This is a genomic window from uncultured Sphingomonas sp. (assembly GCF_964235535.1).
Taxonomy (GTDB): Bacteria; Pseudomonadota; Alphaproteobacteria; order Sphingomonadales; family Sphingomonadaceae; genus Sphingomonas.
Genome location: NZ_CAXSBH010000001.1, coordinates 1 through 56,684, shown reverse-complemented (window position 1 = coordinate 56,684; position 56,684 = coordinate 1). Strand labels below are relative to the sequence as shown.

Below are 56,684 nucleotides of genomic sequence, written 5' to 3'. Positions count from 1 at the left end.
CGCTCGTCACGCTCAACCGCCCCCAGGCGCTCAACGCGCTCAACAGCCAGGTGCTGGTCGACCTGCTCGCCGCCTTCGCCGCCTACGATGCCGACCCCACCCAGGGCTGCGCCGTCCTGACCGGCTCCGATCGCGCTTTCGCGGCGGGCGCCGACATCAAGGAAATGCAGGCGCAAGGCTTCGCCGCTATGTACGCGGCCGACTTCTTCGCCGGCTGGGAACGCTTTACCGCCACCCGCAAGCCGATCATCGCCGCCGTCGCCGGCTTCGCGCTCGGTGGCGGGTGCGAACTCGCCATGATGTGCGACTTCATCCTCGCCGCCGACACCGCCAAGTTCGGCCAGCCCGAGATCAAGCTCGCCGTCTCGCCCGGCATGGGCGGCTCGCAGCGCCTCACCCACGCGGTCGGCAAGGCCAAGGCGATGGAGATGTGCCTGACCGGCCGCATGATGGACGCCGTCGAGGCCGAGCGCGCGGGCCTCGTCAGCCGCGTGATCCCCGCCGCCGACCTGGTCGAGGAGGCGGTGAAGGTCGCTACCACCATCGCCGGCATGGCCCCGCTTGCGGTGCTCGCGAACAAGGAGATGGTCGACGCCGCCTTCGAGACGACCCTCCACCAAGGCGTCCGCTTCGAACGCCGTCTGTTCCACGGCCTGTTCGGGACCGACGACCAGACCGAAGGCATGGCCGCCTTCGTCGAGAAGCGGCCGGGCGAGTGGACGGGGAAGTAGGCATGGCACGCGTCGCGTTCATCGGGCTGGGCAACATGGGCGGCGGCATGGCCGCGAACCTGGCCAAGGCGGGCCACGACGTCCGCGCGTTCGATCTGTCTCCCGACGCGCTCGCCCGGGCCAAGGAGGCCGGGTGTCTCCCCGCCGAGAGCGCGGCGGCGGCGGTCGACCGCGCGGAGGCGGTGGTGACGATGCTCCCAGCCGGGAGCCACGTGGAGGCGGTATACGCCGACCTGGTCGGCCGCGTGACCGCGACCGCGATCCTGATCGACTGTTCCACCATCGACGTCGCCATCGCCAAGCGCGTCGCCGAAGCCGCGCGCGCGAAGGGCTTGGCGGCGGTCGACGCTCCCGTATCGGGCGGCATCGCGGCGGCGAACGCGGGCACGCTCACCTTCATGGTCGGCGGCCAGGGCGACGCGTTCGCGCGCGCCGAGCCGTTCCTGTCCGACATGGGCAAGGCCGTGATCCACGCCGGCGCGAGCGGCGCGGGGCAGGCCGCCAAGATCTGCAACAACATGCTGCTGGGCGCACAAATGGTCGCGACCTGCGAGGCGTTCCTGCTCGCGCAGAAGCTCGGCCTCGACCCGCAACGCTTCTACGACATCGCCAGCGTGTCGTCGGGCCAGAGCTGGTCGATGACCAGCTACTGCCCGGTCCCCGGCGTCGGCCCCGAAACCCCCGCCGACCGCGACTACCAGGGCGGCTTCGCGGCCGCGCTGATGCTGAAAGACCTGCGGCTGGCGATGGAGGCGGCGCAAGGCGCGGACGCGACCGTGCCGATGGGCGCGAAAGCGGCCGAACTGTACGAAGCCTACGCGGCCCAAGGGCAGGGCGGCACCGACTTCTCCGGCATCATCCGCATGCTGGGACGGACTGGCTGACCCCCCCCCTTCCGTCATCCCCGCGAAAGCGGGGACCCATCTCCTGTTGGTCGAACCGGACCAGTCCTCAACGATTGATATCGAACCACAGATCGCGCCAGTCCGGGTTCTCCTGCTCGATCAGCGTCACCTTCCAGGCCCGCCGCCACTTCTTGATCGCCTTCTCCCGCGCGATCGCACCGACGATCGTGTCATGCGGCTCCGCATAGACGAGAATGTCGATGCCGTACTTGCGGCAAAAGGCGCTGCCTGTACCCTCGCGATGCTGCCAAGTACGCTGCGCGATGTCGCGCGTGACGCCGGTATAGATCGCGCCGTTCTTGCGGTTGGCGAGTAGGTAGACCCAGGCCGTCACGAGCAGTCCCTCGGAGCTCGGCCGGAGATGGGTCCCCGCTTTCGCGGGGATGACGTAAAAGATGATTCAGTTCGCATCGCGGTCAATCCTCATCCGGCCCCAGCGTCGGATCCAAATCCCGCGGTCGCACGAACCGTACCAGCTCCCCCCCGCCCGCGCGGACGTCTGCCCAATCCTCTACCGCGAACAGCATCTCCGCCACGCTTGCGGTGGGGTACTTCTCCTCCACCGCACCCCGCGAACCCCCACCGGCCGGCACGAGCATCAGCACCAGATCCTCCAGCCCCGGATTATGCCCAACCAGCAGCGCACGGCTCGCCGCGGTAGGAAGTCCGTGCACCACCTCCAGCAACGTCGCCGCGCTGGCGAGGTAGATGCGCCGGTCCTCCACCGCGTCCGGCAACCGGCCGTACCCGCTCGAAAACCCGTCCAGCGTCTCGCCCACCCGCACCGCCGGACTGGCGACGAGGTGGTCGAACGCCATCGCCTCCCCGCGCAAATGCCGCCCCATCGACGCCGCCGCGCGCCGCCCCTTGGCGTTCAACGGCCGGTCGAAATCGCGCTGCACCGCGTCGTCCCAGCTCGACTTGGCGTGGCGGAGCAGGGTGAGCGTCTTCATGGGCGCGGGGACCTTCAGGCGGGTAGGACCGCCCCTTGCCCGATCGCGCCCCCAAGCGAAAGCCGCGACCGGACCCGCTCCACCGCCTCGTCCAGCGTCACCCGCGCGACCTCGACGCCCGGCGGGAACGCACCCAGCAGCCGCGACGGCATCGCCGCCGACAGCAGCACGAACGCCCCCCGGTCGTCCGCCCGCCGGATCAGCCGCCCGAACGCCTGCGCCAGCCGCGCCCGCACGATCCGGTCGTCATAGGCCGACCCGTCGCCGGCGAGCTTCCTCGCCGCATGGAGTACCGTCGGCTTGGGCCACGGCACCCCCTCCATCACCACCAGCCTGAGTGAATGCCCCGGCACGTCCACCCCGTCCCGCAGCGCATCGGTGCCGAGCAGCGACGAATGCGGGTCGTCGCGGAAAATGTCGACCAGCGTCCCCGTATCGATCGGATCGACGTGCTGCGCATGCAGCGGCAACCCCTCGCGCGCCAGCCGGTCGGCGATCCGCCCGTGCACCGCGCGCAGCCGCCGGATCGCGGTGAACAGCCCCAATGTCCCCCCCTCCGCCGCCACGATCAGCCGCGCATAGGCGTTGGCCAGCCCCGGCAGATCGCCCCGCTTCACGTCCGTCACGATCAGCACCTGCGCGTGCGCCGGATAGTCGAACGGGCTCGCCGCCTCGAACCGCATCGCCGCGCGGCCCAGATGCGGCGCGCCCACCCGCGCCTCCGCCGTCGCCCAGTCACCCCCGCCCGTCAGCGTCGCCGAGGTCACGAGCACCCCGTGCGCGGGCTTCAGCACCACCTCCGCGAAGGGCCTGGTCGGGTCGAGCCAATGCCGGTGCAGCCCCACATCGAACTCGCGCCCCTCCGACCGGTCGACGCTCAGCCAGTCGACGAAGTCCGGGTCCGCCGGTCCGCCCACCCGCGCCAGCAGCGCCAGCCACGCCGCCACCGTCTCCGCGCGCCAGCCGATCGACGAGATCGCGCCCTCCACCCTGGCGCGCGCCGCGGCGTCCATCCAGTCGGGCGCCTCCGCCAGCACCGCCTGCAACCGCTGGCCCAGCGTCACCAGCGGCCTGAGCAGCGCGTCGAGCGCATGCGCCGCCGGCCCCGCCGCCTCCAGCAGCGCCGCCGACGGCTCGGCCAGCTCGGTCTCCAGCCCATACCCCGCATCGTCGCCACCCTCCGCCCGCGCGAAGGCCAGCCCCCGCACGGCCGCGAGCAGAGTCTCGATCGCCCCGAACGGCTGCTCCTCGCCGAGCCGCCCGAGCCAGCCGTCGGACGCCAGCGCGCCGGCCGCGGTTACCGCATCGGCGATCGCGCGCCCGCCCGCCTCGTCATAGCTCGCCACGTCCGACAGCCGCGCCGCCAGCCCGCGCCTGCGCCCGCGCCCGCCCGCCTCCGGTCCGACGATCCACCGCCGGAGCTCGATCGTTTCCCCGCCCGTCAGCGCCGCCGCGAACATCGCATCGGCCGCGTCGTGCAGATGATGCCCCTCGTCGAAGACATAGCGCGTCGGCCGTGTCGTCGTCTCGCGCCCTCGCGCCGCGTTGACCATCACCAGCGCATGGTTGGCGATGACGATGTCCGCTTCCGCCGACGCTCGCGCCGCGCGCTCGATAAAGCATTTCCGGTAATGCGGGCACCCCGCATAGACGCACTCGCCCCGCCGGTCGGTCAGCGCCGTCGGCCCGTTGCGCCGGAACAGCGTCGGCAGCCAGCCCGGCAGGTCGCCCCCCACCATGTCGCCGTCCGCCGAATAGGCCGCCCAGCGCGCCACGAGCTGCGCCAGCACCGCCGCCCGCCCCGCGAACCCGCCCTGGAGCGCATCCTCCAGATTGAGCAGGCACAGATAGTTCTCCCGACCTTTCCGCGTCACCACCTTCGCCCGCCGCTCGGCCGCGTCGGGGAACAGCCGCGCGGTCTCGGCGGCCAGCTGGCGCTGCAACGCCTTGGTGAAGGTCGACACCCACACCGCCCCGCCCGCGCGTTCCGCCCATAACGAGGCGGGCGCGAGATAGCCCAGCGTCTTGCCGATCCCCGTCCCTGCCTCGGCGAGCACCAGATTGGGCGCGTCCCGCATCGCCCGCGGCGCGAAGGCCTGGGTGACGGCGGCGGCATAGGCGCGCTGCCCCGCACGGCTTTCCGCCCCCACGCCGGTCAACGCCGCCAGCCGAGCCTCCGCATCGCCCGGATCGAGCTGGATCGTGCGCGGCGCCGGCCGAGGCGCGGTCTCCTCCCATTCCGGCAGCTTGGCGAACAGCCACCGCTCTTGTCCCGACGGCCGGGGCACGTGATGCGCCATGAGCGGCCCCCACGGCCAGCGCAGCCGGAACAGCGACTGCGCCGCGCTCCAGGCCCCCTCGCGCTCGGGCCACTCCCCCGCTGGCACGGCGAGCAACCGCTCCGCCGCCGCGAGCAGGAATTGAGCGGTCGCCCCGTCATCGGCCGGCACCGCCATGCCGATCGCGCGCGCGAGTCCGCCAGGCGTCGGCACCGCGAAGCGCGCCGGCCGCATGAAGGCGAACAGTTCGAGCAGATCGAGCCCCGACAGCTCGGCATACCCCAACCGCTGCCCCGTCAGCGCGGCGTTCAGCACGATCACCGGCGTCTCGGCGGCCACCCGGATGGCCTCCCCGCGAGAGACCTCCCGCGTCTGTCCGTTCCGGGCGATCCAGATCCCGGCATGACTGGCGTGAAGTGCGGGATGGGGCAGGGGTGGCATGGCGGGGATATTGTGGGAGGAGGGGAACGAAATGGCAACGGGGGAACCCCCCCCCCCTTACTTGACTAGCCGACTCCCAGACCTGCTCGGGCGTCGACCAACTAAGCTCACCAGCCGCAACAATATAGGAGGCGGGATCATCGTCGTTATGAGGGGGGATCGGTCAGCCTGAAGAGGGTGGTCTATGACCGAGCTTAGTTGGTGTCCGGACCGAGGAGGAATGCGACCTGTGCGAAGCTGTTGACCCCCAGCTTGCGAAGGATGTTGGAGCGGTGATGGCCGAGCGTTGACTGGCTCATGTCCAGCGCATGCGCAGCCAAGGCGCTGGTGCCGTGGGTCAAAACGGCTCGCGCGACTTCGCGCTCACGTGGGGTGAGCAGCTCGGCAAGCGCTGCGGCCGCTTCGCTCCTCGCGAAGCCGTCCTGGCCATCGGACGTCCGGGCCAGCTCGATCAGCAGGTCTTGAACAGCCTCTGCGAGACGATCCAGCTTGTCCGTGACGGCGACCGGGGCCAGCGCCCCCGCGCCCACTTCGTTTCGCAATGCGAGAAGCTCATGCCGCAGTTGCGCCAGCTTTCCCGTCGCGGAAGCGCTCGCGGGCTCGACGGCGTCGTCGGACACTCAGCCGCGAGGCGGCTTGGTCAGGTTAAACGCCACCGACGAGAGGCACTGGGGCGTCAGGAAGCGATAGCCGAAGGAAACCTGGCCCCACGGGTATGTCCGATCGAAATACCCGACCGCGTTCTCCGCATGAGGCGACGGCAGCTCACCGATCTGCAAGGGCCCGAAGCGCTTCCGGATTGCGTCGAGGCTCGGACAATCTTCGCCAAACTCGACGACCAGAAGCGGTCCCTCGCTCCTGGCCTCCGCGCTCAGGGGTAGACGATAGTCCACCTTGGCGATGCCCGACGAGAGCTGCGCGTTCGCCTCGAACTGCCGCCAGTCGGCGTTTTCCTCCGTCATCCGCAAGGGAACGCCAAGCGTCTGTTCGACCGCCTGTTGTGTGACAGGCGGCGACGCGATCAACTGCTCAATTAGCCTTTCGACCGCATCGGCCTGACGCGCTGAACCCTGAGACACCGGACGCTCCTTCCCACACGCTGCCGTTGCGCCGAGCAACAGCGCCACGCAGGTCAGTGCGTCAAGGCTTCTTCGGCGGATGCGCGGCATCGTATGCCGATCCATAATAGTCCCGGTAAGCTTGCCCGGTGTTCGACGTGCGCTCGCCATTTCCATAGATCGTTCCGATCGCATCGCGAACCTTCGCTAGGTTGTTATCCTTCGCATAGGCGTCGTAGGCCTTGTTGTAAGCTGCTTGATTGGCGGTACTGCCGGCTATGCCGATATCGGCTCCCCCACTCGCCTTGATCTCACGCTGCGCTCGGATGTTGGACAGCGTCGCCGCTCCTTCGTCGCGCAGGTTTGATTTGATATACGCTTCGCGCGAAGAACCATCGGCTTTGGCTACATACCGTGCATGCCCGGCCTCGTGCGCCAGTGTCTGCACTGCGGCTGCTGGCTTGCCGATCTGATTCCGATCGACCGTGATCCTCTTGGCCACCTTGTCCGCAAAGCTGCCGCCGCCGGCGACGCCAAGTTCGACCTTCCATCCCTTCGCCTGCAACGCGCGAAGATCGGCGGACAGAGAGGGTGACTTCGCCGCCAACGCTGCCGTGTCGGCACCGAACAGCTTTCCGATCCCGAGCGGATCGGGCTTTGGTTTCGCGCCCTTCGTGGTTGTAGCCGCGGCTTGGACCGGCCCCGCAGGACCGGCCTGATGATCAAGCGCGCGCAGCACACCTCCCTGAACCGCTGGCGACAGCTGCGCCAGTATCCGACCACGCTCCGGCGCGCTCAGTTCACCGAGGTCGGCGGCGAGGCTCCGCGCATCGACACCCAGCGCCGTGCTGTTGCGGGCGATGATGCCCTGCACGTCCAAACCGGTACCAGTCGAAAAGCGAAGGCCGCTAATCAACCCGATCATGTTCACGCCGCCGAGGGTCACCGAAATTCTCCCATAGAATGCGAGAGGATGTGCCGGTTACCGCCGTCCCGGCCCAGCCCGGAATGTTCGCCATGGGCGACCCGGCAAGTTTTCGCTGGGTTTGGATCCCGAATAAATTGGAATCGGCCGATCTCGGCTTCGTCACCCTGCTTTTGCTTTTCGACAGATTGCGGTGTGTCGGAAGCACCAGTCGGAGTGTCTTTTTTCAAAAGCCTTTAGAATCGTGAACGTCGGGCGCGACGCGCACCACACATGGGCTCTTCCAATGTTGGACTTCTTCTGATCCAAGCTGATCGGTGACAACTCGACTCGCCTCGACCGACCCCGGTGTTCCGGCCACCCGTCATCCGCTGACGACATGCGAAAATCGTCCGCCTCGACATCTCACCGTCACGCCTCATTCCAGTCCGCGCGTCGATCACGCTCAAGGCGTTCTTGGCGGGACTTTTGATGACCTTCCGCGTCTCCGCACCCCCGCTCGGCCCGAAGTTAGGAGCGCGTGGGAAACTCAACTTCGTCAACTTACTCATATACGCACGGCCCGTCGGCACCTCTCCGGCTTGTCACGGACCCCCGCCCACCTGCCGATCGGACGCGCTTCCCGCTCGCGCCGCCTCTCGACCGCATACCGCCCGCCTCGCGCGCGCTACGCGTTGGGGTGCGACTTTCGGGACTTTCCGTACCCGCGCCCGGCACGCCTCCCGCTTCTCGGCATCCTGCCAAGAACGGAAACGATCGGCCGCGACAATTTTCGCCGTGGTGTCAATCGGTGTCAACCGGCCCAGCCTTGCGGAACGGCTCGCCGACCTGCTCCGGCGGGCATCGTTGGCGTGACTTTAGTGACCTTTCGCGTGCCCGCACCCCGCTCCGGCCGACGCCGGAACCGCGTCCACGTGTCAACCAGTGTCAACTTGTTCAGCTTCGCGCTCGCCCCTCAGCGCCCCTCCAGCTTGTCGCGCAGGCCCGCCAGCTTGCCGAGCGGGCGGGCTTCCTCCTCGGTCAGGACGCCCGCCTCACGCAACGCGCGGTCCGCGCCGGGCGCGCGGGGGAAGGGGTCGAGCGCCAGCGCCATCGTCTCGGCTGCTGCCTCGCCCAGATCGATCTCGCGGCCCTCGTATATGATCGTGTCGAGCGCGTCGGCGCTCAGTTCCACCTCCGCCTCCCCAGCCGGGCCGGCGGGGACGAACAGCAGGTCGGCCCGCTCGTCGACCGTCGACGCCACGGGCTCGTCGGTGATCGAACAGGCCTGGACCACCCGCGCCGTGACCCGCCCGCGCGCGGTCAACGCGCCGTGCTCGCGCGCCACGGCGAAGCTCGCGCCGAGCGACTCCACCGCCAGCAGCCCGAACCGCCTGGCCAGCGCCTCGCGCTCGGCCGGGCGCGCCTCCAGCTCGACGACGCGCTCGCGCCCGGAGATCGTGTCGACGCGCTCGGGGCGGCTGAACTCCGGCCGGAGGGCGGGGGCGGTCAAGGCACCCACCCTTCCAGGATCCGCTCGACCGTCGTCGCGGCGAGCCGGTCGCGCAGACCCGTCAACGCACCCCGGACATGCGCCAGTGCGTCGGGGGCGGGGGCCTCGCCCCGGAACAGGTTGCGCATAATGGCCCCGTCCAGCCCGCCTTCCTCCAGGCCGCCGCCCGCCAGCCCCTCGCGGTACGCGCCCAGCCGCCCGCCGAGCATGCTCATCATGCGGCCGATATGCTTGCCCACTGTCATGTCGCCGATGCCCAGCTGGCGCAGCTGGCTGTCCATGTCGTCCACGAACCGCTCGGCGAGCCGCGCCGACGGCTCCGCCCCGACTGGCCCGTCCTGCTCGAGCCGCAGCATGACGAGCGCCAGCACCGCGGCGACCACGTCGAAGCGGCCGTCCACGCTGTCGGGCACCGCGCCCTCGACATACCAATGCGGCTCGCGCGCGCGCACCACGATCGCGTTGTACAGGTCGGCGGTCGGCTCGGGGTCCGTGCGCCCGAACAGTCTCTGCAACAGGCTCAAGGCCTTAGTCCTTTCGGTCCCGCGCGGTGCTTGTACGCCCGCGTGCACTGGCATATCGCCCCGGTGCGCCCACCGTTCAATCGGCCGCCGTCCCATGCTATGGGGCCGTGCGCGTACCCGCTGGAGTGTTCCCGATGCCGTCCCTGATCCGTCCCGTCCTCGCCGTGAGCCTGCTTGCCGCGGCCGCCTGCACGCCGCTCAAGTCGCACCAGGGCTACATCGTCGATGCCGACCTCGTGAACTCGGTCCAGGCGGGCGTCGACAACCGCCAGTCGGTGCTCCAGACGCTCGGCCGTCCCAGCTTCACCGGCCAGTTCGAGGGCGGCGACTGGTATTACATCGCGCGCGACAGTCGCAACTTCGCCTTCCGCAACCCGCGCCCGTCCGACCAGATCACGCTCCAGATCAGCTTCGACGCGGCCGGCAACGTCGCGGCGGTGCGCCGCTCGGGGCTCGACCAGGTCGCCCAGGTTTCCCCCGACGGCCGGAAGACCCCGACGCTGGGCAAGAAGCGCTCCTTCTTCCAGGAGCTGTTCGGCAATATCGGCTCCGTCGGCGCGCCCGGCATGGGCGGGCAGGGCGGCGGCGGACCGAACGGCGGCGGAGCGGGGCGCGGCGGTCGCCCGTGATCCTGTCGCGCGCCTGACGATCGCGTTCGCGGGGCGTTCAGTCCGACTCGCCTAGTTCCATGTCCAAGGCGGGGCCCGGTGGCCCCGTCTCGAATGAGGAGTTGAAGATCATGCGCAAGTTGATCACTGCCGCCCTGCTCGCCGCCGTCGCCTTTCCGACGGCCGCCAGCGCGCAGTCCGCCGGCGAGCTACGCCGAAGCCGGCAGGATGTCCGGGAGGAACAGCGCGACCTGCGCGACGCCCGACGTTACGGCGACCAGCGCGACGTCCGCCGCGAGCGCCGCGACGTCCAGGACGCCCGGCAGGAGCTGCGGGAGGACCGCCGCGACTACCGTCAGGCGAACCGCGACGACTGGCGCGGTTATCGTCAGGGCAACCGTGCGACGTTCGCACGCGGCAACTACAATGCGCCGTTCCGGTACAACAGCTTCCGGCCCGGCACGCGCATCGGTGCGCCCTACTACCAGCAGCGCTACGTGATCTCCGATCCGTCGCGCTATCGCCTGCCCCGCGCCGTCGGCAACCAGCGGTGGGTGCGGCATTATGACGACGTGCTGCTGATCGACACGCGGCGCGGCTACGTGGTCGACGTCCTGCGCGGCTTCTACCTCTAAAAGGGTGAGATCGGGCAGCCCATCGCGGGCCGCCCGATTAACCTCGGATTATACTTGATCTCCTACCGGCTCGGTTGATCTCGCCTTCGGGCACATCGGGCGGGGGCACGGGTGGACTGGGTGTTGTGGGGGTTGGCCGCGGTTGCGCGCGAGGTGCTGCTGTTCGCGGCCTTCGGCTTTCTGGTCGGCGGCATCGACGACCTGCTCGTTGATTTCCTCTATATCTGCGGCCGTCTGGCGGGCCGCGGTCGCAGGCTCGCGCTGGATGACCTGAAGCCGCCCGACCGCCCGGGCCGGATAGCCGTCTTCGTGCCCGCTTGGGATGAGGTGTCGGTAATCGGCCGCATGCTGGACGCCGCGCTCCGCTCGGTCGACCATCCCGACTACCGCATCTATGTCGGCTGCTACCCGAACGACCCGGCGACGATCGACGCGGTCGCATCGGTGGCCGAACGCGACGACCGCGTGCGGCTGGTGGTCGGCTTGCGCGACGGCCCGACCACCAAAGGCGACAACCTCAACACCCTCTGGCGCGCGCTGCGGGCCGACGATGCCCGGACCGGCGTTCCCACCCGCGCCGTCGTGCTCCACGACGCCGAGGACGTGATCCACCCGGCCGAGCTGCGGGTGTTCGGCTCGTTGCTGGATCGGCACGCCGTCGTGCAGCTGCCGGTGCATCCGCTGATCCGGCCGGAGGCGCACTGAATCGGCGGCACCTACGCAGACGAGTTTTCCGAGGCGCACGGGAAGCTGCTCGTCGTGCGCGCCGCGCTCGGCGCGGGACTGCCGCTCGCCGGGGTGGGCTGCGCGATCCGCCGGGATGCGCTCGACGCGTTGGCGTCGGAGCGCGGGGGTGCGCCGTTCGATCCGGGCAGCCTGGTCGAGGATTACGAGACCGGCCTCCATCTGGCCCAGCTTGGCTTCACCGGCTGCTTCGCGCGCGCCGCCGAACGGCCCGGCGGCGCGCTGGTCGCGACCCGCGCCTACTTTCCTGACGAACTGGACGCGGCCGTCCGGCAGAAGGCGCGTTGGATGACCGGGATAGCGCTCGCCGGCTGGGACCGTACCGGCTGGGCGCGGCCGCTCGCGATCTTCGACCATTGGATGCGGGCGCGGGACCGCCGCGCGCCGCTGGCCGTGATCGTGCTCGCCGCCGCCTACCTAGCGCTGCTGCTGTGGGCGCTGTCCGGCGCGGTACATTGGATGGCGGGCGTGCCGAGCCCCTCGATCGACCCGGTCCTGCTGCGCGTGCTCGCGCTGAACATGGCGTTGCTCGGATGGCGTCTGGCGTGGCGCGTCGCATTTACCACGCGGAGCTACGGATGGCGTGAGGGGGCGCGCTCAATTCCGCGAATGGTGGTCGGCAACGTCATCGCGCTACAAGCGGTGCGTCTGGCCGCGTGGCGCTACCGCGCGATGCTGCGCGGGTCGGCACCCGTGTGGGACAAGACCGAGCACCGGTTTCCCGAAGCGACGACGCCGGCGGAATGACGACGGGTCGCCCCTTGCGTTTCCTCGTGACGGTGATCGCCGGTTGGATCGGCGTGCGCGCGGTGCTGCTCTGGCCGGAACGCGAGCCGGCGAGCATCGTCGCAGAGGCGGCGGCCGCGACCAGGAAGGAGGCCCGACCTGCGGCGACGGCCGCCATGCCGGTAAGGCTGAGAGTAGGATCGGTCGTTCCCGCCATCGTTTTCACGACCGACAAGCCTAAGTCGGCTCGACCGGACCGGGCGGGCGGATCGACGTTCGAGCTCGCGGGGCCGGTCGCCTCCGCAACGAGCAGGCAGACGCCGATCGCACCCGGACGGCCCACAACCGAGGACGGTTCGTTGCCGAGTCCTGTCGGCATCCCAAACCGCGATGTCGGGAGCCGCTGGAGCGGGAGCCTCTTCGCGATCGCGCGGCCGTCCGGGGCCGGCGGCGGGCTGGGCTCGAGCCAGCTCGGCGGATCGCAGGCCGGCGCGCGGATCGCCTATGCGCTGAACGACGCGCGCCGCATCGCGCTGGTCGGCCGGGTCGCGACGCCGCTGGAAGGTCGTGGGCGCGAGGCGGCGCTGGGGATCGAGTGGCGTCCGGCGGGGCTGCCGGTCCACGTCTTCGGCGAGCAACGCTTCGCGCTGGGTGCCGGACGGGGCGGCCCGAGCCTGGGCGTGATCGCCGGGATCGACCGCACGTTCGGGCGCGGGTTCCGGCTGGAGGCCTATGGTCAGGCGGGCGCGATCAAGCGCGACCGTACGGAGGGGTTCGCCGACGGGGCGGCCCGCGTGACCCGACCCGTCGCAAGGTTTGGTGCGGCGACGCTCGATGTCGGGGCGGGCGCATGGGGCGGGGCGCAACGCGGCGGCGAGCGGCTCGATATCGGGCCGACGCTCGGGATCGCCGCGCCGGTCGCGGGACGCACGCTACGCCTGACGGTCGACTGGCGCGAGCGCGTGGTGGGGAATGCGCGGCCGGGCTCGGGGCCGGCGGTGTCGATCGGCGCGGACTTCTGAGGTCCGCGCTTGCTTTCGCCTGCTTGGGCGACGCGCTAGGACGACCGGGTCCATGAACGTCTATCTCCCCATCGCGAACCTGTCGGTGAACGCATTCGTCATCATCGCGCTGGGCGGCGCGGTCGGGTTGCTGTCGGGGATGTTCGGGGTGGGCGGCGGGTTCCTGACCACGCCGCTGCTGATCGTCTACGGCATCCCGCCGACCGTCGCCGCCGCATCCTCGGCGAGCCAGGTGACGGGGGCGAGCGTGTCGGGGGTCTCCGCGCATCTGCGGCGCGGCGGCGTGGACCTGAAGATGGGCGGCGTGCTCGTCGCGGGCGGCGGCATGGGCGCGCTGTTCGGGGCGTGGCTGTTCCGCCTGCTCCAGGGAAGCGGGCAGACCGACACGGTAATCGCGATCACCTACGTGCTCCTGCTTGGCTTCGTAGGCGTATTGATGCTGCGCGAGTCGCTGCTGGCGATCGGTGCGGCCAAGGGGCGCATCGCGCCGCGCCCGCGCAAGCGCCGCCACCACCCGCTGGTTGCTGCGCTGCCGCTCAGGACGCGCTTCTACGCCTCGGGCCTGTACATATCGCCGTTGGCGCCGTTGCTGCTCGGCTTCTTCGTCGGCATCCTGACGTTGCTGCTGGGCGTGGGCGGCGGGTTCGTTCTGGTGCCGGCGATGATCTATCTGCTCGGCATGGCGACAGGCGTGGTGGTCGGGACCAGCCTGTTCCAGACGCTGTTCGTCACCGCGCTCGCGACGCTCGTTCATGCGCTCACCACCCAGGCGGTCGATATCGTGCTCGCCGGGCTGCTGCTGATCGGGTCGGTGTCGGGGGCGCAGGTGGGCGCGCGGTTCGCGTCGCGGGTAAAGCCCGAATATCTTCGGCTCGCGCTCGCGCTGGTCGTGCTGGCGGTCGGTGCGCGCGTCCTGCTCGGGCTGGTGTGGCGGCCGGAGGCGATCTTCTCGGTCGAGCTGGCGTGAAGCGGCTGCTGCCTGCCGCCGCGCTCCTGCTCGGGGGACAGGCGCCGGCACCCCTGCTGGTGCCCGACGTGTCGCAGCGCGCGATCGAGATCGCCTACAGTTTTACGGGCGCGGAACTGCTGCTGTTCGGCGCGATCCTCTATCCCGGCGGGCGGTTACCGAGGGGGAGTACGCCGACCGATATCGTCGTGGTGGTCAAGGGTCCGACCGAGTCGATCCTGATCCGGCAGAAGCGGCGAGTGGCGGGTATTTGGGTCAACGCAGAGGACCAGCGCTACCGGTCCGCCCCGTCCTTCTACGCGGTCGCGTCGTCCAGGCCGATCGATCGGATCGTCGACGCGCGCACCCGGGCGATCTTCGAGCTGGGGCTCGCCAGCCTGCAGCTGTCGCCGTCGTCGAGCGCCGCGCCCGAGGTGCAGGACCGGTTCGCGGACGGGCTGGTCGGGCTGCGGCGGCGAACCGGGCTGTATTACGAGGACCCCGGAGCGGTCGAGATCACCGACGGCGTGCTGTACCGGGCGCGCGTGGGGGTACCCGCGCGGGTACCGGTCGGGCGCTTCACCGCCGAGACATTCCTGATCCGCGACGGGCGCGTGCTGGCGGCGGCGACGCGCGACATCGACATCCGCAAATCGGGGTTTGAGCGCTTCGTCGCGAGCGCGGCCGAGAACGCGCCGCTGCTCTACGGACTGACGGCGGTGGCGCTGTCGGTCGGGCTAGGCTGGTTCGCGGGATGGGCGGCCGGGCGGCGCTGACGGCACCCGATCTTTACCATTGGCCGCGCATGCGCGTCCCACGAGATCATACGGGACCCGATCACATGACCTTCATGCCCGGCGCCGACGCCTTTGCGGACGCGATCCCCGCCGACTTTGCCGTCGAGCGGACCGGCCCGATCGGCTTCGTGCTCGCCATCGCCGGATCGAGCAGCCGCGCGGTGATCGACGTGAACGCGCTTCAGCTACTGACGACACATCCGGACTCGGTGGTCGCGACGACGGGACAGGTCGGTACCCAGATCAAGATGCGCGTCGGGTCGACTTGGCTGGTGGCCAACGTCCGCAGCCTCCTGCTCGACCCGACCTCGACGCACGGCGACCGCATCATGGCCGACATCGACTTTCTGGGGGAGGGCGACGAGGAGCGGCTGACGGGCAAGCTCTACAACTTCCGGCGCGGCGTGACGCGCTATCCGACGCCCGGCTGCGAAGTGCATCCGATCTCGACCGCAGACCTCCAGCAGATCTACGCCGCCGACGACCGCGCCAACATCGAGATCGGGTCGGTCTATCCCACCAAGGACATCCGCGCCGCACTGTATGTCGACGCGATGCTGGGCAAGCATTTCGCGCTCGTCGGATCGACCGGTACGGGCAAGTCGACCAGCGCCGCGCTGATCCTGCACCGCATCTGCGACCTGGCGCCGCAGGGGCACATCATCATGATCGACCCGCACGGCGAGTATTCGGCGGCGTTCCGGACCAATGGCGCGATCTACGACGTCAATAACCTGCAGATGCCGTACTGGCTGATGAACTTCGAGGAGCATTGCGAGGTGTTCCTGACCACCTCGGGCTCCGAGCGGCAGGTCGACGCCGACATCCTCGCCAAATGCCTACTGATGGCGCGCGCCAAGAACCGCATCGGGCAGGAGATCGCCAAGCTGACGGTCGACGCGCCGATTCCCTATCTGCTCAGCGACCTGACCAACCTGATCGCGCTCGAGATGGGCAAGATGGACCGGGCGGGCGACACCGGTCCGTATATGCGGGTCAAGGGCAAGATCGAGGAGATCAAGGCCGACCCGCGCTACGGCTTCATGTTTTCAGGAATGCTCGTCGCCGATACGATGGCGGGGTTCCTCCAGCGCATCTTCCGGTTGCCGGGCGACGGCAAGCCGATCTCGATCATCGACGTGTCGGGCGTGCCGTCGGACATCACCTCGACGGTGGTCGCGGTACTCGCGCGCATGACGTTCGACTTCGCCATTTGGAGCCGGAACGAGCCGCAGCGCCCGATCCTGCTCGTCTGCGAGGAGGCACACCGCTACATCCCGTCCGACCGCGACCCCGGCGGATCGTCGGTCGGGCGCATCCTGGGCCGGATCGCCAAGGAGGGGCGCAAATACGGCGTCTCGCTGGGGCTGATCACGCAGCGGCCGTCCGACCTGGCGGAGGGGGTACTGTCGCAGTGCGGCACCATTATCGCCATGCGGCTCAACAACGAGCGCGACCAGGCGTTCGTCCGCGCCGCGATGCCAGAGGGCGCGCGCGGGTTCCTCGATTCGATCCCGGCGCTGCGCAACCGCGAATGCATCATCTGCGGCGAGGGCGTCGCCATTCCGATCCGTGTCCAGTTCGACGGGCTGGAGGAGGCGCGGCGGCCGGCATCGAATGATCCGCTCTTCTCCAGCCTATGGCGCGACGTCGGCGGCGAGGAGCAGATCATCAATCGCACCATCCAGAAATGGCGGGCGCAGGGGAAGTGAACTGCGATGGGCGATGATCCGATCGGCCATTCACGCTGTAGCGGGCGCGGAAGGTCACTAAGGTCACACCAAGAACGTCTGGCCGCCGAGGTCGGATAGGCCGGACAAAGTCGGGAAGGTATGGGCGTGGGCGGATGAACTTCGCCGCCCACAACGAGCCCAGGCTGCCGCTAGCTTTACACGATTGACACTCAGGTAGAAACGATACGGAGCGATCGTTTCCGCTTGGGTTATTTCAAAGAGCGCAGGCCCGTAACTGGCCCGAGTCGTGGCGACCCTGACACGAGCGGCGGCTTGTAGGACAGCGCTTTCGTCGCGCCGCTCGGACAGCTACCACTACGGCCGCACTCGGTTCAGATTGAGGTAGCCGTTGTCGGAAGATGTCGTGGAGCAGGACCGGCCGGATCGCGAACGCCGGGCCACGATCGCCTTCACGCTTCACGAGCTGGGGCAGGGCGGGACCGACCGGGTATGCGCGCATCTGGCACGGGGTTTTGCGGAGGCCGGGTTCGCGGTCGAACTGATCGTGCTGTTCGGCGGCGCGCCCACGACCGCAACGATGCTGTCGCTGATCGGCGACGGCGTGACCGTGCGCGCGCTGAACGAGCGGCGCGGATCGCGTCATCTGGACCGGTTGATCGTGCTGCCGCGCCTGGTCGCGCGGCTGCGCGCGAGCGCGCCCGACGTGGTAATGTCGACGGGCAACAACATGAACTGGACGACCGCGCTCGCCTTTCGGCTGGCGCGGCTCGGTTCGGCGCGACTGATGCTGAAGGTCACTAATCCGATCGTCAGGGCCAAGGACGGGCCGCTGCGCCGCTGGTACCGCCGCCTGCGCTACGCCGATGCGTTCGGGCTGTCGGACGCGGTGCTGACGCTGTGCGACCGGGAGGCCGAGCTGCTGGCGGCGGCATTCCCGGCGAGCGCGTCGCGCTTCCAGCCGGTCGTCAATCCGTACGTGACGCCCGCGATGCTCGCCCCGTGCCGCGAGCTGGTGGGCGAGCGCGATATGATCCTGGCAATCGGGCGGCTGGCGCCGCAGAAGCGGTTCGATCTGCTGATCCGCGCATTCGCGGAGGTGCGCGCGCCGGGCGCGCGGCTGGTGATCCTGGGCGAGGGGCCCGATCGCGCGTCCCTGGAGACGCTTGCGCGCGAGCTGGGACTGGACGGGCGGGTCACGATGCCCGGCTACGTCGCCGATGTCGGGCCGTGGCTGCGGCGGGTACGGCTGCTCGCCCTGTCGTCGCGCTATGAGGGGCTGCCCGCGGTCGTGCTGGAGGCGATGGCGTCGGGATGCCCGGTGGTGGCGACCGACTGTTTCCTGGCAGCGCGGACGCTGGTCGGCGGGGCCGAGGGCTGCGCGGTGGTGGGCGAGGCGACGCCTGCCGCCTTTGCCCGCGCGCTCGAAAAATGCTGGTCGCGCGAGCGCCCCACGATGCTGCCCGCCGTGGCCGAGCGATACAGCGTGGGCGAGGGCGTGCGGAGCCATGTCGCGGCGGTTCGCCGGTTGCTGGACCCGGTACCCGGAGAAAACGCGCGCCAGGTCGCCTTGGCGGTCAGCGCCCGCCCGGCCGGACGGCCATGAGCGCCGCGACGCGCGCCTTGAACGCGCGCAGCTTCTCGCCGGACAGGGCGGACAGCTGGTCGAACGAGATGGAGCGCGGGTTCACGGGGCGGCTGCCGCGCCAGACTTCCCAGTGGAGGTGGGGCCCCGTCGACATGCCAGTCGAGCCGACATAGCCGATCACCGCGCCGCGCGCGACGCGCTCGCCCGGCACGACGGCGATGCGGCTCAGATGGCCGTAGCCCGATTCCAGGTCGCCCGGATGCGCGAGCTTGATGAAGTTGCCATATCCTGCGTTGCGGCCGGCGAAACGGACCACGCCGCCCTCGGCCGCATGGATGGGGGCGCCGTGCGGGGCGGCGATGTCGAGACCCTTGTGCATCCGCAGGAAGCCCAGGATCGGATGCGCGCGGAAGCCGAAGCCCGACGAGATGCGTCCCGCGACGGGCAGGCCCATGAAGCCGCGGCGCTCGAAGCGGCCGTTCGCGTCGTACCATTGATCGCCCGCGCCACTGCTGCCCGTGTTGTCGGACACATCGCCGCCGTCGGGGCCGAAGCGGACCAGCTGCGTGCGGCGGTTCCCCTGTTCGAGCCCGGCGAAGAGCAGCTTGCCGAGCCGGACCTCGCCGGTGGCGGCGCGATCCCGTTCGACGATCAGGTCGAATCGGTCCTCGGCGGACACGTCGCGGCCGATCGAGAAGCGCGTGGCGATCGCGCGCAGATACGCCTCGACGGCCCCGGCGGGCGCGCCGGCCGCACGCGCGGCGCGGTAGAGGCCACCGCCGACGACGCCCTGGATGCGCAGCGGCGTGCCGTCGACCGCGATGGGGCTGCGCGTCATCCGGAGGCCGCCGGCGGTGCGGTCAACCGAGACATTCAGGTCGAAGCGCGCCCGGAGCGCGAGATGGTCGAGCGGGCGCGACAGGCTTCGGTCGGCGCGACGGCCGAGCGTGAGCTGGATGCGGGTGCCGGGCTGGATCGCGTTCAGCGGGGTCGTCTGACCCACCAGCGCGGCGGCGAGCGCGGCGTCGGTCCTGCCGACGCCCGCGCGCTCCAGCACGCGGTCGAACGCGTCGCCATCGCCCAGCGTCGCCGAAAGCTCGACGGTGGGGCGTTCGGGCGCTTGGGCGAGCGGGCGGACGAGGTCGTTTCCGGCCATGCGGCGGCCGGTCCCCGCGCCTAGGCCCAGGGGGGCGATGCCTTGTACGCGGGCCTCGTCCCATTCGGACCCGGCGAGCGGGGCGGGGACGACGCCGACGAGCGGGCGGTAGCCTGGGGCGAGCGCGTACGTCGCGGCGCAGAGCGCGGCGCAGGTGGCGAGCCCGCGCCACCAATCCCGGCTGCCGATGTTCGCGCCGAGATCGGGTACCCAGTCGATCCGGGCCGCGCGGTCGAGCGCCGACGCTTCAGGCGCGGCGGCGCGGCCGAAGGAGCGGGGGGCGAAGGACACGCCGGACGCGCCACCGGCGAATTCCAGGCCATGATCGTTGCGCAGGAACATGCGGGCGACGGGTTCCAATGGTCGCCGACCCCCGGCGCTGGGTTAGGGCGTTGTGGGTGGCAGGTGCTAAAGTCAAATTAACCGCGAGCAGAGGAGCGGCGGGGTGTGTTCCCGGTGAGATGGGCGGCTGTCTTCCCCTCTCCCGCTTTCGCGGGAGTGTCGGGTCGGTCATGCCCCCGGCATGACCTAAACAGCGCGGGGCGCTGTTTACCCGACACTGGTGGCCGAGCGTAGCGAGGTCGGGTGAGGGCTGTTTTTCTTGGAAAGGTCCGGCCCTCACCCTGGCGCTTCGCGCCTGTCCCTCTCCCGCGAAAGCGGGAGAGGGTTGGAGGTTGCATCCCCGCCTTCAACGCCCGATGTTCCCGCTCATGAACGCACGCGGATCGGCGGGGGAGTCGCGGGTGACGGCGGTGCTGGGGCCGACCAACACCGGCAAGACGCATCTGGCCGTGGAGCGGCTGTGCGGGCACTCGTCGGGGATCATCGGCTTTCCGCTCAGGCTGCTGGCGCGCGAGGTGTACGACCGGGTGGTCGCGATCAAGGGGCCCAAGCAGGTCGCGCTGATCACGGGCGAGGAGAAGATCCTGCCGCCCGACGCCCGCTGGTTCCTGTGCACCGCCGAAAGCATGCCGCTCGACCGCGAGGTGTCGTTCCTGGCGCTGGACGAGGCGCAGCTGGGGGCGGACCCGGAGCGCGGGCATGTGTTCACCGACCGGCTGCTTCGCGCGCGCGGGCGCGAGGAGACGATGATCCTGGGGTCGGAGGCGCTACGCCCGATGGTCCGCGCGCTGGTGCCCGACGCCGAGATCGTCGAGCGGCCGCGCTTCTCGACGCTGACCTATGCGGGTGCGCGCAAGATCAGCCGGTTGCCCAAGCGGTCGGCGATCGTCGCCTTTTCCGCCGAGGAGGTCTACGCGGTCGCCGAGATGCTTCGGCGGCTGCGGGGCGGCGCGGCGGTGGTGATGGGGGCGCTGTCGCCCCGTACCCGGAACGCGCAGGTGCAGATGTTCCAGGCGGGCGAGGTCGACTATCTCGTCGCGACCGACGCGATCGGCATGGGGCTGAACATGGACGTGGCGCATGTCGCGTTCGCCTCCTTGAACAAATTCGACGGGCGGCGGCAGCGGCGGCTCACGGTCGCGGAGATGGCGCAGATCGCCGGGCGCGCCGGGCGGCATCAGCGCGACGGGACGTTCGGCGCGCTGGTCGAGGACGGCCCGGGCGCGTTCCTGCCCGAGGAGGTGCTGGCGGTCGAGGAGCACCGGTTCCCCAAGCTCGAGCAGCTGTACTGGCGGAGCGGCGAGCCCGATTTCGGAAGCGTGGACGCGCTGATCGCGTCGCTCGAGCGACGCCCCGAGCCGGGCGTGCTGCGCGGCGCGCCCGAGGCGATGGATCTGGCGGTGCTCAAACGGCTGGCGGACGAGGACTGGGTGCGCGACCGGGCGCGCGGGACCGCGATGGTCAAGCGCTTGTGGGCGGCGTGCGGCGTGCCCGATTTCCGCAAGGTGAGCCTCGATCCGCACACGCGCTTCGTGTCGCGGCTATTCGGGCATCTGAGCGAGAAGCAGGGGCATCTGCCGCACCAATGGTTCGCCGACGAGATCGCGAGGCTCGATACGATGGCGGGCGACGTGGAGACGATCGCGGGGCGGATCGCGGCGGCACGGAGCTGGGCATACATCGCGCACCGGGCGGACTGGCTGGCGGACCCCGCGCACTGGGCGGAGCGGACGCGCGGGCTGGAGGAACGGTTGTCGGACGCGCTCCATGCCGGGCTGACGCAGCGCTTCGTCGACAAGCGCACGACCGCGCTGATCCGCCAGATCGGCGCGGACGCCAGCGTTCTGCCGGTCGTGGTCGGCGCGGAGGGGGAGGTGTCGGTCGACGACCATCACCTCGGCCGGCTCGACGGGTTCCGCTTCACGGTCGCGCCCGACGCGCGGGCGACCGACAAGCGGCTGCTGCTCGCGGCGGCGGACAAACGGCTGAAGGGCGAGCGCGACCGGCGCGGGGCGGCGCTGGCCGTGGCGGACGCGGCGGCGGTGACGCTGGGACAGACGGGCGAGCTGCATTGGGGCGGGCACCGGGTGGCGTCGCTCGGGGCGGGGCCTTCGCTGGCGCGACCCCGGCTGCTGCTCGACCGCGATCTCGACTGCCTCGACAAGGGGCTGAGGGAGCGGGTGCGGGAGCGGCTGGAACGCTGGGTGGGCGAGCGGTTGCGGGCCAAGGTCGCCGTGCTGCCCGCGCTTGCCGATGTCGCGCGCGACGCCGCGGCGTCGCCGGCCCTGCGCGTGGTCGCGGGCGCGCTGGAGGCCGCCGGTGGGATCGCTGCGCGGTTGGCGATGCGAGCGGCGGTAGATGCGCTGAGTCCCGAGGAGCGCAAGCGGCTGCGCGGGATCGGTGCGACGATCGGCGCGCTCGACCTGTTCGATCCGCGGCTGCTCAAGCCCGAGGCGGCCGGGGTGCGGGCGATCCTGCTGGCGGTGCGCGGCGATCCGGTCGCGACGCCCCCGGCGGGCGCGACGGTGCTGGCGCGCGGGGTTCCGGGCGCGGTGCTTGCCGCCGGGTTCCGGCCGCTCGGCGCGCAGGCGGTGCGGGTCGATCTGGTCGAGCGGATTGCGCGGGGCGCGCACGACGCCAGGAAAGGACGCGCGCCGTTCCTGCCCGATCCGGCGCTGTCGGTGTCGATCGGGCTGGAGCCCGAGACGCTGGCGCGGCTGATGGCGGAGCTCGGCTTCCGCGCGGCCGTTCGCGGCCCGGAGGTTGCGGAGGATCCGCCTGCGATGCCGCGTTGGGTGTGGCGTGGAAGGCCGCCCGCGCGGGTGACCGTGTCGCCGCCCGCGCCCGACAACGCCTTTGCGGCCCTACAGGCTTGGGGACGGCGTGGCTGAAGGAACGATGCGGATCGACCGCTTCCTGTGGTGGGCGCGGCTGACCAAGACACGGAGCGCGGCGCAGGCGATCGCGGAGGCCGGGCGGCTCCGCATCGACGGGCGGGTGATCGAACGTGCGCATTGCCCGGTGCGGGTCGGCAACGTCTTGACCTACCCGGCGCATGGTGACGTGCGCGTGGTGCGCGTGGAGGCGCTGCCCGCGCGGCGCGGCCCCGCTCCGGAGGCGCAGGGGTGCTATAGCGACCTGCTCGCGCCCGTGCGAACGTGTCGCAACGAACCGGGAACGATTGACGGTGCCGGGAACGGGGCATAGCGGGGGTGCGTTCCTTCGCCCGATCGCCCCACGGAGCCGTGTAAGCCAATGACCTACGTCGTCACCGACGCCTGCATCCGCTGCAAGTATATGGACTGCGTCGAGGTCTGCCCGGTGGACTGCTTCTACGAGGGCGAGACGATGCTGGTCATCAACCCGTCCGAGTGCATCGATTGCGGCGTGTGCGAGCCCGAATGCCCGGCCGAGGCGATCCTGCCCGATACGGAAAACGGGCTGGAGCGCTGGCTGGAGCTCAACACTACCTTTTCCGCCAGCTGGCCCAACGTCACGCGCAAGGCCGACCAGACGCCTGCCGACGCCGACGCGCACAAGGGCGAGGCGGGTAAGTTCGAGCTGTATTTCACCCCGGAGGCGGGGAAGGGCGACTAGGCCGCGCCTAAGGCCGCCGTTTCGCTGGATTTTTGTGCTGAGTCATGTTAATGAAACTCGGGACGGACGTTATTCCACACGTCCGGTCGGAGTTGCATGACCCTTTTCCCCGATCGCCGGCCTCGCTGCGGCTCCCGCCGCTTCCAGCGCCGCGCCTGTCGGGTCGACCCAATCCGGAAAGGCCCCGTGAATGGCTGCCAAGCCCCTGTTGTTCGATGTCGGTGATTACGTGGTGTACCCCAAGCACGGCGTGGGCCGTGTGATCGAGCTGCAACGCTCCGAGATCGCGGGCATGCAGCTTGAGCTGTACGTGCTCCGGTTCGAGAAGGAGCGCATGACGCTGCGCGTTCCGACCAACAAGGCGGAGTCGGTGGGCATGCGCAAGCTGTCGTCCGACAAGACGTTGCGCGAGGCACTGGAGACGTTGAACGGCAAGCCCAAGGTGAAGCGCACCATGTGGTCCAGGCGCGCGCAGGAGTATGAGGCGAAGATCAATTCGGGCGATCTGGTGTCGATCGCCGAGGTGGTCCGCGACCTGTTCCGCGCCGAGGACCAGCCCGAGCAAAGCTATTCGGAGCGCCAGATCTTCGAGGGCGCGACCAGCCGCCTGGCGCGCGAGCTCGCCGCGATGGAGGAGACCGACGAGAAGAAGGCGCAGGAGCGCATCCTCGACATCCTCCGCGCGTCCGCCGCGATCTACAACAAGGACAAGGTGGCGGCCTGATCTTCAGGGATCGGTTGAGCCTTGGAAAGGGCGGGGCTGCGGCTCCGCCCTTTTCATTTGCGGGCCGGCCCGTCCGTGTGTTATCCATATACTACACATTAGGGAGGTCATCATGCGCGCACTCGGATTGCTCTTCACGTTGCCGCTCATCGCCTGTTCGGCGAGTGCGGCGGGGACCGACGAGAGGGCGGAGGCCCGGGGGACGGGACCGTCGCGCGATTACGCGATGTCCGGTTTCTCCCAGGTCGACCTGCGCGGGTCGGATGATGTCGAGGTCCGGGTCGGGCCGGCTTTTTCGGTACGGGCGCAAGGGCCGGCCGAGGAACTCGACAAGCTGGAGATCACGCGGAGCGGCGATAGCCTGCGGATCGGACGCAAGCGGACGGTCGGGATGAAGTGGCGCGACGGCGAGGGCATGAAGGTGTTCGTCACCATGCCACGCTTGGCCGGGGCGAGCGTTTCGGGATCGGGCGACATGACGGTCGACCGGGTCGAGGGTGACCGCTTCGAAGGCGGCGTCGCGGGATCGGGTAGCCTGGCGGTCGGCGCGATGCGCGCGGCGAACGTATCGCTGTCGGTCGCGGGGTCGGGCGATCTGGTCGGCGCGGGAACGGCGCGCATGCTCAGCATGGAGATCGCCGGGTCGGGCGACATCGACGCGCGCCAGCTCACCGCGTCCGAGGCCCGGGTGTCGATCGCGGGCTCGGGCAATGCGCGCGCGGTCGTGAACGGCCCGGCGCGGATCAGCATCGCGGGGTCGGGCGATGTGGAGCTGGGCGGATCGCCGCGCTGCACGACGTCGAAGGTCGGATCGGGCGAAGTGCGCTGCGGGTGATCCGCGCTGCGGTCCTGCTGCTCACCCTTTTCGCCGTCCCCGCCGCAGCCGCTGAGAAGCGGTTCGCGGTCGGAAGTTTCGACCGGGTGCGCGTCAACGGCCCGTTCGAGGTGACCTACGCCACCGGATCGCCGAATGCGCGCGTTTCGGGCGACGCACGCGTGATCGATCGGGTCGATGTTCGGGTCGACGGGACGACGCTGACCATCCGGGGCAACCGCCAGGGCGGCGACGAGCGGCCCGTCGCCGTCCGGTCCGAGCCGGTGATCGTGACGCTGTCCTCGCCCTCGCTCGCTTCGGCGTCGGTGTTCGCGGGCGGACGGCTGAGCGCGACGCGGGTTAGGGGCACGCGGGTCGACCTGACGATCAGCGGGGCGGGGGTAATCGCCGTGGCCGACGCGACCGCCGACTTGGTCAACGCCACCGTGATCGGCACGGGAACGGTGACGCTCGCGGGCCGTGCGGCCAAGGCGCGCTACGTCATGAACGGGGCCGGGCGGATCGATGCGGGCAAGCTCGAGGCGGGCGACGTATCGGTGCTGCTCGACGGGCCGGGCGAGATCGCGGCGATGGCGCGGTACGACGCGCAGGTCACGAATACGGGACTGGGCTCGGTCAGCATCTCAGGCACGCCCAAATGCACTGTCCGCGCGCGGGCGGGCGGACCGGTCGCCTGCGGACGTTAGAGCAGCGCCAGCCCGGACAGCTTGCCCACCAGCAACGGCGGAAGTGCCGCGACGCCGGTCTCGTCGCCGGCCAGATCGATCGGCGCGTCGGCATGCTCCAGATAACGCCAGCCCTGATGCGCGCGTTTGGGGCGGGCATGGATGAGGACGACCTCCGGGTGGAGATGGATCGCGACGCGACCACCCTCCGCCTCGCCGAAATGGAGGATAGCGGAGCGGGCGACGAGCTGGTGCTTGACGATCCAATAGAGCGAGCCCGCGCCAGTGACTTCCTCGTGGCGTTTGGGGAGGTAGCGCGTGGTCAGGAAGCCCTCGCCGCTGGCGGCGCGGGCCTGCCAACGCGCGGCGAGCTGATCGACGCTCGTCACGCCGAACGCTACCTTGGTCAGATGTAACGGCATTTCGGCTATTTGGGCTTAGCCGACGGACCGAGCAACCCTAGCCCGCGATCCCCGAGGCGGTGGCGAGACCCAGGAACACCAGGAACCCCATCGAGTCGGTCACCATCGTCACGAACACCGACGAGGCGACCGCCGGGTCCGCGCCCGCGCGCTCAAGCGTCAGCGGCACGAGTACGCCCGCCAGACCGGCGATGACGATGTTCGTCATCATCGCCGCCGCGATCACACCGCCCAGCGCCGGGTTGCCGAACACCAGGCTGACGCCGACGCCGATGACGAGCGCGATCGTCGCGCCGTTCAGCAAGGCGACGCGGAGCTCGCGCCCGACCGCGCGCGCGGTGTTGGACGCGGTGAGCTGGTTGGTGGCGAGCGCGCGCACCGTCACCGCCAACGTCTGCGTACCCGCATTGCCGCCGACCCCTGCGACGATCGGCATGAGCGCCGCCAGCAACGCCATGCGCGCGATCGAGTCCTCGAAATAGGCGATGATGCTGCTGGCGACGAGCGCGGTGAACAAATTGGCGACGAGCCAGCGCGCGCGCGCCTTATAGCTGTCGAACACGGGCTCGTTAATGTCGCCTTCGCCGCCCGCGCCCGACAGCAGCAACGCGTCCTGCCCCGCCTCTTCCTGGATGATGTGGACGACATCGTCGACGGTGATCATGCCCACCAGTCGCCCGCCGCCATCGACCACCGCCGCCGAGATCAGCGCATATTTCTGGAAGCGGAGCGCGACCTCCTCCTGGTCCATGTCGACGGGGATCAGCGTCTGTTCGCGCTGCATCACGTCGGCCAGCGCGATCCCGCGCGGGGTGCGGAGGATCCAGGAGAGTTGGCAATAGCCGACCGGGCGGTGCGACGGGCCGACGACGTAGATCTCCCAGAAATCGGTCGTCAGCTCGTCATGTCCGCGCAGGTAATCGAGGACATGGCCTACCGTCCAATGTTCGGGGACCGCGATCAGCTCGCGCTGCATCAGGCGGCCCGCGGACTCCTCGGGATAGGACAGCGCTTCTTCGATCGCGGCGCGGTCGTCGGGCTCCATCGCGCGGAGCACGTCGCGGCGGTCGTCGTCGTCCAGATCCTCGATGATCGCGACCGCGTCGTCGGTGTCGAGCTCCGACGCGATCCCGGCGACCTCGCTGGGGGTGAGCGCGTCCAGGAGTGCGTCGCGGACCCAGTCGTTCATCTCGGCGAACACGTCGCCGTCGAGCAGGTCGGAGACGGCGTGGGCGAGCGCGGCGCGGCGGTCGGCGGGAGTTAGTTCGAACAGGTCGGCGATGTCGGCGGGGTGGAGCGGCTCGACCAGGCGGCGCGCGCCCTCGGTATCGCCCTCCTCGACCCGGTCGAGGACCTCGGAGACGAAGGCGGGTTTGAGCCGGTCGTCCTCGTCGAGCTGGGTCCGGTCGTCGCCGCCTAGCAGGGGCGCTTCGATGTCGCTCATGAAACGCCCTCCTGTGCCCGCTGGCCCTAGCGGGGGGTCGGGCAGTTTGCCACCCGGGCGCACGCTCCCTAGATGCGCCGCGCGACACACCAAGGAGTTTTCCGCATGGCCGACCAGTTCGATACGCTCACCCTGACCCTGGACGGCGGCGACGTCGTGATCCGGCTCCGGAACGACCTCGCGCCCGGGCACGTCGCGCGCATTGCCGAGCTGGCCAACGAGGGTTTCTATAACGGCGTCCCGTTCCACCGCGTGATCCCCGGTTTCATGGCGCAGGGCGGCGACGGCGGCAGAGGTGACGGCACCGGTGGTTCGACCAAGCCGAACCTGAAGCAGGAGTTCTCAAGCGAGCCGCACAAGCGCGGCACCTGCTCGATGGCGCGGACGGGCGAGCCGAACTCGGCCAACTCGCAGTTTTTCGTGTGCTTCGCCGATGCGCGCTTCCTCGACAACCAGTACACCGTCTGGGGCGAGGTGACGTCGGGCATGGATCTGATCGACGCGCTGCCCGTCGGCGAGCCGCCGCGCGCGCCCGGCAAGATCACGACCGCGCGCGCCGCCTGACGCCCAAGGCCGGTCGCGGCCGGTGGACGGCCGCGACCGACCCCGTTACGACTTCGGCCGAGCAACGGGTCGAGGAGGCGTGATGTCGCGAGCGGGTAAGTGGATGCGGGCGGGCTTGGCGGGCGTCGGCCTGATGGCGCTGGCGGCTTGTTCGGGGACCGGCGCGGCGCCCAAGAGCGCGTCGGCGGCCAAGGGCAAGGATGCCGCGCCCGGCCGGAACCTCGCCTATTCGCACGACCCGTTCCCCTCCACCTACCGCGCCTATCCGGGTACGGCGACGCTGGTGACGAACGTCACGGTCTATGACGGCGAGGGCGGGCGGATCGAGCGGGGATCCGCATTGTTCGCGGACGGCAAGATCGTCGAGATCGGCCAGCAGGTCGCCGCACCGGCGGGCGCGACCGTTATCAACGGCGCGGGCAAGTGGATCACGCCCGGCATCATCGACATCCACAGCCATCTGGGCAACGGCGCGTCGCCGTCCGTCCAGGCGACGTCGGACGTGAACGAGGGCACCGACCCCGTCACCGCCGATGTCTGGGCGGAACACGGTGTCTGGCCGCAGGACCCCGGCTTCGGGCGGGCGCTCGCCAATGGCGGGGTGACGACGCTCCAGATCCTGCCGGGCTCCGCGAACCTGTTCGGCGGGCGGAGCGTGGTCCTCAAGAACGTCTATGCGCGCACGGTGCAGGGGATGAAGTTTCCCGGTGCGCCTTACGGCCTCAAGATGGCGTGCGGCGAAAACCCCAAGCGGTCCTACGGGAGCAAGGGGCGCAAGCCCTCGACGCGGATGGGCAACGTCGCGGTCGACCGCGCGACCTGGGCGCGCGCCGCGAAGTACAAGCGCCAGTGGGACAATTACGAAGACAAGGGCGGCGACCGGCCCGACCGCGACATCGCGCTCGATACGCTGCGCGGCGTGCTGGCGGGCGAGATCCGCGTCCAGAACCACTGCTACCGCGCCGATGAGATGGCGATCGTCATGGATATGGCCAAGGAGTTCGGATACCGCGTGACCGCGTTCCACCATGCGGTCGAGGCCTACAAGATCGCCGACCTCCTCAAGGCCAACAACACCTGCGCGGCGGTGTGGGCCGACTGGTACGGGTTCAAGATGGAGTCGTATGACGGGATCGGCGAGAACCTGGCCATCCTGCAGAAATCCGGCGCGTGCGGGATCATCCATTCGGACGACGAGAACGGCATCCAGCGACTCAATCAGGAGGTCGCCAAGGCGCTCGCGTCGGGACGGCGCGCCGGCATCCAGGTGAGCGACGCCGAGGCATGGCGCTGGCTGTCGCACGGCCCCGCGACCGCGCTCGGCATCGCCGACCGGACGGGGAGCCTAAAGCCGGGCAAGATGGCGGACGTGGTGCTGTGGAACGGCGATCCGCTATCCGTCTATACCCGGCCCGAGAAGGTGTGGATCGACGGCGCGCTGCTGTATGACGCGCTCGATCCGAAGCGGCGGCCGGTCAGCGATTTCGAGCTGGGCCAGCCCGGGCAGGGAGACGTGAAGTGAAGCGTCTGGCCATCCTCCTCGCCGCGACCTTCGCGACACCGGTGAGCGCGCAGACCGTCGCCGTCGTGAACGGCACCGTCGCGATCGGCGACGGATCGCAGCCGATCCCGAACGGCACCGTCGTGTTCCGCGACGGGCGCGTCGTTGCGGCGGGCGCGAACGTCGCCGCCCCGGCGGGCGCGACGGTGGTGGACGCGGCGGGCAAGTGGGTGACGGCGGGCACGGTCGCCGCCTGGACCGACCTGGGCCTCGTCGATGGCGGCTACGGCGTGGGCGAAAGCAACGACGTCGTGGCGCGCACCGGGTCGTTCGGCGCGGCGATCGACGTGGCGGCGTCGATCAATCCGGCGGCCGCGGCGATCGGCAACGAGCGGTTGGGCGGCGTCACGCGCGCTTTCGTCGCGCCGGGTGCGGACAAGTCGATCTTCGCGGGCCGCGGTGCGGTCATCGATCTGGGCGCGGACGCCGATCCGGTCACGCGGGCGCGCGCGTTCCAGTTCGTCGAGATGGGCGAGCGCGGGGCGGAGATCGCGGGCGGATCGCGTCCCGCCACCTTCGCGGCGCTCGCCGACGCGCTGGAGCAAGCCGAGGATTTCCGCCGCGACCGGCGCGGGTTCGACGGGCGGGGGAGCGACGCGCTGCTCAAGCGGGCGGACGCGCAGGCGCTGCTCGACGTGCTGGACGGGCGCACGCCGTTGATGGTCCATGTCGAGCGCGCGAGCGACATCCGCGCGGTGCTGGTTCTGCCGCGCACCTACCCCAAGCTCAAGCTGGTGCTGCTCGGCGTGACGGAGGGATGGATGGTCGCGCGCGAGATCGCGGCCGCCCGCGTCCCCGTCATCGCCGCGGCGCTCGCCGACCTGCCCGCCTCGTTCGAGAGCCTGGCCGCGACCGAGTCCAACGTCGGCCGACTGACGGCGGCGGGCGTCACGGTCGCGATCTCGACGGTGGGCGCGAACACCGCGCCGGGCGAGCACATCCTGCACCAGTACGCGGGCAACCTCGTCGCCATCGCCACCCTGCCGGGCGCGACCGGCCTGAGCTGGGGACAGGCCTTCGCCGCGATCACCTCCAAACCCGCCGAGGCGCTGGGCATGGACGGCGAGATCGGCTCGCTTCGCCCCGGTCGCCGGGCCGACGTGGTGATCTGGAGCGGCGATCCGCTCGAGTTGTCGTCCGCGCCCGAGGCGATCTGGATCGACGGCGTGCGCCAGCCCGCCAACTCGCGCCAGCGCCGCCTGCGCGACCGGTATCTGACGCCGACCGAGGGCGCGCTGCCCAAGGCGTACGAGCGGTGACGCACGGGGGCGCGACTACGGCATAAATACCGTATCCCGCCCCCGGCTCCATGGGCCTAGCTTCCCGGTACCATTCCAGGGGAGACACCATGGACCAGTCGCAGACGATATCCGCCGCGCAGTATTTCTTTGTCTACAACGCGTTTTCGTTCACGTTCGCCACGATGGCGGCCACGACATTGTTCCTGTGGCTGAGCAAATCGGAGGTCGCGCCCCCGTACCGCACCGCGCTCGTCATCTCCGGGCTGGTGACCGCGATCGCCGCCTATCACTATCTGCGCATCTTCGAGAGCTGGCAGGCCGCCTACGAAGTGTCGGGCACCACCGTCACCGGCACAGGCAACGCGTTCAACGACGCGTACCGTTATGTCGACTGGCTGTTGACGGTGCCGCTGCTCCTGATCGAGCTGGTGCTGGTAATGCGCCTGTCGTCCGAGGAGACGTACAGCAAGGCTACCCGGCTCGGGCTGGCGGCCGCGCTGATGATCATCCTGGGCTATCCGGGCGAGGTCGCGACCGACACGGGTACCCGCGTCCTGTGGGGCACCCTGTCGACGATCCCGTTCCTCTACATCGTCTATGAGCTGTTCGTCGGCCTGGGCGCCGCGATCAAGCGCCAGCCGGAGAGCGCGCGGAACCTGATCAACAACGCGCGCTGGCTGACCTTCGCGTCGTGGGGCTTCTACCCGATAGTCTATATGATCCCCTTCACCTCGTTCGAGGGGCCCAATGTCGAGACGGCGCTCCAGATCGGCTACACGGTCGCCGATATCATCGCCAAGGCGGGCGTGGGCGTGCTCATCTTCCTGATCGCCAGGCGCAAGTCGGTGGCCGAATATGGCGATGTCGAGGGCAATTATCCGCCGCAAGAGGCCGCTGCTATGGCGCGACACTAAGGACGGCGGGTGCCGAGGGTCGCGACCTCGGCGACGACGGGGCGGGGCGGTTTCGATCGTCCCGCCCCCGGTCGTTCGCAGGCGGGCGTTGCGGAGCCGTCCGGTTATCGTTGTACCCCGGCGCACGCGTCCATCTACACGGCGCTGGCGGCGTCGCTGCTCTGCATCCACGCGCTCGGCGGGATGCTGGCTAGCGACGCCGCGACGACGGTCGGGTGTTTCGCGCTGCTGCTGGTCGGCCTGCCGCACGGTACGCTCGATCTGGAGTTGATCAAGCGTGAGCGCGGGCGGGTCTCCATGCCCGTCCTATTGTTGCTTTATCTCGGTTTCGCCGCCGCGATGTACGCGCTGTGGCGCGTGGCCCCGCTTGCGGCGCTGATCGCCTTCCTGCTGACCGCGGCACTTCATTTCGCCGAGGATTGGCGGGAGGTCGATCAGTCTTTCCTGGCGCAAGGCGCGGCAGTTGCGCTGCTCACCGCGCCCGCGCTGGCGCACCGGTCCGAGCTGGCCGCGTTGTTCGTCGCGCTTAGCGGCGTGGAACGGGCAGGGTCGATCGCCGATATGATGCTGATGATATCGCCCATCGGCCTGGCCGTCGGCGGGGTAGCGACCCTGCGGCTGTGGACGACCGGGCGGCGGCCCCAGGCCGCGGTCACCGCGGCGACGCTCGCCGCGATGACCGCGCTGCCGCCCGTGACCGGGTTCGCGCTGTTCTTTTGCGTCCACCACTCGCCGCGCCACCTGCGCGAGGCGTGGGGCGATCTGGCGCGCGCCGGGCCGCGTAGGTACTCGCCGATCGTCGGAGCGCTGACGCTCGCGGCGCTCGGGATCGCCGCCGGGCTGTTCGCGCTCGAGACGCGCGCGGACCTGGCCGCGCGGGTGGTCGCGGCGAGCTTCATGACGCTGTCGATCCTGACCGTACCGCACATGGCTGCACCCGCCATCCTGTCGCGGTGGAGGGACTTCTAAAGCCCGGCCTCGACCGCGATCCGGATGGCCTCGGCGGTGCTTGCACCGTTCAATTTCCTGAGCAGCAACGTGCGGTGCATCTTCACGGTCTTCTCGCTCAGGCGAAGGTACCAGGCGATCACCTTCGTCCGATCGCCGGCGGCGATCCTTTCGAGGATCTGGCGCTGGCGCGGGGATAGCGTCTTGACCATCGCCACCGCGCAGTCGCGGCGCGAGAAGGAGCTTTCGCCGCCGGGCGGCAGTTCCACCTGCGATCCGACGAAATAGCGCAAAGTGCCGTCGGCTTCGAAGATCGGCGCGACGAGAACGGCGTTGCGGAACGGTGTCCGGTCGCGTTTGTAATTCAGGATCTCGACCAGCACGGGCTGGCGGCGGCGGATGCCGTCGCCGATCCGCTCGGTCAGCCAGGGCTCGGTCGCAGCACCCGCCAGGAACTTGCAGTTGCGACCGATGATCTCGTCAGGTGGATAACCTGTCAACTCGCAGAAGGACGGGTTGGCGGCGATGATGGGATTGGCAGGCAATCGCGGATCGCTGATCACCGCCGCGAACGGGCTGCGCTGGATCGACGCGATCAGCGCGTCGCCGTCATCGCTCCATGCGGTCGCCATTCGGCTAACCCTCCCCGATTTCGGCAGATAACATGAAACAAACGGCTCGCGACGTGAAATCATCGCGGGCGGTAAACCCGTTTACCCGCCCGCCAGCGTGCGGATCAGCCAATCGTGGAACAGCTTGACCGGACGCGTTCGCAGCGCGCGCGGACGGCAGACGAACCAGTAGCTATAGGGGCTCTCCACCTCGATATCGAACAGCCGGACGAGGCGGGGATCGTGCGCATCCTGATAGTGCGATTCGTGCATGAAAGCGACGCCTAACCCCTGCGCCGCGGCCTCCAGCATCAATGCGCCGGAGTCGAACTGATCCACCGCCAGCGGCTCGACGGCGTCGATCCCGGCCGCGTGCCGCCAGGTCGCGAAGGTGTCGGGCATGTCGCGGTGAATCAGCGCCGTCACTTGGCGAAGCTGCGCCGGATCGGTCAGCGGCGTTGCTCCTTCCACGAGCGCGCGGCCGCCGATCACGAACACGCGGTTGCGATCGAGCCGGTGCGCGTAGAGCATCGGGTCGATCTCACGAGCCAGCGCGATGGCGACGTCGAGCCCGTCGCCGAGGCGAATCATCGGATGGCTGGCGGTATCGATGTCGAGATGGAGTTCGGGATGCTCGCGCCGAAGCTCGCCCAGACGCGGGAACAGCCGCTGCGACGCGAACAGCGGCAGGACGCCGAGCCGGACTCGGAGCACCTCGGTCCCGGTGGTCATCGCCTCGACCGCGTCGGACATCTGATCGAGCACCGGCGCGATCTGGGCAAGCAGCCGCTCGCCGTCGCCGTTGGGCACCGTCGCCTGGTGCCGCCGGTCGAATAGAGGGCGGCCGATGAACCGCTCCAACGTCTGGATACGGCGGCTGAGCGCGGGCGGCGAGAGCGCAAGCTCGGTCGCGGCGGCCTTGACCGAGCCGGTGCGCGCGACCGCGACGAACGCCTCGATCGCCCCTAGCGGCGGCAGCCTGCGCATACTGAACCCCTCCTGAGGTGATAACGATCACACAGAGCCGGTGCTGGCCGGCGATTGCAGTAAGCGCAATCGTATTCACGGCATTTCGCACTTGCAACATTTTTAACGGCCACGCATTTATTGAGTGCCTTTCAGGCATCCTCTCCTAATAACTTTCCAGGCCGGCCTCTTCGGGGACCGGCCTTTTTTTCGTTTCCGATCGAGTTCGTGGCCCGGGAACCGGCTTCCCCCCTCGCGCGCTTCCACGATGCAATCCGGAAAGGCGCGTATCTCATCATGGCGGACTCCGAACCTCGGCGCATCCAGGTCGCCAATGCGCGGCCCGAGGACTCAGGCCGAGGTCTGGCGCACCTGCCGCGCGCGCTGATGGCGGCGCTGCAGCTGGCCGAGGGCGACACGATCGAGATCGTCGGCAAGAAGACGACGCCCGCGCGCGCCGTCTATCCCTACCAGGAGGATGAAGGGCTCGATCTGCTGCGCATCGACGGGCTCCAGCGCGCGAATGCGGGTGTCGGATCGGGCGATTTCGTCGAGATCAGGAAAGCGGAGTCGAAGCCCGCGACGCGCGTGGTGTTCGCGCCCGCGCAGCAGAATCTGCGGCTCCAGGGATCGACGGTCGCGCTCAAGCGCACTTTCCTCGGCCGGCCGCTGGTGGGCGGCGACATCGTCGCGACCGCCGGGCACCAGCGCGTCGACCAGATGGACCCGGGCGTCCGCCGGTTCGTCAACCAGCCCGCCTACGCGCTTCAGGAGATCAGGCTGCTCGTCGTGTCCGCCGCGCCCAAGGGCGTCGTGCATATCGACGAGAATACCGAGGTGGAGCTGCGCACCGAATATGAGGAGCCGCAGGCCGCGCGCCGCGCCGACGTCACCTACGATGATATCGGCGGCATGGGGCCGACGATCGACCAGCTGCGCGAGATGGTCGAGCTGCCGCTCCGCTATCCCGAGCTGTTCCAGCGGCTGGGCGTCGATCCGCCCAAGGGCGTGCTGCTGCACGGGCCGCCGGGGACCGGCAAGACCAGGCTGGCGCGCGCGGTGGCCAACGAGTCGGACGCGCAGTTCTTCCTGATCAACGGGCCCGAGATCATGGGATCGGCCTACGGCCAGTCCGAGGGTCAGTTGCGCGAGGTATTCGAGAACGCGGCCAAGAACGCACCATCGATCGTGTTCATCGACGAGATCGACTCGATCGCCCCCAAGCGCGGCCAGGTGTCGGGCGAGGCGGAGAAGCGGCTCGTCGCGCAGCTGTTGACGCTCATGGATGGGCTTGAGGCGCGCGCGAACCTAGTGGTGATCGCGGCGACCAACCGGCCGGAAGCGATCGACGAGGCGCTCCGGCGGCCGGGCCGGTTCGACCGCGAAATCGTCGTGGGCGTCCCAGACGAACGCGGGCGGCGCGAAATCCTGGGGATACACGCGCGCGGCATGCCGCTGACCGACGATGTCGATCTCGACGAGCTGTCGCGCACGACATACGGCTTCGTCGGCGCGGATCTGGCGGCGTTGACGCGCGAGGCGGCGATCGAGGCGGTGCGGCGGATCATGCCGATGCTGAACCTGGAGGATCGGACGATCCCGCCCGAGGTGCTCGACCAGCTGTCGGTCACGCGCGACGACTTCCTGGGGGCGCTCAAGCGCGTGCAGCCGAGCGCGATGCGTGAGGTGATGGTGGAGGCCCCGCGTGTCCGGTGGGAGGATGTCGGCGGGCTCGACGCGGCGCAGATGCGGCTCAAGGAGGGCGTGGAGCTGCCGCTGAAGGACCCCGGCGCATTCCGCAGGCTCGGCATCCGGCCCGCCAAGGGGTTCCTGCTCTACGGCCCGCCCGGGACCGGCAAGACGCTGCTGGCCAAGGCGGTCGCGCGCGAGGCGGAGGCGAACTTCATTGCCACCAAATCGTCGGACCTTCTGTCCAAATGGTACGGCGAGAGCGAGCAGCAGATCGCCCGGCTGTTCCAGCGCGCGCGCCAGGTCGCGCCGACCGTGATCTTCTTCGACGAGCTCGACAGCCTGGTCCCCGCGCGCGGCGGCGGGATGGGCGAGCCGCAGGTGACCGAGCGCGTCGTCAACACCATTTTGGCCGAGATGGACGGGCTGGAGGAGCTGCAGGCGGTGGTGGTGATTGGCGCGACCAACCGGCCGAACCTGATCGATCCGGCGTTGCTTCGACCGGGGCGGTTCGACGAGCTGGTCTATGTCGGCGTGCCGGACATGCAGGGCCGCGCGCGCATCCTGGCGATCCAGACGGGCAAGATGCCGCTGGCGGAGGGCGTGGACCTCGAGGAAGTCGCCCGGCGGACCGACCGGTTCACGGGCGCGGACCTGGAAGACGTGGTGCGCCGATCGGGCCTGATCGCGCTCAGGCGGTCGCTGTCATCGGAGGAGGTGCTGATGGCCGACTTCGAGGCCGCGCTGCTGGAGTCGCGCGCGAGCGTCACGCCGGAGATGGAGCGCGATTACGAACAGATGGCGAGCCGCCTGAAGCAGGATGCCGCGTCCGCGCAGCCGATCGGCTTCGCCTTCCCGCCGCGCGCCGCGGAGTAGCGTAGGCTTCACACCTTATCCGTCATGCCGGACTTGTTACGGCATCCATCGTTGCGCGAACCCGGTCATGTGGGAGTCCGTACGACGATGGACCCCGGAACAAGTCCGGGGTGACGGGCTAGGGTCGCCAGCCTTCGTCGAGATCAGCGCAGCACCCGCCAGGCATAGACGATCAGCACCGCGCATCCTGCGCCGGCCACCAAGTACGGCAGCGTGTGGTTTGCCGCGTACAGCCCGACCCCGATACTTGGCCCCAGCACGAAGCTCGCGCCGTTGACGCTCGTGACCTTGCCCGCGACCGAGCCTTGCGCCTCGGCCCCGACCGCTAGGCTCGACCCCGCGGTGAAGCCGGGGCGGACGAAGCCGAAGCCCAGGCACGCGAGCGCAAACGCGGTGGCGATGCCGTAGAGCGAGGTCGCAAACCCCGTCAGCACCGATCCGACCGCCGCGAGCGCGAGGCCGCTCAGCACCAGCTGACGTGGTTGCAAGTTCAGGAGCGGGATGATTCCCCATTGCGCGAGCAGCGCCGCGCCCGACCCCATGATCAGGACGAGGCCGGTCGGCTCCAGCGCCTCGATCGGGGGCAGGTTCAACCGGTCGATGACGAGGAAGCCGATCGCTTGGCCGCCGATCGCCTGGGCGTGGCCCATCACCAGCCCGGTGATCATCCAGCCGCGAATGCGTGGGTCGAGGTAGCCGACCGGCTCGGGCGTGGGAGCGTCGCGGCCCAACGACGCCGCGACCGTCGCGCCGGTGGGACCGCCGCCGATCGACGGATAGGCGCTCATCGTGCCGCGCCCTTGCCGGGCGGGCAGGCTGTCGTCGGGCAGGATGCGCCAGACCGCGACGATCATGCCCGCCCCGAACACCGCGCCCATGAAGGCGGGGCCGGCCAGCCCGATCTCGACGCCGCCGACCGCCCCCAGCACCAGATAGGGCGCGATCGCCGGGCCGACGATGGTGCCCAGCCCGAATGCGGAGGCGAGGAGGGTGAGCGCCTTGGTCCGCTCGTCGGTGGTGGTCGACCCGGCGACGAGCGCCTGCACCGCCGGGGGCGCGGCCGCGCCGAGCGCGCCGTAGATCAGCCGCCCGGCGATGAAGAGCCCGAACGCCGCCGTGCCGCCGATCCAGCCGTTGATCCCCGCCGTCAGGAACACGCCGCACAGGAGCAGCGATATGGTGAAGCCGGTCATGCCGAGCAGGATCATCGCGCGCCGGCCGCTCCGGTCCGACCGGTTGGCCCAATAGGGCGCGGCGATCACCCACAACAGCGCCGAGACCGAGAACGCCGCCGCGACGGCCGCGTCGGCGACGCCGAGCGACCGGCCGAGCGCTGGCAGCACCGACTGCAGCGCGGTGTTGCCCGCCGCGATGGTGAGCATGACCGTGAACAGGATCAGGAACCGCCGGTCGATCCGCGCCGTCATGGTCGATGCCAGGCATAGCTGCGCTCGATCCGGGTCACGTCGACACGGTAGTCGGTATACCACAAAGCGCGCCCGCGACCCCGGATCGCGGCGTGGTCGGGATGGTCGCGCCAGGCGAGCGCGGCGGGTTCGTCGGCCCAGTAGCTCACTGTTATCCCGAAGCCGTCGCCGCCGCGCGCGCTGTCCATCCCGAGATAGCCCGGCTGTCGGGCGGCGAGCGTATCCATCGCGGTGGCCGCCGCCGCGTAGCCGTCCGCGTCGTCAGCGGTCCGGGTATTCAGGAAGATCACGGCGACCGCGCCGCTTCGGTCCTCGGGCATGGAAACCCGCATAGGGACCGGAGAAAGGCGCGCAACCCTTCGCGGGCGCGCGGCGTTCGTCCCTTCGCTTGCATCCCGGCTCGCTTGCACGGGGCGCGCGTTCCATGCGACGGGACGGGTCGCCCTCACGTTTGGGGAATAGGAGTTCGATGCCCAGTTCGACCGCCGCCGCGCGCCGCGCGCTCAAGGAAGCCGGCGTGCCCTCGCCGTGGCAGATGTTCTTCCAGGGTTTCCTGAAACATCCGGTGATGGTGGGGTCGATCATCCCGTCGTCCGATCGGCTGATCGCGCGGATGCTGGATCCGGTCGACTGGTCGGCGTGCAAGCTGTTCGTCGAATACGGCCCGGGCGTCGGCACCTTCTGCCGCCCGATCCTGGAGCGGATGGCACCCGACGCCACGCTGATCGCGATCGACACCAACGAGGATTTCGTTCGCTATCTGCGGCACGTCATCCCGGACAGCCGCTTTTCGGCGGTACTGGGTTCGGCGGCCGACGTGGAGGCGATCGTGCGCGATCACGGGTTCGATCATGCGGACTATGTGCTGTCCGGACTGCCGTTTTCGACATTGCCCGCGGGCGTCGGGCCGGAGATCGCGGCGGCGACGCACCGGGTCCTACGCGTCGGCGGCGCGTTCCTGGTGTATCAATATTCGCCCAAGGTCAGGACGTACCTGAACCCGCATTTCGAGCGGATCGACCACGACATCGAGTGGTGGAACGTGCCGCCGGCACAACTTTACTGGGGTCACAAGGCCTGACGGGCGTAGGGTCGGCCACGCCCGACCCGGTGCGCGAAGCGCAACGCCCGGCACGGCCGGCGGGCGCGCAGCGACTCGTCCGACGTCCAGCGGCGGCTTTGCCGTTGCCGGCTTGCCCGGTCTACGCAACAGGCGTATCTGCACAAATCCAAGGTTAGGGAGTCGCCGCCATGTTTCCGACGTGCGTCTATGTTCTGGTCGCTGCCGCCATCGCGCTGATCGCCTTCGGCATCGCGCAGGTCGTCCCCGGTGCCGGCATCTGGTTCGTCGTGCTTACCTCGACGGCGTGGGTCGCGTTCAACATACGGCGCGGACAGAGGCTGCGCTGAACCCGCCGATTGGACGGGGCCGTCAGCTCGGCCCCAGATTGATCCCCCGCGACACGCCCGGGTCCACGACTCCCACCATGATGTAAGCCAGGAACTGCCGCACCCGCGTGACCACCCCCGTGCGCGCCCGGTGGTCGTCCACCGTGATCGCCTCCGACCGCGCGATCTCGCTATCGACATAAGTGTGGACGTGGGTGGCGAAGGCGGGGTCGTCGACACGCAGCATCAGCTCGAGATTGATGAACAGGCTGCGCATATCGAAATTGGCCGAGCCGATATGGACGATGTCGTCGATCGCGTAGAGCTTGGTGTGCAGCTTGGCGGGTCCGTATTCGAAGATGCGCACGCCCTTCCGCAGCAGCCCCGCATAGGTGAAGCGCGCCGCCGCGATGGTGGCGGTGTTGTCCGACCGCGCGGCCGTCACGATCCGCACCTCCCGCCCGCGCCGGCCCGCGCGGCTCAGATGGCGGAGCATGGTCGGGCTCGGGGTGAAATAGCCTGCGACCATGTCGATCCGCGCCGCGCGCCGCATGTCCGCCCGGACCGCGCGCGCCCAGGGGCTCAGGCGGCGCATCGGTCCGCCGATCAGCCACCGCGTCCGACCCTCCGGCTCGCTCCATTGCTTGAGCGTGCGGTTGAGTCGGCGCAGGAGCGGGCGAGGATCGCGGACCCATTCGCCCAGCGCATCGAAATAGCCCTGCAGCCGCGCTGCGGTCGGTCCCTCGACAAGCAGGCCCAAATCGCGCCACGCGCCGTCGGCCTCCCCGCCGAAATAGTCGTCCGCGATGTTGAACCCGCCGACGATGATGCGCGCATCCGCCGTTTCGGCGTCGGCGAGCGCCAGCTTCTGGTGGTTGCGCAGCAGGAAGCGCCGCCCCCAGCGCGGCTCGAACCGGCATACCGACGCCCCCGCATCCGTCAGCCCCGCAAAGAAGTCGGCGGGCGCGTCGCAACCGAAGCCGTCGAGGACGACGCTGACGGTGACGCCCCGTCCGGCGGCCGCGATCAGCGCCTCCTTGATCCGCCGTCCCGACGCATCGTCGGCATAGATGTAATAGAGCAGCCGAAGCGACCGCCGGGCGTTCCCGATCAACTCGAGCATCGCCGCGAACCGGCGCGGCCCGGTGTCGAGCAGCGTCAGCCGGTCGTCGCCGACCGCGAAGCATGGTTGGACGGGCGACTCATCGGTAGCCGTCGCGTCGATCGGGGAGGGCGCGAGCGCGTTCACCTGCATCGTCTAGCAGAACTCGGCGCGGCCGCCCAAGTCGCCGCCCGAGTGGCGGCACGGGCGGTTTTCTTGACTTGACGCCCCGCCGCCGGTACCGCGCTCGGCTTACCTCCATCGTCATCATGCAAGGACATCGTCCATGGCGCGCGTCACCGTCGAGGATTGCGTCGACAAGATCCCCAACCGTTTCGACCTGGTGCTGTTCGCCGCCCAGCGCGCGCGGCAGATCTCGGGCGGGGCGGAGCTGCTCCTCGACCGCGACCGCGACAAAAACCCGGTCGTCGCGCTCCGCGAGATCGCCGACGAGCTGGTGCGGCCGGATCATCTGGAAGAGTCGGTCATCAGCGGCCTGCAGCGCGTGCAGGTGGACGACGACGATGAGGCGGACGCTGTGGGTTCGCTGTCGGACTCGGCGGAGGCTTTGCGGTTGACGGCTGCGGCTCCGCCCAGGAACCAGAATTTGGGTGGGGATTACGAGTAAGGCGCAGGGCGGCAGCCGGCTACGTCCGGCTGACTCGCACAAGCCCGGCCGGCGTAGCGCACGCTACGACCGACGACGCGGCTTTGCCGCGGCGCTGCCTCATGGTGTGACTTCTTCGGTCGCCACGTCGCTTTGCTGCACGAAGAAGTTTTCCAGAACGAACGACGGCAAAGCCGCCGTTTAACGTCGAACGGGTTCGGCCTAGCCAGGCCGACCCGCCGGCCGCGTCATTGCTCAGGGTCGGAAAGCGCAGCTTTCCGACCCTGAGCAATGACGTACCACTCCGAACTCTCCTTCCGACTGGCCGGCGGCTTCGCATGCTTCACCGTGACGAACAGTCGCTTCAATTCCGCCACCAGGTCGTGATCCGCGCCCCCCGCCAGCACCTTGGCCACATACGCGCCTCCCGGCCGCAGGATGTCCGCCGCGAACGCCATGCCCGTCTCGACCAGCGCCATGGTGCGCAGGTGATCGGTCTGAGGGTGGCCGACCGTGTTCGCCGCCATGTCCGACAGCACCAGATCTGCGGGTCCGCCCAGCGCTTCCTCCAGCAGGCGCGGCGCGTTCTCGGCCATGAAGTCGAGCTGAAGGATCGTCACCCCGTCGATCGGGTCGACGGGCAGCAGGTCGATCCCCACCACCGTCGCCTGGGGCACGAGCTTGCGCACCACCTGGCTCCACCCGCCGGGTGCGATGCCCAGATCGACGACGCGGCGTACGCCTTTCAGGAACGCGAACCGCTCGTCGAGCTCGAGCAGCTTGTACGCCGCGCGGCTGCGGTATCCCTCGGCCCGCGCGCGGCGGACATAAGGGTCGTTCAGCTGCCGCTCGAGCCAGCGCGTCGACTGCGCGGTCCGGCTGCGCGCCGTCTTCACGCGGGTGCGCCCACCGGAACCGCCCCTGCTCACGGGTTCACATTCCCCATCAGGCGGCGCAGGATGCCCTCGCGGATGCCCCGGTCGGCGATGCCCAGCCGCTCGGCGGGCCACAGATCCATGATCGTCTCCAAAATAGCGCAGCCCGCGACAACGAGGTCGGCGCGCTCGGTGCCGATGCATGGAAAGCGGGCGCGGTCGGCCATTGCCATATCCGACAGCTTGAGGCTGATGTCGCGCATGGCTTCGGTCGGAACGATGAGCCCGTCCACCGCTGCGCGGTCGTACCGGTCGAGCCCCAGATGGACCGAAGCGAGAGTCGTCACCGTGCCGCTGGTGCCCATCAGCCGTGGCCTGACCGGATCGGCGGGAAGCCGCCCCGCGAACGGGGCCATGCTCTCGGCCACGAGCGCCCGCATTCGCGCATAGGACGTGGCCCGCGCGGGCGCGTCCTGGCCGCCGCCCGCATGTTCGGTCAGCGAGACGACGCCCCACGGCGCGGAATGCCAGTCGACCACGCGCGGCGGCGAATGGCGCGTGTCGATCAGCACCAGCTCGGTCGACCCGCCGCCGATGTCGAACACCAAAGCGGGACCGTCGCCCGGCTCCAGCAGGGCGTGGCAGCCGAGCACGGCGAGACGCGCTTCCTCCTCGGCGGAGATGATGTCCAGGCGGATGCCGGTTTCGGCGTGCGCGCGTTCGATGAAGTCCGCGCCGTTGACCGCGCGCCGGCATGCCTCGGTCGCGACCGACCGCGCGAGGAGGACGTTGCGGCGACGCAACTTGTCCGCGCAGACGCGCAGCGCCGCGATCGTGCGCTCCACCGCCTCGTCGCTCAGCCGCCCCGTCGCCGCGAGCCCCTCGCCCAGCCGCACGATGCGCGAAAACGCGTCGACGACCGCGAAACCCGAACCTTGCGGGCGGGCGATCAGCAACCGACAGTTGTTGGTGCCCAGATCGAGCGCCGCGAAGTGGCGCGGCTGGCCTCGGCCGGCCCCGGCGCAGCCGGGGAAGGTTGGGACCGAACGGGCGGGCGCGCCACCCGCCGGTGAGGCCTGCCGGTACGGCAGGTCGGGAACGTCCCCCATGCCGCGCTGATCCAGTTCTGTTCTTCCGTCACGGCCGCATGGCGCGCCCGCTCGGTGCCTGTCGCCTAGCTAGCGGCTCGGCGTCGTCGCCACAAGCGGCGCGCGCGGGGAGGCAGGGGCACGCGTTGACAGCCCCGGGCCCGCGTCCTAGACGCCTCGCGGCGCTGCCCTGTCGTCTAAAGGTAAGACTACGGACTCTGACTCCGTTAATCGAGGTTCGAATCCTCGCGGGGCATCCAAATTCTTCAGGCCGCGAGTGCGGGCGGGTCGCCGGCCAGATGCAGCGACCGGGTGAGGGTCGCGGTGATGTCGGCGGCGCTCATCGGCCGCGCGAAGTAGTATCCTTGCGCATGGCTGCAGCTCATCGAGGCCAGCAGCTGCGCCTGCTCCTCCGTCTCCACGCCCTCCGCGACGACATCGACGCCCAGCGTCCCCGCGAGCTGGATGATCAGCAGGACGATCGCCAGCGTCCGGTCGTCGGAGCACAACCCCTCGATGAACGACTTGTCGATCTTGATGGTGTCCGTCGGATAGCGGTTCAGGTAGCTCAGCGATGAATAGCCCGTGCCGAAATCATCGAGCCCGACGCGCACGCCGTGCGCGCGGACGTCGGCGATGATGCCCGCGATGCGCGGATCGGGATCGAGAAAGATTGATTCGGTGATCTCCAGCTGCAGCGCGCGCGGCGGCAGGCCGTGCTCGGCCAGCGTGGACCGGAGCAGCGCTAGGAATTCGGGGTCGTCGAATTCGCTCGCCGAGGTGTTCACCGCCATGCCCAGATCGCCGTCCGGAAACCGCTCGCGCCAGCGGGCGAGCTGCGCGCAGGCCTCGCGCATGACCCAGCGGTCGATCTGGCGGATGAGCCCGATCTCCTCGGCGACGGGCACGAAGGCGATCGGCGGGATCAGCCCGCGCGTCGGGTGACGCCAGCGGATCAGCGCCTCGAAACTCTTGATGCGGCCGTATTGAGGGTCGACGATCGGCTGGTATGCGACCTCGAACTCGCCGCGCTCGATCGCCAGCTGAAGGTCGGTCTGCAGCTCCAGTGCGGCGGTCGCCTCCGCGTGCATCGAATCGTCGTAGACGGAATATTCGCCGTAGCCCGCGCGCTTGGCGACATACATGGCGATGTCGGCGTCGCGGATCAGCGCTTCGGGGTGCAGGCCGGGGTCGGCGGAATGAACGACGCCGATGCTGCAGGACGGGAACACTTCCTGCCGCCCGATGCGGACGGGTGCGCGCAACGCGTCGAGCATCCGCCGGGCGACCTGGATCGGCACCGAATCGTCGGGTACGTCCTCGATCAGCAGCGCGAACTCGTCACCGCCCAGGCGCGCCAGCGTGTCCTGGGGGCGTGCGCAGGTCTTCAGGCGGCGGGATATCTCCTTCAACAGCATGTCGCCCGCCTGATGCCCCAGGCTGTCGTTGACGACCTTGAACCGGTCGAGATCGAGGAACAGCACCGCGCAGCCGGTGAATGAGCTGCCCGCGCGCGACACCACGCTGTCCAGCCGCTGCATGAAATAAGCCCGGTTGCGCAGGCGCGTCAGGTTGTCGTGGAAGGCGGTGTAGAGCAGCTCCTCCTCGACGCGGCGGCGCTCGCGGATCTCGCCCGCCAGCTCCGCTTTCTCCTCCTCGGCGACGCGGATGCGCGCGCTCAGCTCGTGCGCCTCGCGGCGCTCGGTAACGTCGCGCTGGACCGACACCCAGTGCGTGTACCAGCCGCGCTCGTCGGCGACCGGCACGATCGACAGCTCGACCCAGAATTCCGTGCCGTCCTTCCTGTAATTGACCAGTTCGACCGAGACGGGCTCCCACGCGGCGAAGGCGGCCCGCAGCTTGGCGCGGATCACCGGATCGGTCTTGGGGCCTTGCAGGATGCGCGGGGTGCGGCCGAGTACCTCCTCGGACGTGTAGCCGGTGGTGCGCGTGAACGCCTCGTTGCAGAACAGGATGCGGGGCCCCGGCATGTCGGTCGGCTCGGCCTCGGTGATGATGATCGAGTCGCGCGCGTGGGTGGCGACGGTCTCCAGCAGGCGCAGGCGCTCGATCGAGGCGAGGTGGTCGGGCTGGCCCGCGATCTGGCGCTGGGCGTCCTGCAGCTCGAACACGGCCGCGACCTGTTCGGCATGCGCGCGCAGCAGATAGGACTCGGCGGCGTTGAGGAGCGCGCGGGGGCCGCGGTTGCCCACCACCAGTACGCCCCGGTCGGCGCGGTCTCCAGGGCCGTCGCCGGTCATGCGCGCGGCGGCGGCGAAGCAAGCGGGGATGTCGGTCAGGCGACCGGACAAACCCAGTTCGGCCAACGCGCCCGGTGTCGCCGGATCGGCGGCGAACTGCACGAAGTCGCTCCCGCCGCGCCAAGCGTCGTCGAACCGGTCGGCCGCCAAACGCGCGGGCCCTGATCCGGCGGCGAGTGTCAGGCCGTTCGCGCCCCGGCGATAGATCATGACGATGTCGCACCCCGTGACCGCCGCGACGGTACGCGCGACGCGGTCGAGCCGCTCGTCGCCGGCGTCGCGCGTCGGGGCGCTATCGGCCGGCGTCGCGGCGGAAGCGGCGGTCCAGCGGTCGGGATTGTCGCTATACAACGGTTCGGGCCCTTCATCGCGATCGGTCGATCGGGCTTGTCGATAGGCTCATGAGCTTAAAAGGGCGTGAAACCCTGCATTGATATAAATCACCGCTAACTCGACACGCCGCAGCGGCCGCGCCGGTCGACAGGTCGTTCGGTATGGCGACCGCCTGTCGCACGCCGCCCGGCACCTCCGTCTATTGGCACAGGAGGTCGAGCGCGGCGCATATCCGGGCGATCAGGAGCGGCTCCCGTCAGAACGCATCCAGCCGCTCCCCGACCGCGCCGACGCGCACCGCCGTCTCGAACCGGCCGTCGATCAGCCGGTCGGCCAGCGCCTCGATCTCGCCCGAGAGCGGGCGGTCGTCATGGAGAAACGAGCTCGTCCCGCGCACCGCCGCGCGCACCGCCAGCGCGGCCTCGCTGAAGCGAGCGGGGTCGGCGGCCGAGCGCAGGTCGATCGCCTGCGCCAGGCACAGCGCCTCGATCGCCAGGATGCGCCCCACGTCCGCCACCGCGTCGCGCGCGCGACGGGCGGCGATGGTGCCCATCGTCACCACATCCTGGTTGTTGGCGTTGGTCGGCACCGACTGGATCGAGGCGGGGACCGACTTCGTCCGGAGCTCGGCCACGAGCGCCGAGGCGGTCACCTGCGCCCCCATGAAGCCGCTGTTTAGGCCAGTCGCGTTACCCTGAAGGAACGGCGGCAGCCCGCGATTGAGCGACACGTCGGTCACGCGCGCGATCTGCCGTTCGCTCCAGACGCCCAGCATCGCCACGGCGTTGTGCAGGTTGTCGGACGCGAAGCTGACATGCTGCCCGAAGAAGTTGCCGGCGTGCAGCAGCACTTCCCCCTCATCATCGGCGTCCGTAAAAACGATGGGATTGTCCGTCACCGCCGACAGCTCGATCCCGACCACGCCGTCGTGATGCACCAGCATGTCGTCGACCGCGCCCAGCGCCTGGGGGGCGCAGCGGATGCTGTAGGCGTCCTGCGGCAGCTCCCGGTCGTGCGCCACGCCGCTCGCGTCGATCTCTGTGGCGATCGGCCCCGGCATCGGCCGGAAGGGGACGAGGCGCGGCGCGTCGTCGGTCAGCGCCCACAGCAGCGCGGCCGCGCGGCGCTGGCCCGGATGCGGGCGCGCCACGGCGGTCAGCGGGTGCCAGGCGGCGCGGTGCCCGCCCAGTATTTCGGCATAGGCGACGGTCAGGAGCGCGGCGGCGCGGACCAGCCGGCGCGCGCGCACTCCGTTGAGCGCCGCCACCCCTGCCATCGCCGAGGTGCCGTTGACGAGCGCCAGCCCCTCCTTGTAGGCGAGAGTGACCGGCGCCAGTCCCGCGGCGACGAGGATCCCGGCCGAGGGCGCGGGCGAGCCGTCCCGCCAGCACGCGCCCTCGCCCATGAAGGCCAGCGCCATGTGCGACAGGGGCGTCAGGTCGCCGCTCGCGCCCACCGTGCCTTTTTCGGGCATGACCGGCGCCAGCCCGGCATTGAGGAAATCGACCATCCAGCGCAGCAGGTCGGGTCTGACCGCCGACATGCCGCGCGCGAGCGTCGCCAGCCTGGACGCGACGATCGCGCGCGCCTCGACTGGCGGGAAAGGCGCGCCGACGCCCGTCGCCAGATGCTGGACGAGGCGGCGCTGGAGCAGCTCGCCGCGGGCCGGGTCGATCTGGTTGTCCGCGAGCGGGCCGAAGCCGGTGGTGACGCCGTAGATCGCACGCCGATCGCTGACCATGCGCGCCACCAGCGCTTCCGACCGCGCTGCACGAGCGATGCTCTCATCGTGAAGCTCGGCGAGCGCGGCGCCGCACGCGACCGCCTCGACATCGGCCGGCGTCACGGGCCGGTCCGGGTCGCCGAACAGGACGACCGGCGACGCCGCCGCGACCGGGTTCGCTATCTCCGCCATCGCGCGTCTCTCCGGTCCGTCATTACGGACCGGACTGATGCGCGGTCGTGGTTAACATCGCGTTGTCCCGCGATTGCCGCCGGTTAGGATCGCGTTAGGCGAAATTTGAGGAATCGGCGGCCATAGAACAGTCGACCGCGGCGAGCCCGATTCCGCCCCCGCGTCCATCGGTAGGGAAAGCGACGACCATGGAAGTGATCAAATTCGGTTCGGACGATCTGGAAAACAGGCTGGCAAGCGATCCGTCGCGCGCCGAACTGCTACCGTTCGGGGCGATCCTGGTGAACCAGCAGGGCGACGTGCTCCGCTTCAACCAGGTCGAATCGGGCATCAGCGGCCGGACGGTGGGCGACGTGGTCGGCAAGAACTTCTTCAACGACATCGCGCCCTGCGCCAAGGGACAGATATTCTACAACCATTTCTTCCGGGCCGTCGCCGAAGGCCAGATCAATACGATGTTCGACTACCAGTTCGACTATAAGATGACCGCGACCAACGTACGTATCCACATGAAATCCGCCGACGCCGCCTCCGGTATCTGGATCTTCATCAAGCGTGTCTAAGCCGCCGGTCGTACTGGAGTAGAACGCATGAAAGAGGCACCGCTGGACAGGGGAGGGGATTTCGATCCCGACCTGTTTTCGCCCGAGGAGCTGGAAATGATGGGTGGAGCCGACGGTATCATCGACGGGTTCGCCGTCGAACAGGACGCCGCGCAATTGCAGGCGCAGTATGTCGCGCTGGCCAAGATGGTCGCCGAGGGCGGCGAACGCGAGCGGCAACTGCGCGCGCTGGTCGCCGACCTGACCATGCTCGCCGACTCGAACATGCAGGTCCGCTCGCATCACGAGCAGACGCAGAACCTCGCCAAGATCGTTCTGGCGAGCGCCGAGCGCGAGCTGCACCTCCAGCAATGCCTGGAGGCTTTCCGATCGGTCGCGCTGACCCGCGCGCGCGACGTGATCTGATCCGGGCGGCGGGCGCTGAGCCCGGCCGCTCATTCCGACGCACCGACGGCGCGCCCGCGCCGGGGAGACCGAAGACGATGCATAACGTGAACCCCCGCGACCCCGCCCGGACCGACCGGTCGGGTTTTCCGCATCTCGACGGGCTGGCGCAGACGCGCATCCAGGAACTGGTCGCGCTGGCCATGCCGCTCCGGTCGTTGCGGCGGACCGGTCGCCGGCCCCTGCCGTTCAACGGCGAGACGTTGGCGACGGTGTGCGGCGTCACCCCGTCGCTGCCGTTCTGGTACGAAATCAACGTCCACCGCACCGTGGTCGGCAGCTATCTGACCGATGTCCGCCTGTTCAACAAGACCGCCGACGAGCTCGATCTGTTCTGGGTCCAAGAGCATGACGAACTGGAGGACGCGGTCGCCTATCTCGAGCGCTACGATCCCGCGGGCGACGTCACGCCGCCGCGCCAGGTCGCCGAGATCGCGTCCTCGCCGGTCGAACTCGCGCTCCGCATCGCCCGGCTTCAGTTGCGCGTCGACCAGATCACGCAGCATTACCGCGCGCTCGTAGGCGATCTGCTCAATACGTTGAGCCAGGCCGACCATCAGGCTGGGGCCAAGCCCGCGGCCTGACGCTCACCAGTCGGCGGGCTTGCCCGTCGCGGTCCGCGGCAGGTCCGCCCCGACCGCGATACGGCGCGGGCGCTCCACGTCGGCGACGCGCGCGCCGCACCAGCGGTCGAGCTCGCCCGCGAGCGTCGCCCCGGCACCTTCCCGCACGGGCACGACGAACGCCTTGAGCCGACCGGTATCGGCGTCCAGCCGCACCGCCGCCTCCGCCACGCCCGCATGCGCGAGCAGCACGTCGCGCACCCGGTCCGGTAACACGTTCACCCCGCCGATCTGCACCGCGCCGTCGATCCGCCCGCGCAGCCCGAAATGCCGGTCGTCGAGCCACTCCACGCGGTCGGGCACCCCGACCTTCGCGTCGCCACCACCGGCGAGCTCGCCCTCGTTCGTCCGGGTCCACCGATCCAGCAGCCGGAACGGTGCGTCGTGCCGGTCGCGCACCGCGATTCCGGCCGTCTCGGTCGATCCGTACACCTCGACCAGCCGCGCCAGCCGCTGCCCGCACAGCCGGTGCGCAAGCTGGGCGGGCATCGGCGCGGTCGAGCTGATCCCGGTCACCCCCGGCGGAAAGGCGAGCAGCGAGCGCCCTAGATACGCCCACATGGTCGGGGTGGCGATCACGACCGTCCCCGGCTCGGCGCGCGCGACCGCGTCCGCCCCGGTCGCGCGTTCGACCGGACACCCGGCCAGGTCGGGAAGGATGGCGGTGAACAGCGTGCCGTAGATATGGTGGCTCGGCACCAGCGCGATCAGCCGCTTGGGCAGACCCAGATACCCGGCCCACGCCTCCGCCTCCGCCAGCAGATCGGCGACGCGGTGCGTGCAGCGCTTGGGCGTGCCGGTCGACCCCGATGTACGGAAGGTCAGGTGCGTGCCGGTCGCGCGTAGCGACTGCTCGACCACGTCGCACCACTCGCCGACCGTCGGGCTCGCGAGCAGATAATCCTCCGCGCCGTATTCATGCAGATGGAAGAACTCGTTGAGCGCGGCGGCGACGCTCAGCCGCTCCAGGCTGTCGAGATCGAGGCCGTCGGCGCCGACCCGCGTCGCCTCAGTCCACATGGCCGGCTTCATCGCCGCGACCGCATCCCGACGCGACGCGGTCACCTCCTCGCGCAGCAGATCGAGGACGATCCGCGCGGTCGAATTCCTGGATAACGGCGAGCTGGTCACGTCGCGACTAAGGGCTTCAACGGTTAACGTTGCACTAAGAACCGCCGGCGACGATGGGGTCGGGGGCTATGGCGCGTCCGAACCCGCGGGGCTAAACCGCTGCAACCAGGTGAAGAGGGTCGATGAGCACCAGTCCGAATTACGTCGCTCCCGACGGTTTCCCGCACGAGTTGCCCGATCTGTCCGCCGGGAACGTCGACGACGTGACGTTCCGGCTGCTCGCCGACGCGTTGCCGACATTGTGCTGGGTGGCGAACGGCGACGGCTACATCGTCTGGTACAATCGTCGCTGGCACGATTACTGCGGCACCACGCCCGCCCAGATGGAGGGTTGGGGTTGGACCGCCGTCCACCATCCGGAACTGCTTTCCGGTGTGATGGAGCGGTGGACGGCGGCGGTCTCGGGCGGCGAACCGTTCGAGATGACCTTCCCCTTGCGCGGCGCGAACGGCACTTACCGTCCGTTCCTGACGCGCGCGCAGCCGGTACGCGACGCCGCCGGTCGCGTCGCGCGTTGGTTCGGCGTCAATACCGAGGTCGCCGGCCAGGTCGCCGCCGAGGAAGCGCTTCGGGCCGAGCGCGACCGGTCGCGCGCCGTGCTCGACGGCATGGCCGAGGGTTTCGCGCTGCTGGATCCGGATTTCCGCATCCTCGACCTCAACGCCGAGGCTATGCGGCTCGAGACGCGGCCGCGCGAGGCGTTGCTCGGGCAAACGCATTGGGAGGCGTATCCCGGGTCGGAGGCGTCCGAGCTTGGTCGCCAATACAAGCTGGCGATGACCGAGCGGCGGCCGGTGGGTCTCGAGCACCGCCATCTGTGGGAAGACGGTCGCGCCGCCTGGCTGGAGATGCGCGCCTTTCCCGTCGCGGACGGACTCGCGATCTTCTACCGCGACGTGACCGCGCGCAAGGAGGCCGAGCTGGCGCTCCGGGCGAGCGAGGCGCGGCTGCGCGCCGTCGTCGGCACCGCGCCCGTCGGCATCGTCCTGTCCGATGCCCGGGGTGCCATCTATGACGGCAATGCCCGGACGGAGGAGATCCTGGGCCATCCGGTCCTCCATTCGCGCGACGCCGACAGCTATGGCGAGTGGGTGTCGTTCCACCCGGGCGGCCGCCGGGTGGAAAGCCGCGAATACCCGCTCGCCCGCGCGCTGGCGGGTGAGGAGCTGCCCGACCTGGTCTGCCATTACCAACGCGGCGATGGCCGGTGCGTCTGGGTGCGCATCGTCGGCTCGGCGGTGCGGGACGAGGACGGGGCGATCACCGGCGGCATCGTGGTCGTCGTCGACATCGACGACGAACGCCGCGCGCAGGAGGCGCTCAAGCGCCTCAATACCGAGCTCGAGGACCGCGTCGCGTCCGCCGTCGCCGATCTCGACCGGGTCTGGCGCAATGCGCGAGACATGTTCATCGTGATCGACCGAGAAGCCGTGTTCCTGCGGGTCAACCCGGCCACCACGGCTATCCTGGGCTGGCGCGAGGACGAGCTCGTCGGGCGGTCGTGTTTCGACTTCATCATGCCCGAGGCCGCGCCGTCGAGCCAGGAGGCGCTGAATCAGGCGCGGAACGACGTGCTGCCTCTCTTCGAGAACAGCTACCGCACCAAGGACGGGGGCGAGCGCCGCATATCCTGGGTGGCGGCTCCCGAGGGCGACCAGATCTATGCCTATGGCCGCGACGTCACCGCCGAGCGCGCGCGCGAGGAGGAACTGGAACGCGCGCGGGAGGCGCTCCGTCAGAGTCAGAAGATGGAGACCGTCGGCCAGCTGACGGGCGGCGTTGCGCACGATTTCAACAACCTGCTCCAGATCGTTACGGGCAACCTCGAAACGCTGCAGCGTGGTCTCCGCGACGACCAGCCGCGCCTGCGCCGCGCCGCCGAGAACGCGCAGACCGGGGCCAGGCGCGCGGCGATCCTGACGCAACGCCTCCTCGCCTTTTCACGCCGCCAGCCGCTCGACCCCAAGCCCATCGATGCCAACCGGCTGGTCGGCGACATGTCCGAACTGCTCCACCGCACGCTCGGCGAGATGGTTCGGCTGGAAACGGTGCTGGCGTCGGGCCTGTGGCGCGCGGAGGCGGACCCCAACCAGCTGGAGAACGCGCTCCTGAACCTGGCCGTCAACGCGCGCGACGCGATGGAAGAAGGCGGTCGGCTGACGGTCGAGACCGCCAACGCGCATCTCGACCGCGCCTATACCGCCGGCAAGGCCGAGGTCAGGCCCGGCCAGTATGTCGTGATCTGCGTATCCGACACCGGGTCGGGCATGGATGCCGCCACCGCCGCCCGCGTGTTCGAGCCGTTCTTCACCACCAAGGAGGTCGGCCGCGGCACCGGGCTCGGCCTGTCGATGGTGTACGGCTTCGCCAAACAGTCGGGCGGGCACGTGGCGATCTATTCGGAAGTCGGCCAAGGCACGACCGTCAAGCTCTACCTCCCCCGCCTGATCGGCGAAGCGGCCCCGGAGACCGAGGCGGCCGAGCCGATCGTGCCCGAGGGCGCGTCGGAGGAGGTGATCCTGGTGTGCGAGGACGACGACGACGTCCGCGCCTATTCGGTCGATAGCCTGCGCGAGCTCGGCTACCGCGTGCTGGAGGCGCATGACGGCCCCTCGGCGCTCCGGCTGCTGGCGCGGCCGGAGGGGCGGGTGGACCTGCTCTTCTCCGACGTGGTGCTGCCCGGGGGCCTGACGGGCGCGGACCTGGCGGCGGAGGCGCGGGTGCTCAGGCCCGGGCTGCCCGTGCTGTTCACCACCGGCTACGCCCGCGACGCGATCGTCCATCAAGGCCGGCTCGATGCCGGGGTCGAGCTCCTGACCAAGCCCTTCACCTACGCCGACCTCGCCGCGCGCGTCCGCGACGTAATCGACGGGAGCGCGAAGGACTAGCCGCCGCCCGCCGCTCCGGGCATGATCCGTGCGCGACGGGGGAGTGCAGGCGTATGCGGGCGAGGATCTTGGGCTGGGCGCTGTTGCTGCCCGTCGCAGCGGCGGCGCAGGACGCGCCGACGCCCGTGGTCGCGCCGAGCGCGCAGGGCGATGTGTCCGTGACGATCTACACGAACGACGTCGCGCTGATCCAGGATGTGCGCCCGCTGGCGCTCGGGACCGGCCGCGTCCGTCAGGACCTGCCCGACGTCAGCGCCGCGATCCGGCCCGAGACGGTGTCGCTCTCCGTCGCCGACGCGGCCATCGTCGAGCAGAATTTCGACTATGACCTCCTCAGCCCGTCAAGTCTGATGGAGCAGGCGGTGGGCGAGACGATCACGCTGCTCCGCACCAACCCCGCCACCGGCGTCGAGACGCGCGAGCGCGCCCGGGTGCTCGCGGTCAACGGCGGCGTCGTGCTGGAGGTCGGCGGCCGGATCGAGGTGCTGCGCGACGATGGCCTGCCCGTCCGCGCGATCTTCGACCGCGTCCCCGCCTCGCTCCGCGCGCGCCCGACGCTGTCGGTGACGCTCGCCAGCACCCGCGCGGGCACCCGCCCCGCGACGCTCTCCTATCTCAGCCGCGGGCTCGGCTGGAGCGCGGATTACGTCGCGCTGTTCGATCAGGCGCGGGGCGTCATCGACGTCCAGGGCTGGGTGACTTTGCGCAACACGAGCGGGACGACGTTTGCCAACGCCCGCACGCTGCTCGTCGCCGGCGAGGTGGCGAGCGAGGACGGCGACCGGAACCAGTATCGTCCGCAGCGACCCCGCCCGCGCGGCCGGATCACCCAGGCCGGGACCGAGACCGCCGGCCGCGAGCAGCTCGGCGACTTCTACCTCTACCCGCTCCCCGAACGCACCGTGATCGCCGACAAGCAAACCAAGCAGGTCAGCTTCCTCGACGTGAAGGGCGCGCGCGCGAGCTCGGGCTATTCGTTCGAGAACGGGTGGCTCGGCACCGCCGACCAGCCGCGCTCGGCATCGAGCGTGCTGCGCTTCGCCAACTCGGGCGCGGCCGGCTTGGGCGACGCGCTCCCGGCGGGGACGGTCCGCGTTTATGTCCGCGACGCGCGCGGCCAGCCGCAATTCACCGGCGAGAACCGGATCGACCACACGCCCCAAGGGTCGCAGGTCGCGCTGAGCACCGGCGACGCCTTCGACGTGAAGGTCAGGCCGGTGGTCGAACAGCGTACCAAGCTGGGCGACACCCGCTGGCGCACCGCGATGCGCTACACGCTAACCAACGCCCGGCCCACACCGGTGACGGTGGAGCTCGTCCAGGCCGGCCTCGACTGGACCGACACGCGCATCCTGTCCGAGTCCGCCAGGAGCGCGCGCCGCGACGCGGGCGCGACCGTCTGGCAGGTGCCCGTGCCCGCGAACGGCGAGGCGGTCGTGACCGCGACCTTCGACACGCGCTATTGATGCGCGCCCTCGCGCTGGCGGCGCTCTGCCTGCCGGGTACGGTGGCGGGGCAGGGGATCGTCACCTCCCCCGCGCCCGATACGGTCGCCGTTACCGTCTACCGCGACCCGGACCGCACACGCGCCGCGGGAATCGACCTCGACCGGCTCGGCGGCTTCGCGCTCGTCACCGAGACCAGGCGGGTCCGCCTGCCGCGCGGCCGCGCGACGATCCGGTTCGAGGGCGTGGCCGAGGGCATCGTCCCCGTCAGCGCGATCGTGGACGGCCTGCCCGGCGGCACGGCCGAGAAGAACCGCGACGCCCGCCTCCTCTCGCCCGCCTCGCTCGTCGACGGCACGCTGGGCCGCGTCGTCACGCTGACGCGCACCGACCGCGCGACCGGCCGCGTCCGCAGCGAGGAGGCGACGATCGTCGCGGGCCCGCTGCCGGGCGTCGTGCTCCGCACCGCAGCCGGTATCGAGATGCTGGGTTGCGCCGGCCTCCCCGAAAAGCTGAGCTACGGCGCGGTCCCGCCGGGGCTGTCCGCCAAACCCGTGCTGAGCGTCACGACCGACACCCCGATCGCGCGCACCGCGACCGTCACGCTGTCCTACCTGGCGTCCGGTTTCGACTGGAGTGCCAGCTACGTCGCGACGCTCGCGCCGGACGGCCGCACGCTCGACCTGTTCGCGTGGCTCACGCTCGCCAACGCCAATCCGCAGGCCTTTCCCGCCGCGCGGGTGCAGGCGGTCGCGGGCCGCCTCAACCGCTCGGGCTTCGACGAGGTGATCCGCCTCGCGGGCGAGCTGCGGCTGACCTGCTACCCGCTCGGCACCACCACCTCGGACCTGCGCGAACGGAGGTTCGAGCAGGGGCTGGAGCGCCGGGACGAGGCTTCCTACGACAGCGACATCGTCGTCACGGCTTCGCGAGCGGTCGCCGCGCCCGCGCTCGCCGAAGCGCCGCCCCCGCCCGAGGACCTGGGCGACCTCAAGCTCTACCGCGTCCCCGAACGCGTCACCGTCGCCCCGCATGCGCAAAAGCAGGTGGCGCTCCTCGCCCGCGCGGCCGTCCCGTTCGAGCGGCGCTACCGGCTCCGCATCCAGCCCGGCCGCCCCCTGACCGTCGAACCCACCGACATCGTGCTCGTCCTGCGCAACACCCAGGCGGGCGGCCTCGGCTTAGCGCTCCCGACCGGCTCCACCGCGCTCTATGCCGACCACACGGGTAGCCGCCTCCTGCTCGGCACCGGCGCGCTCGCCGATCGCGCGGCGGGCGAGACGATCCGCCTGTCCGCCGGCCGAAGCCGCCAGGTCCTGATCGACCACCGCGTCGGCCGGCACGAGGCGACGCTCACCGCCACCAATGCGAACCTGGTCCCCGTCACGCTCGAACTCCCCATCGGCGAAGCGGGCCGGGACATCGATGCGACAGGCACCCCGCTCCCCCGCGCCGACGGCGTCGCCACCTGGACCGTCACGCTTCCCCCGAACGGCCGCGCCGAGTTGACCTACCGGTTCTAGGACTAGCGTTCGGACGCGTCCTTGCGGCATCTCGCGGCTTCCCAAAAAGCCGGGGTGCGCCGTCGGCGTCGAAACCGACCGGCTGCGACGATGGCGACCTGCTACGAGCTCGCCTCGTCGGGTGTGGGGTCCAGCATGAGCGTGGACGCCTCGGAACCGGGCGCGGCCGGGCTGCCCTGACCCACGCGGCGGTGCAGGTAGTTCTCGTCGAACCCGGCGATCTGGACGAGCTTGATCGCGTCGAGGATGGTGAGGTTGCCGCGCCGGAGCGCCATCGCGCCCGCCAGCCGCAAGTCTTTGAGCACGCGGTTCATGTGGACCGGCGTCATGCCGAGCGCGTCGGCCAGGACGATCTGCGACAGCGGCAGTTCGACATGGCCCTCCGCCGTCAGCCTGATGCCCCGCGCGCGCAGATAGAGCTCGCACATCAGATGCGCGACGCGCTCGATG

Annotated in this window: 52 protein-coding genes, 1 tRNA gene and 1 pseudogene (1 of these 54 running past the window's edge); 32 read left to right on the top strand and 22 right to left on the bottom strand. The window is 69.9% G+C overall.

Annotated features, from left to right (window positions below; genetic code table 11):
* Together ACFE7F_RS00270 and mmsB are read left to right on the top strand one after the other, a co-directional pair.
* Positions 1-731, top strand: partial view of an enoyl-CoA hydratase gene (locus tag ACFE7F_RS00270; RefSeq protein ID WP_375401833.1) — the 3' portion only. 43 nt of this gene lie to the left of the window's left edge; the window shows 731 of its 774 coding nt (coding positions 44-774); its start codon lies off the left edge, out of view; its stop codon occupies positions 729-731.
* Positions 732-733: 2 nt separating this feature from the next.
* Positions 734-1,615 (top strand): 3-hydroxyisobutyrate dehydrogenase, encoded by an 882-nt coding sequence (gene mmsB, locus ACFE7F_RS00265; protein ID WP_375401832.1) that lies wholly within the window; start codon positions 734-736, stop codon positions 1,613-1,615.
* Between the two features lie 67 nt (positions 1,616-1,682).
* On the opposite strand, the gene ACFE7F_RS00260 is transcribed toward mmsB, so the two are convergent.
* The 8 genes from ACFE7F_RS00260 to ACFE7F_RS00225 form a co-directional block, all read right to left on the bottom strand.
* Positions 1,683-1,970: a GIY-YIG nuclease family protein gene (locus ACFE7F_RS00260; RefSeq protein ID WP_375401831.1), complete on the bottom strand. Its 288-nt coding sequence runs from the start codon at positions 1,968-1,970 to the stop codon at positions 1,683-1,685.
* A gap of 82 nt (positions 1,971-2,052) precedes the next feature.
* Complete coding sequence (locus ACFE7F_RS00255; protein ID WP_375401830.1) at positions 2,053-2,589, bottom strand: histidine phosphatase family protein; 537 nt, start codon at positions 2,587-2,589, stop codon at positions 2,053-2,055.
* Positions 2,590-2,603: 14 nt separating this feature from the next.
* Positions 2,604-5,309 carry an ATP-dependent DNA helicase gene (locus tag ACFE7F_RS00250; protein ID WP_375401829.1) on the bottom strand — a complete coding sequence of 902 codons (2,706 nt, stop codon included), beginning with the start codon at positions 5,307-5,309 and terminating at the stop codon, positions 2,604-2,606.
* A gap of 194 nt (positions 5,310-5,503) precedes the next feature.
* Complete coding sequence (locus tag ACFE7F_RS00245; RefSeq protein WP_375401828.1) at positions 5,504-5,929, bottom strand: LuxR C-terminal-related transcriptional regulator; 426 nt, start codon at positions 5,927-5,929, stop codon at positions 5,504-5,506.
* On the bottom strand, positions 5,930-6,478 hold the full coding sequence (locus ACFE7F_RS00240) for a hypothetical protein (protein ID WP_375401827.1): 549 nt from the start codon (positions 6,476-6,478) through the stop codon (positions 5,930-5,932).
* Positions 6,450-7,313, bottom strand: a complete 864-nt coding sequence (locus tag ACFE7F_RS00235) for a hypothetical protein (RefSeq protein ID WP_375401826.1) — start codon at positions 7,311-7,313, stop codon at positions 6,450-6,452. Before ACFE7F_RS00235 ends, ACFE7F_RS00240 begins: the two co-directional genes overlap by 29 nt.
* A 934-nt stretch (positions 7,314-8,247) precedes the next feature.
* Positions 8,248-8,793, bottom strand: a complete 546-nt coding sequence (locus ACFE7F_RS00230; protein WP_375401825.1) for a DUF177 domain-containing protein — start codon at positions 8,791-8,793, stop codon at positions 8,248-8,250.
* Complete coding sequence (locus ACFE7F_RS00225; protein ID WP_375401824.1) at positions 8,781-9,308, bottom strand: ubiquinol-cytochrome C chaperone family protein; 528 nt, start codon at positions 9,306-9,308, stop codon at positions 8,781-8,783. Before ACFE7F_RS00225 ends, ACFE7F_RS00230 begins: the two co-directional genes overlap by 13 nt.
* A 134-nt stretch (positions 9,309-9,442) precedes the next feature.
* Between ACFE7F_RS00225 and ACFE7F_RS00220 the strand changes: the two genes are divergently transcribed.
* The 8 genes and pseudogenes from ACFE7F_RS00220 (at position 9,443) to ACFE7F_RS00185 (ending at position 18,083) form a co-directional block, all read left to right on the top strand.
* On the top strand, positions 9,443-9,937 hold the full coding sequence (locus ACFE7F_RS00220; protein WP_375401823.1) for an outer membrane protein assembly factor BamE: 495 nt from the start codon (positions 9,443-9,445) through the stop codon (positions 9,935-9,937).
* A 110-nt stretch (positions 9,938-10,047) separates the two neighbouring features.
* Positions 10,048-10,551, top strand: a complete 504-nt coding sequence (locus ACFE7F_RS00215; protein ID WP_375401822.1) for an RcnB family protein — start codon at positions 10,048-10,050, stop codon at positions 10,549-10,551.
* 111 nt (positions 10,552-10,662) lie between these two features.
* A pseudogene (locus ACFE7F_RS00210) lies at positions 10,663-12,042 on the top strand (glycosyl transferase family protein).
* Positions 12,043-12,056: 14 nt separating this feature from the next.
* Positions 12,057-13,043: a hypothetical protein gene (locus ACFE7F_RS00205; protein WP_375401821.1), complete on the top strand. Its 987-nt coding sequence runs from the start codon at positions 12,057-12,059 to the stop codon at positions 13,041-13,043.
* A gap of 52 nt (positions 13,044-13,095) precedes the next feature.
* Positions 13,096-14,010, top strand: coding sequence for a sulfite exporter TauE/SafE family protein (locus ACFE7F_RS00200; protein WP_375401820.1), 915 nt, complete (start codon positions 13,096-13,098; stop codon positions 14,008-14,010).
* Complete coding sequence (locus ACFE7F_RS00195; RefSeq protein WP_375401819.1) at positions 14,007-14,765, top strand: TIGR02186 family protein; 759 nt, start codon at positions 14,007-14,009, stop codon at positions 14,763-14,765. The genes ACFE7F_RS00200 and ACFE7F_RS00195 overlap by 4 nt, the downstream gene beginning before the upstream one ends.
* Positions 14,766-14,830: 65 nt before the next feature.
* Positions 14,831-16,498: an ATP-binding protein gene (locus tag ACFE7F_RS00190; protein WP_375401818.1), complete on the top strand. Its 1,668-nt coding sequence runs from the start codon at positions 14,831-14,833 to the stop codon at positions 16,496-16,498.
* 370 nt (positions 16,499-16,868) lie between these two features.
* Positions 16,869-18,083, top strand: a complete 1,215-nt coding sequence (locus ACFE7F_RS00185; RefSeq protein WP_375401817.1) for a glycosyltransferase — start codon at positions 16,869-16,871, stop codon at positions 18,081-18,083.
* On the opposite strand, the gene ACFE7F_RS00180 is transcribed toward ACFE7F_RS00185, so the two are convergent.
* Positions 18,055-19,581: a M23 family metallopeptidase gene (locus tag ACFE7F_RS00180; protein WP_375401816.1), complete on the bottom strand. Its 1,527-nt coding sequence runs from the start codon at positions 19,579-19,581 to the stop codon at positions 18,055-18,057. The two genes, ACFE7F_RS00185 and ACFE7F_RS00180, sit on opposite strands and share 29 nt — an antisense overlap.
* Positions 19,582-19,931: 350 nt before the next feature.
* Between ACFE7F_RS00180 and ACFE7F_RS00175 the strand changes: the two genes are divergently transcribed.
* From ACFE7F_RS00175 to ACFE7F_RS00150, 6 genes are all read left to right on the top strand, one after another.
* Complete coding sequence (locus ACFE7F_RS00175) at positions 19,932-22,454, top strand: helicase-related protein (protein ID WP_375401815.1); 2,523 nt, start codon at positions 19,932-19,934, stop codon at positions 22,452-22,454.
* On the top strand, positions 22,447-22,770 hold the full coding sequence (locus ACFE7F_RS00170) for an RNA-binding S4 domain-containing protein (protein WP_375401814.1): 324 nt from the start codon (positions 22,447-22,449) through the stop codon (positions 22,768-22,770). The genes ACFE7F_RS00175 and ACFE7F_RS00170 overlap by 8 nt, the downstream gene beginning before the upstream one ends.
* Before the next feature lie 48 nt (positions 22,771-22,818).
* Positions 22,819-23,160, top strand: a complete 342-nt coding sequence (gene fdxA / locus ACFE7F_RS00165; RefSeq protein WP_375401813.1) for a ferredoxin FdxA — start codon at positions 22,819-22,821, stop codon at positions 23,158-23,160.
* A 190-nt stretch (positions 23,161-23,350) separates the two neighbouring features.
* Positions 23,351-23,884, top strand: coding sequence for a CarD family transcriptional regulator (locus ACFE7F_RS00160; protein WP_375401812.1), 534 nt, complete (start codon positions 23,351-23,353; stop codon positions 23,882-23,884).
* 112 nt (positions 23,885-23,996) lie between these two features.
* Entirely contained in the window at positions 23,997-24,719 is a 723-nt protein-coding gene (locus tag ACFE7F_RS00155; protein WP_375401811.1) for a head GIN domain-containing protein, read from the top strand.
* On the top strand, positions 24,716-25,405 hold the full coding sequence (locus tag ACFE7F_RS00150) for a GIN domain-containing protein (RefSeq protein ID WP_375401810.1): 690 nt from the start codon (positions 24,716-24,718) through the stop codon (positions 25,403-25,405). Before ACFE7F_RS00155 ends, ACFE7F_RS00150 begins: the two co-directional genes overlap by 4 nt.
* On the opposite strand, the gene ACFE7F_RS00145 is transcribed toward ACFE7F_RS00150, so the two are convergent.
* A complete protein-coding gene (locus ACFE7F_RS00145) occupies positions 25,402-25,806 on the bottom strand; it encodes a DUF1489 family protein (protein WP_375401809.1) in 405 nt (134 codons plus the stop codon). The two genes, ACFE7F_RS00150 and ACFE7F_RS00145, sit on opposite strands and share 4 nt — an antisense overlap.
* 37 nt (positions 25,807-25,843) lie before the next feature.
* The gene (gene mgtE / locus ACFE7F_RS00140; RefSeq protein WP_375401808.1) at positions 25,844-27,250 is read right to left on the bottom strand and encodes a magnesium transporter; all 1,407 of its coding nucleotides are present in this window, start codon (positions 27,248-27,250) and stop codon (positions 25,844-25,846) included.
* A 105-nt stretch (positions 27,251-27,355) separates the two neighbouring features.
* Between mgtE and ACFE7F_RS00135 the strand changes: the two genes are divergently transcribed.
* The 5 genes from ACFE7F_RS00135 (at position 27,356) to ACFE7F_RS00115 (ending at position 32,499) form a co-directional block, all read left to right on the top strand.
* Complete coding sequence (locus ACFE7F_RS00135; RefSeq protein WP_375401807.1) at positions 27,356-27,814, top strand: peptidylprolyl isomerase; 459 nt, start codon at positions 27,356-27,358, stop codon at positions 27,812-27,814.
* Positions 27,815-27,896: 82 nt separating this feature from the next.
* Entirely contained in the window at positions 27,897-29,336 is a 1,440-nt protein-coding gene (locus ACFE7F_RS00130; protein ID WP_375401806.1) for an amidohydrolase, read from the top strand.
* Positions 29,333-30,634 carry an amidohydrolase family protein gene (locus ACFE7F_RS00125; RefSeq protein WP_375401805.1) on the top strand — a complete coding sequence of 434 codons (1,302 nt, stop codon included), beginning with the start codon at positions 29,333-29,335 and terminating at the stop codon, positions 30,632-30,634. Before ACFE7F_RS00130 ends, ACFE7F_RS00125 begins: the two co-directional genes overlap by 4 nt.
* A gap of 89 nt (positions 30,635-30,723) precedes the next feature.
* A complete protein-coding gene (locus tag ACFE7F_RS00120) occupies positions 30,724-31,530 on the top strand; it encodes a bacteriorhodopsin-like (RefSeq protein WP_375401804.1) in 807 nt (268 codons plus the stop codon).
* 9 nt (positions 31,531-31,539) lie between these two features.
* On the top strand, positions 31,540-32,499 hold the full coding sequence (locus ACFE7F_RS00115) for a Brp/Blh family beta-carotene 15,15'-dioxygenase (protein ID WP_375401803.1): 960 nt from the start codon (positions 31,540-31,542) through the stop codon (positions 32,497-32,499).
* On the opposite strand, the gene ACFE7F_RS00110 is transcribed toward ACFE7F_RS00115, so the two are convergent.
* Complete coding sequence (locus ACFE7F_RS00110; RefSeq protein ID WP_375401802.1) at positions 32,496-33,110, bottom strand: LuxR C-terminal-related transcriptional regulator; 615 nt, start codon at positions 33,108-33,110, stop codon at positions 32,496-32,498. The genes ACFE7F_RS00115 and ACFE7F_RS00110 overlap by 4 nt on opposite strands.
* Before the next feature lie 81 nt (positions 33,111-33,191).
* Positions 33,192-34,076 carry a LysR substrate-binding domain-containing protein gene (locus ACFE7F_RS00105; RefSeq protein WP_375401801.1) on the bottom strand — a complete coding sequence of 295 codons (885 nt, stop codon included), beginning with the start codon at positions 34,074-34,076 and terminating at the stop codon, positions 33,192-33,194.
* Positions 34,077-34,352: 276 nt separating this feature from the next.
* Here ACFE7F_RS00105 and ACFE7F_RS00100 point away from each other — a divergent pair, with 276 nt between their 5' ends.
* Positions 34,353-36,620, top strand: a complete 2,268-nt coding sequence (locus ACFE7F_RS00100; protein ID WP_375401800.1) for a CDC48 family AAA ATPase — start codon at positions 34,353-34,355, stop codon at positions 36,618-36,620.
* A 143-nt stretch (positions 36,621-36,763) separates the two neighbouring features.
* On the opposite strand, the gene ACFE7F_RS00095 is transcribed toward ACFE7F_RS00100, so the two are convergent.
* Together ACFE7F_RS00095 and ACFE7F_RS00090 are read right to left on the bottom strand one after the other, a co-directional pair.
* A complete protein-coding gene (locus tag ACFE7F_RS00095; protein ID WP_375401799.1) occupies positions 36,764-38,047 on the bottom strand; it encodes an MFS transporter in 1,284 nt (427 codons plus the stop codon).
* Entirely contained in the window at positions 38,044-38,367 is a 324-nt protein-coding gene (locus ACFE7F_RS00090; protein WP_375401798.1) for an antibiotic biosynthesis monooxygenase family protein, read from the bottom strand. Before ACFE7F_RS00090 ends, ACFE7F_RS00095 begins: the two co-directional genes overlap by 4 nt.
* A gap of 149 nt (positions 38,368-38,516) precedes the next feature.
* Between ACFE7F_RS00090 and ACFE7F_RS00085 the strand changes: the two genes are divergently transcribed.
* Both ACFE7F_RS00085 and ACFE7F_RS00080 read left to right on the top strand, forming a co-directional pair.
* On the top strand, positions 38,517-39,128 hold the full coding sequence (locus tag ACFE7F_RS00085) for a class I SAM-dependent methyltransferase (RefSeq protein ID WP_375401797.1): 612 nt from the start codon (positions 38,517-38,519) through the stop codon (positions 39,126-39,128).
* A 170-nt stretch (positions 39,129-39,298) separates the two neighbouring features.
* Positions 39,299-39,457, top strand: coding sequence for a hypothetical protein (locus tag ACFE7F_RS00080; RefSeq protein ID WP_375401796.1), 159 nt, complete (start codon positions 39,299-39,301; stop codon positions 39,455-39,457).
* A gap of 22 nt (positions 39,458-39,479) precedes the next feature.
* On the opposite strand, the gene ACFE7F_RS00075 is transcribed toward ACFE7F_RS00080, so the two are convergent.
* Complete coding sequence (locus ACFE7F_RS00075; protein ID WP_375401795.1) at positions 39,480-40,691, bottom strand: phosphatidylserine/phosphatidylglycerophosphate/cardiolipin synthase family protein; 1,212 nt, start codon at positions 40,689-40,691, stop codon at positions 39,480-39,482.
* Positions 40,692-40,824: 133 nt separating this feature from the next.
* Between ACFE7F_RS00075 and rpoZ the strand changes: the two genes are divergently transcribed.
* On the top strand, positions 40,825-41,166 hold the full coding sequence (rpoZ, locus tag ACFE7F_RS00070) for a DNA-directed RNA polymerase subunit omega (RefSeq protein WP_375401794.1): 342 nt from the start codon (positions 40,825-40,827) through the stop codon (positions 41,164-41,166).
* Between the two features lie 227 nt (positions 41,167-41,393).
* On the opposite strand, the gene ACFE7F_RS00065 is transcribed toward rpoZ, so the two are convergent.
* Together ACFE7F_RS00065 and ACFE7F_RS00060 are read right to left on the bottom strand one after the other, a co-directional pair.
* Entirely contained in the window at positions 41,394-42,074 is a 681-nt protein-coding gene (locus ACFE7F_RS00065; RefSeq protein WP_375401793.1) for an RlmE family RNA methyltransferase, read from the bottom strand.
* Positions 42,071-43,129, bottom strand: coding sequence for a Ppx/GppA phosphatase family protein (locus ACFE7F_RS00060; protein WP_375401792.1), 1,059 nt, complete (start codon positions 43,127-43,129; stop codon positions 42,071-42,073). Before ACFE7F_RS00060 ends, ACFE7F_RS00065 begins: the two co-directional genes overlap by 4 nt.
* Before the next feature lie 165 nt (positions 43,130-43,294).
* On the opposite strand from ACFE7F_RS00060, the gene ACFE7F_RS00055 reads away from it, so the two are divergent.
* Positions 43,295-43,368 (top strand) — tRNA-Gln (locus ACFE7F_RS00055).
* A gap of 6 nt (positions 43,369-43,374) precedes the next feature.
* Here the strand turns inward: ACFE7F_RS00055 and ACFE7F_RS00050 are convergent.
* Together ACFE7F_RS00050 and hutH are read right to left on the bottom strand one after the other, a co-directional pair.
* Positions 43,375-45,720 carry a putative bifunctional diguanylate cyclase/phosphodiesterase gene (locus ACFE7F_RS00050; protein ID WP_375401791.1) on the bottom strand — a complete coding sequence of 782 codons (2,346 nt, stop codon included), beginning with the start codon at positions 45,718-45,720 and terminating at the stop codon, positions 43,375-43,377.
* Positions 45,721-45,958: 238 nt separating this feature from the next.
* Positions 45,959-47,617: a histidine ammonia-lyase gene (gene hutH / locus ACFE7F_RS00045; RefSeq protein WP_375401790.1), complete on the bottom strand. Its 1,659-nt coding sequence runs from the start codon at positions 47,615-47,617 to the stop codon at positions 45,959-45,961.
* Positions 47,618-47,805: 188 nt separating this feature from the next.
* Between hutH and pyp the strand changes: the two genes are divergently transcribed.
* The 3 genes from pyp (at position 47,806) to ACFE7F_RS00030 (ending at position 49,208) form a co-directional block, all read left to right on the top strand.
* A complete protein-coding gene (gene pyp, locus ACFE7F_RS00040) occupies positions 47,806-48,180 on the top strand; it encodes a photoactive yellow protein (protein ID WP_375401789.1) in 375 nt (124 codons plus the stop codon).
* A gap of 27 nt (positions 48,181-48,207) precedes the next feature.
* Positions 48,208-48,585, top strand: a complete 378-nt coding sequence (locus ACFE7F_RS00035; RefSeq protein WP_375401788.1) for a hypothetical protein — start codon at positions 48,208-48,210, stop codon at positions 48,583-48,585.
* Between the two features lie 86 nt (positions 48,586-48,671).
* A complete protein-coding gene (locus tag ACFE7F_RS00030; protein WP_375401787.1) occupies positions 48,672-49,208 on the top strand; it encodes a hypothetical protein in 537 nt (178 codons plus the stop codon).
* A gap of 3 nt (positions 49,209-49,211) precedes the next feature.
* On the opposite strand, the gene pcl is transcribed toward ACFE7F_RS00030, so the two are convergent.
* A complete protein-coding gene (pcl, locus tag ACFE7F_RS00025) occupies positions 49,212-50,378 on the bottom strand; it encodes a 4-coumarate--CoA ligase (protein WP_375401786.1) in 1,167 nt (388 codons plus the stop codon).
* 122 nt (positions 50,379-50,500) lie between these two features.
* Here pcl and ACFE7F_RS00020 point away from each other — a divergent pair, with 122 nt between their 5' ends.
* Genes ACFE7F_RS00020 through ACFE7F_RS00010 form a run of 3 tightly spaced genes read left to right on the top strand, consistent with a single transcriptional unit; the run spans position 50,501 to position 56,234 of the window.
* Positions 50,501-53,266, top strand: coding sequence for a PAS domain S-box protein (locus ACFE7F_RS00020; RefSeq protein WP_375401785.1), 2,766 nt, complete (start codon positions 50,501-50,503; stop codon positions 53,264-53,266).
* A 53-nt stretch (positions 53,267-53,319) separates the two neighbouring features.
* The gene (locus tag ACFE7F_RS00015) at positions 53,320-54,732 is read left to right on the top strand and encodes a DUF4139 domain-containing protein (RefSeq protein ID WP_375401784.1); all 1,413 of its coding nucleotides are present in this window, start codon (positions 53,320-53,322) and stop codon (positions 54,730-54,732) included.
* Entirely contained in the window at positions 54,732-56,234 is a 1,503-nt protein-coding gene (locus tag ACFE7F_RS00010; RefSeq protein WP_375401783.1) for a DUF4139 domain-containing protein, read from the top strand. Before ACFE7F_RS00015 ends, ACFE7F_RS00010 begins: the two co-directional genes overlap by 1 nt.
* Before the next feature lie 101 nt (positions 56,235-56,335).
* Here the strand turns inward: ACFE7F_RS00010 and ACFE7F_RS00005 are convergent.
* Positions 56,336-56,684 (bottom strand): Crp/Fnr family transcriptional regulator (locus ACFE7F_RS00005; RefSeq protein ID WP_375401782.1); only part of this gene is annotated, 349 nt, incomplete at its 5' end.

Bases quoted from the DNA above. Each gene is read 5' to 3' on its own strand.
- ACFE7F_RS00255 (WP_375401830.1), bottom strand. From the start codon at position 2,589: ATGAAGACGCTCACCCTGCTCCGCCACGCCAAGTCGAGCTGGGACGAC.
- ACFE7F_RS00155 (WP_375401811.1), top strand. From the start codon at position 23,997: ATGCGCGCACTCGGATTGCTCTTCACGTTGCCGCTCATCGCCTGTTCG.
- ACFE7F_RS00240 (WP_375401827.1), bottom strand. From the start codon at position 6,478: ATGCCGCGCATCCGCCGAAGAAGCCTTGACGCACTGACCTGCGTGGCG.
- ACFE7F_RS00220 (WP_375401823.1), top strand. From the start codon at position 9,443: ATGCCGTCCCTGATCCGTCCCGTCCTCGCCGTGAGCCTGCTTGCCGCG.
- ACFE7F_RS00100 (WP_375401800.1), top strand. From the start codon at position 34,353: ATGGCGGACTCCGAACCTCGGCGCATCCAGGTCGCCAATGCGCGGCCC.
- ACFE7F_RS00135 (WP_375401807.1), top strand. From the start codon at position 27,356: ATGGCCGACCAGTTCGATACGCTCACCCTGACCCTGGACGGCGGCGAC.
- ACFE7F_RS00250 (WP_375401829.1), bottom strand. From the start codon at position 5,309: ATGCCACCCCTGCCCCATCCCGCACTTCACGCCAGTCATGCCGGGATC.
- ACFE7F_RS00120 (WP_375401804.1), top strand. From the start codon at position 30,724: ATGGACCAGTCGCAGACGATATCCGCCGCGCAGTATTTCTTTGTCTAC.
- ACFE7F_RS00020 (WP_375401785.1), top strand. From the start codon at position 50,501: ATGAGCACCAGTCCGAATTACGTCGCTCCCGACGGTTTCCCGCACGAG.
- ACFE7F_RS00215 (WP_375401822.1), top strand. From the start codon at position 10,048: ATGCGCAAGTTGATCACTGCCGCCCTGCTCGCCGCCGTCGCCTTTCCG.
- ACFE7F_RS00080 (WP_375401796.1), top strand. From the start codon at position 39,299: ATGTTTCCGACGTGCGTCTATGTTCTGGTCGCTGCCGCCATCGCGCTG.
- ACFE7F_RS00035 (WP_375401788.1), top strand. From the start codon at position 48,208: ATGAAAGAGGCACCGCTGGACAGGGGAGGGGATTTCGATCCCGACCTG.
- ACFE7F_RS00190 (WP_375401818.1), top strand. From the start codon at position 14,831: ATGACCTTCATGCCCGGCGCCGACGCCTTTGCGGACGCGATCCCCGCC.
- ACFE7F_RS00175 (WP_375401815.1), top strand. From the start codon at position 19,932: ATGAACGCACGCGGATCGGCGGGGGAGTCGCGGGTGACGGCGGTGCTG.
- ACFE7F_RS00130 (WP_375401806.1), top strand. From the start codon at position 27,897: ATGTCGCGAGCGGGTAAGTGGATGCGGGCGGGCTTGGCGGGCGTCGGC.
- ACFE7F_RS00090 (WP_375401798.1), bottom strand. From the start codon at position 38,367: ATGCCCGAGGACCGAAGCGGCGCGGTCGCCGTGATCTTCCTGAATACC.
- ACFE7F_RS00010 (WP_375401783.1), top strand. From the start codon at position 54,732: ATGCGCGCCCTCGCGCTGGCGGCGCTCTGCCTGCCGGGTACGGTGGCG.
- rpoZ (WP_375401794.1), top strand. From the start codon at position 40,825: ATGGCGCGCGTCACCGTCGAGGATTGCGTCGACAAGATCCCCAACCGT.
- ACFE7F_RS00085 (WP_375401797.1), top strand. From the start codon at position 38,517: ATGCCCAGTTCGACCGCCGCCGCGCGCCGCGCGCTCAAGGAAGCCGGC.
- hutH (WP_375401790.1), bottom strand. From the start codon at position 47,617: ATGGCGGAGATAGCGAACCCGGTCGCGGCGGCGTCGCCGGTCGTCCTG.
- ACFE7F_RS00060 (WP_375401792.1), bottom strand. From the start codon at position 43,129: ATGGGGGACGTTCCCGACCTGCCGTACCGGCAGGCCTCACCGGCGGGT.
- ACFE7F_RS00145 (WP_375401809.1), bottom strand. From the start codon at position 25,806: ATGCCGTTACATCTGACCAAGGTAGCGTTCGGCGTGACGAGCGTCGAT.
- ACFE7F_RS00200 (WP_375401820.1), top strand. From the start codon at position 13,096: ATGAACGTCTATCTCCCCATCGCGAACCTGTCGGTGAACGCATTCGTC.
- fdxA (WP_375401813.1), top strand. From the start codon at position 22,819: ATGACCTACGTCGTCACCGACGCCTGCATCCGCTGCAAGTATATGGAC.
- pyp (WP_375401789.1), top strand. From the start codon at position 47,806: ATGGAAGTGATCAAATTCGGTTCGGACGATCTGGAAAACAGGCTGGCA.
- ACFE7F_RS00160 (WP_375401812.1), top strand. From the start codon at position 23,351: ATGGCTGCCAAGCCCCTGTTGTTCGATGTCGGTGATTACGTGGTGTAC.
- mgtE (WP_375401808.1), bottom strand. From the start codon at position 27,250: ATGAGCGACATCGAAGCGCCCCTGCTAGGCGGCGACGACCGGACCCAG.
- ACFE7F_RS00015 (WP_375401784.1), top strand. From the start codon at position 53,320: ATGCGGGCGAGGATCTTGGGCTGGGCGCTGTTGCTGCCCGTCGCAGCG.
- ACFE7F_RS00110 (WP_375401802.1), bottom strand. From the start codon at position 33,110: ATGGCGACCGCATGGAGCGATGACGGCGACGCGCTGATCGCGTCGATC.
- mmsB (WP_375401832.1), top strand. From the start codon at position 734: ATGGCACGCGTCGCGTTCATCGGGCTGGGCAACATGGGCGGCGGCATG.
- ACFE7F_RS00075 (WP_375401795.1), bottom strand. From the start codon at position 40,691: ATGCAGGTGAACGCGCTCGCGCCCTCCCCGATCGACGCGACGGCTACC.
- ACFE7F_RS00095 (WP_375401799.1), bottom strand. From the start codon at position 38,047: ATGACGGCGCGGATCGACCGGCGGTTCCTGATCCTGTTCACGGTCATG.
- ACFE7F_RS00105 (WP_375401801.1), bottom strand. From the start codon at position 34,076: ATGCGCAGGCTGCCGCCGCTAGGGGCGATCGAGGCGTTCGTCGCGGTC.